General features: G+C 44.3%; 35 protein-coding genes (1 of these 35 running past the window's edge). 20 read left to right on the top strand and 15 right to left on the bottom strand.

Features of this window, described 5'->3' with window-relative positions; all coding sequences use genetic code 11:
• On the bottom strand, positions 1 to 2,440 hold the 5' portion of the coding sequence (locus QUA23_RS18505) for an ATP-binding sensor histidine kinase (protein WP_333077561.1). 3,089 nt of this gene lie to the left of the window's left edge; only the first 2,440 of its 5,529 coding nucleotides appear in the window; its start codon is at positions 2,438 to 2,440; its stop codon lies off the left edge, out of view.
• A gap of 356 nt (positions 2,441 to 2,796) precedes the next feature.
• Between QUA23_RS18505 and QUA23_RS18500 the strand changes: the two genes are divergently transcribed.
• Entirely contained in the window at positions 2,797 to 3,678 is an 882-nt protein-coding gene (locus QUA23_RS18500) for a Cof-type HAD-IIB family hydrolase (RefSeq protein ID WP_333077560.1), read from the top strand.
• Positions 3,679 to 4,092: 414 nt separating this feature from the next.
• On the opposite strand, the gene QUA23_RS18495 is transcribed toward QUA23_RS18500, so the two are convergent.
• The 5 genes from QUA23_RS18495 to QUA23_RS18475 all read right to left on the bottom strand — a co-directional run bounded on the left by QUA23_RS18495 (position 4,093) and on the right by QUA23_RS18475 (position 13,291).
• The gene (locus QUA23_RS18495) at positions 4,093 to 4,254 is read right to left on the bottom strand and encodes a hypothetical protein (RefSeq protein ID WP_333077558.1); all 162 of its coding nucleotides are present in this window, start codon (positions 4,252 to 4,254) and stop codon (positions 4,093 to 4,095) included.
• Between the two features lie 7 nt (positions 4,255 to 4,261).
• Positions 4,262 to 5,152 carry an alpha/beta fold hydrolase gene (locus QUA23_RS18490; protein ID WP_333077557.1) on the bottom strand — a complete coding sequence of 297 codons (891 nt, stop codon included), beginning with the start codon at positions 5,150 to 5,152 and terminating at the stop codon, positions 4,262 to 4,264.
• Positions 5,153 to 5,317: 165 nt separating this feature from the next.
• Positions 5,318 to 7,345 carry an adenylate/guanylate cyclase domain-containing protein gene (locus QUA23_RS18485; protein WP_333077589.1) on the bottom strand — a complete coding sequence of 676 codons (2,028 nt, stop codon included), beginning with the start codon at positions 7,343 to 7,345 and terminating at the stop codon, positions 5,318 to 5,320.
• On the bottom strand, positions 7,311 to 12,026 hold the full coding sequence (locus QUA23_RS18480; RefSeq protein WP_333077556.1) for a response regulator: 4,716 nt from the start codon (positions 12,024 to 12,026) through the stop codon (positions 7,311 to 7,313). The genes QUA23_RS18485 and QUA23_RS18480 overlap by 35 nt, the downstream gene beginning before the upstream one ends.
• A gap of 755 nt (positions 12,027 to 12,781) precedes the next feature.
• On the bottom strand, positions 12,782 to 13,291 hold the full coding sequence (locus QUA23_RS18475) for a hypothetical protein (protein ID WP_333077555.1): 510 nt from the start codon (positions 13,289 to 13,291) through the stop codon (positions 12,782 to 12,784).
• Between the two features lie 77 nt (positions 13,292 to 13,368).
• On the opposite strand from QUA23_RS18475, the gene QUA23_RS18470 reads away from it, so the two are divergent.
• The 4 genes from QUA23_RS18470 (at position 13,369) to QUA23_RS18455 (ending at position 16,869) form a co-directional block, all read left to right on the top strand.
• Positions 13,369 to 14,286: a histone deacetylase gene (locus tag QUA23_RS18470; RefSeq protein ID WP_333077554.1), complete on the top strand. Its 918-nt coding sequence runs from the start codon at positions 13,369 to 13,371 to the stop codon at positions 14,284 to 14,286.
• 142 nt (positions 14,287 to 14,428) lie between these two features.
• Positions 14,429 to 15,439, top strand: a complete 1,011-nt coding sequence (locus tag QUA23_RS18465) for a glycosyltransferase family 2 protein (RefSeq protein ID WP_333077553.1) — start codon at positions 14,429 to 14,431, stop codon at positions 15,437 to 15,439.
• A 195-nt stretch (positions 15,440 to 15,634) separates the two neighbouring features.
• A complete protein-coding gene (locus QUA23_RS18460; RefSeq protein ID WP_333077552.1) occupies positions 15,635 to 16,216 on the top strand; it encodes a serine acetyltransferase in 582 nt (193 codons plus the stop codon).
• Positions 16,217 to 16,353: 137 nt separating this feature from the next.
• Entirely contained in the window at positions 16,354 to 16,869 is a 516-nt protein-coding gene (locus QUA23_RS18455) for a serine acetyltransferase (RefSeq protein ID WP_333077550.1), read from the top strand.
• A 213-nt stretch (positions 16,870 to 17,082) separates the two neighbouring features.
• Here QUA23_RS18455 and QUA23_RS18450 read toward each other — a convergent pair whose 3' ends face one another.
• Positions 17,083 to 18,210 carry a glycosyltransferase family 4 protein gene (locus QUA23_RS18450; RefSeq protein ID WP_333093907.1) on the bottom strand — a complete coding sequence of 376 codons (1,128 nt, stop codon included), beginning with the start codon at positions 18,208 to 18,210 and terminating at the stop codon, positions 17,083 to 17,085.
• A 182-nt stretch (positions 18,211 to 18,392) separates the two neighbouring features.
• Between QUA23_RS18450 and QUA23_RS18445 the strand changes: the two genes are divergently transcribed.
• The 4 genes from QUA23_RS18445 (at position 18,393) to QUA23_RS18430 (ending at position 22,622) form a co-directional block, all read left to right on the top strand.
• The gene (locus QUA23_RS18445) at positions 18,393 to 19,406 is read left to right on the top strand and encodes a glycosyltransferase (RefSeq protein WP_333077548.1); all 1,014 of its coding nucleotides are present in this window, start codon (positions 18,393 to 18,395) and stop codon (positions 19,404 to 19,406) included.
• Positions 19,407 to 19,452: 46 nt separating this feature from the next.
• Positions 19,453 to 20,748, top strand: a complete 1,296-nt coding sequence (locus QUA23_RS18440; RefSeq protein WP_333077547.1) for a glycosyltransferase family 4 protein — start codon at positions 19,453 to 19,455, stop codon at positions 20,746 to 20,748.
• Between the two features lie 44 nt (positions 20,749 to 20,792).
• Complete coding sequence (gene epsE / locus QUA23_RS18435) at positions 20,793 to 22,037, top strand: exopolysaccharide biosynthesis GT4 family glycosyltransferase EpsE (protein ID WP_333077545.1); 1,245 nt, start codon at positions 20,793 to 20,795, stop codon at positions 22,035 to 22,037.
• A 291-nt stretch (positions 22,038 to 22,328) separates the two neighbouring features.
• Positions 22,329 to 22,622 carry a hypothetical protein gene (locus QUA23_RS18430; protein ID WP_333077544.1) on the top strand — a complete coding sequence of 98 codons (294 nt, stop codon included), beginning with the start codon at positions 22,329 to 22,331 and terminating at the stop codon, positions 22,620 to 22,622.
• Here the strand turns inward: QUA23_RS18430 and QUA23_RS18425 are convergent.
• Entirely contained in the window at positions 22,619 to 22,747 is a 129-nt protein-coding gene (locus QUA23_RS18425; RefSeq protein ID WP_333077543.1) for a hypothetical protein, read from the bottom strand. The genes QUA23_RS18430 and QUA23_RS18425 overlap by 4 nt on opposite strands.
• A gap of 128 nt (positions 22,748 to 22,875) precedes the next feature.
• On the opposite strand from QUA23_RS18425, the gene QUA23_RS18420 reads away from it, so the two are divergent.
• On the top strand, positions 22,876 to 23,289 hold the full coding sequence (locus QUA23_RS18420; RefSeq protein WP_333077541.1) for a glycosyltransferase family 4 protein: 414 nt from the start codon (positions 22,876 to 22,878) through the stop codon (positions 23,287 to 23,289).
• A 410-nt stretch (positions 23,290 to 23,699) separates the two neighbouring features.
• Here the strand turns inward: QUA23_RS18420 and QUA23_RS18415 are convergent, their stop codons facing one another.
• The 3 genes from QUA23_RS18415 to QUA23_RS18405 form a co-directional block, all read right to left on the bottom strand.
• A complete protein-coding gene (locus tag QUA23_RS18415) occupies positions 23,700 to 24,053 on the bottom strand; it encodes a DUF1257 domain-containing protein (protein WP_006635781.1) in 354 nt (117 codons plus the stop codon).
• A 130-nt stretch (positions 24,054 to 24,183) separates the two neighbouring features.
• Positions 24,184 to 25,704, bottom strand: coding sequence for a stress-responsive protein Ycf46 (ycf46, locus tag QUA23_RS18410; protein ID WP_006635782.1), 1,521 nt, complete (start codon positions 25,702 to 25,704; stop codon positions 24,184 to 24,186).
• A 107-nt stretch (positions 25,705 to 25,811) separates the two neighbouring features.
• Entirely contained in the window at positions 25,812 to 26,162 is a 351-nt protein-coding gene (locus QUA23_RS18405) for a hypothetical protein (protein ID WP_006635783.1), read from the bottom strand.
• Positions 26,163 to 26,834: 672 nt separating this feature from the next.
• Here QUA23_RS18405 and QUA23_RS18400 point away from each other — a divergent pair.
• Positions 26,835 to 27,299: a hypothetical protein gene (locus tag QUA23_RS18400; protein WP_333061631.1), complete on the top strand. Its 465-nt coding sequence runs from the start codon at positions 26,835 to 26,837 to the stop codon at positions 27,297 to 27,299.
• Between the two features lie 97 nt (positions 27,300 to 27,396).
• On the opposite strand, the gene sds is transcribed toward QUA23_RS18400, so the two are convergent.
• Positions 27,397 to 28,368, bottom strand: a complete 972-nt coding sequence (gene sds, locus QUA23_RS18395; RefSeq protein WP_333077540.1) for a solanesyl diphosphate synthase — start codon at positions 28,366 to 28,368, stop codon at positions 27,397 to 27,399.
• A gap of 1,959 nt (positions 28,369 to 30,327) precedes the next feature.
• Between sds and QUA23_RS18390 the strand changes: the two genes are divergently transcribed.
• The 8 genes from QUA23_RS18390 (at position 30,328) to QUA23_RS18355 (ending at position 43,348) form a co-directional block, all read left to right on the top strand.
• Positions 30,328 to 32,871 carry a CBS domain-containing protein gene (locus tag QUA23_RS18390; protein WP_333077539.1) on the top strand — a complete coding sequence of 848 codons (2,544 nt, stop codon included), beginning with the start codon at positions 30,328 to 30,330 and terminating at the stop codon, positions 32,869 to 32,871.
• A gap of 59 nt (positions 32,872 to 32,930) precedes the next feature.
• Positions 32,931 to 33,335, top strand: a complete 405-nt coding sequence (locus QUA23_RS18385) for a response regulator (RefSeq protein ID WP_333077538.1) — start codon at positions 32,931 to 32,933, stop codon at positions 33,333 to 33,335.
• The gene (locus tag QUA23_RS18380; protein WP_333077537.1) at positions 33,325 to 36,480 is read left to right on the top strand and encodes a PAS domain S-box protein; all 3,156 of its coding nucleotides are present in this window, start codon (positions 33,325 to 33,327) and stop codon (positions 36,478 to 36,480) included. The genes QUA23_RS18385 and QUA23_RS18380 overlap by 11 nt, the downstream gene beginning before the upstream one ends.
• Positions 36,481 to 36,773: 293 nt before the next feature.
• On the top strand, positions 36,774 to 38,714 hold the full coding sequence (locus tag QUA23_RS18375; protein ID WP_333077536.1) for a response regulator: 1,941 nt from the start codon (positions 36,774 to 36,776) through the stop codon (positions 38,712 to 38,714).
• Positions 38,715 to 40,622, top strand: coding sequence for a PAS domain S-box protein (locus QUA23_RS18370; RefSeq protein WP_333077535.1), 1,908 nt, complete (start codon positions 38,715 to 38,717; stop codon positions 40,620 to 40,622).
• 271 nt (positions 40,623 to 40,893) lie between these two features.
• Positions 40,894 to 41,112 carry a hypothetical protein gene (locus QUA23_RS18365; protein WP_333077534.1) on the top strand — a complete coding sequence of 73 codons (219 nt, stop codon included), beginning with the start codon at positions 40,894 to 40,896 and terminating at the stop codon, positions 41,110 to 41,112.
• A complete protein-coding gene (locus tag QUA23_RS18360; RefSeq protein ID WP_333077533.1) occupies positions 41,109 to 41,561 on the top strand; it encodes a response regulator in 453 nt (150 codons plus the stop codon). Before QUA23_RS18365 ends, QUA23_RS18360 begins: the two co-directional genes overlap by 4 nt.
• A gap of 38 nt (positions 41,562 to 41,599) precedes the next feature.
• A complete protein-coding gene (locus QUA23_RS18355) occupies positions 41,600 to 43,348 on the top strand; it encodes a diguanylate cyclase domain-containing protein (protein WP_333077532.1) in 1,749 nt (582 codons plus the stop codon).
• A gap of 226 nt (positions 43,349 to 43,574) precedes the next feature.
• Here the strand turns inward: QUA23_RS18355 and QUA23_RS18350 are convergent, their stop codons facing one another.
• Positions 43,575 to 48,602: a PAS domain S-box protein gene (locus tag QUA23_RS18350; RefSeq protein ID WP_333077530.1), complete on the bottom strand. Its 5,028-nt coding sequence runs from the start codon at positions 48,600 to 48,602 to the stop codon at positions 43,575 to 43,577.
• A gap of 195 nt (positions 48,603 to 48,797) precedes the next feature.
• Here QUA23_RS18350 and QUA23_RS18345 point away from each other — a divergent pair, with 195 nt between their 5' ends.
• Positions 48,798 to 48,950, top strand: a complete 153-nt coding sequence (locus QUA23_RS18345; RefSeq protein ID WP_333077529.1) for a hypothetical protein — start codon at positions 48,798 to 48,800, stop codon at positions 48,948 to 48,950.
• Positions 48,951 to 49,284: 334 nt separating this feature from the next.
• Here the strand turns inward: QUA23_RS18345 and QUA23_RS18340 are convergent, their stop codons facing one another.
• Positions 49,285 to 50,505 (bottom strand): hybrid sensor histidine kinase/response regulator, encoded by a 1,221-nt coding sequence (locus QUA23_RS18340; RefSeq protein ID WP_333077528.1) that lies wholly within the window; start codon positions 50,503 to 50,505, stop codon positions 49,285 to 49,287.
• A 248-nt stretch (positions 50,506 to 50,753) separates the two neighbouring features.
• The gene (locus tag QUA23_RS18335; RefSeq protein WP_333077527.1) at positions 50,754 to 57,245 is read right to left on the bottom strand and encodes a PAS domain S-box protein; all 6,492 of its coding nucleotides are present in this window, start codon (positions 57,243 to 57,245) and stop codon (positions 50,754 to 50,756) included.
• Between the last annotated feature and the right edge of the window lie 426 nt (positions 57,246 to 57,671).

Genomic DNA, 57,671 nt, shown 5'->3' with positions numbered 1-57,671 from the left:
ATTGAAATTGTTCTAATTGGCTGGTGATGATTTCTTTGGCAAAATTTAGTTGGTTTACGGTATCAAAAATATGCTCTTCTAATTGCTCTGGCGGTGCATTTTTGAGTAAAAATTTGCCTATCTTTAGATGGATTTCTTGTTGTTGAGAATCAGATATTAAAGCATAAGCTGCCTGCTGCACTCGCTCGTGCAAAAATTTGTAAGTTGCACTAGGAACATCAGCCACTGGCAGGGAAAATTTTTCGCTAAAATCTCTAGATATTGTGTCTGTTACTTCTGTACTTGCTGCTAGTGCGATCGGAATTTTGTAGGCGTTATTCACGAGCAAAATCAGACCGGAATGAAGTGCCTCACCGAGGTCTGTTGCTGCGGACGCCAGAGGTTTTTCGGCGATTGTCGAGAGAGTTTTTAAATCAAATTTGTTCCCGATACAAGCGGCTAATTTAAGCAGTTCCTGGGTATTCTCTGAAAGTTTCTGAATGTTATCTATCATTAATTCTACAACATTGTCAGTTATTCCCATTTCTTGTATTTGTTCGATATCCCACTGCCACTCGCCTGTGATAGGGCATTTTTTCACAATTTGCTCTGAGATTGGTTGCGCTAAGCCCGACAGGTTAGGTTCAGCTATATCGCTCACATTATTCGATGGAGAAATTTTAAATTCAATCACAGTTTTTGAGTGAAGAAATTTTATTAGTTGAGTTAAAAAGAATGGATTTCCACCAGTTTTTTGAAAAAGCAACTCGGCTAAACTTAGCGAGTTTTCGGGGGCGCAGTTCAAAGTATCGGCAACGAATTGGTTGACGCTGCTTATATCTAAAGGCAAAAGGGCGATCGCCCTTACAGTGCCGCCTGCTTTTTTAATTGCTGAGGCGGTCAGCATTAGAGGATGATTTGGATCTACTTCTTGCTCTCTATAAGCTCCAATTATTAATAAATATTGAGTTTCCAGGTCAGTTGCTAGCAGTTCTATTAACTTGAGAGATGCTGAATCGACCCACTGCAAGTCGTCCAGGAAAATTACTAGGGGGTGTTCTTTTTGAGCAAAGACGCGGATGAAGTTTTGAAATACTAAATTAAAGCGATTTTGAGATTCATTTGCTCCTAAATCTGGGACGGGGGGCTGCGGCCCAACAATCAGTTCTAATTCGGGAATAGCTTCAATAATTACTTGGCAGTTACCGCCGAGTGCTTTTAAAATCTTTTCTTCCCAAATATGGATTTCTGCGGCATTTTCGGTGAAAATTTGTCGCAACAAATCTTGAAAAGCTTGGAGCAAAAAAGCATAGGGAATATCGCGCTTAAATTCCTCAAATTTGCTGTCAATAAAATACCCGTTTTCCAGCGGAATCGGCTTGTAAACTTCATATACTAACGACGATTTGCCCACACCTGCACTACCAGAAATCAGCACTATTTCTGTATTGCCTCGCCTCATCCGCTGGAAGATACTGAGAAGCATATTAACTTCTGCTTCTCGCCCGTAAAATTTTTGGGAAATTTGCAGGTGACTTGACTGATCTTGCTCGCCGAGGGTTATGTGGGAAATTTCGCTTGTTGTTTGCAGTTGATCGAGACAATTTTCCAAGTCGTACAAAAGTCCGAAAGCACTTTGATACCTGTCTTCGGCTGTTTTTGCTAAGAGTTTTATGACGATATCGGAAACGACTTGAGGAATCTCCTTGGTTCCTACTTGATTGATTCTGCCTTCGATGCTTCTGCTTTCTACTTTTTGCTTTCTGTTTTCACAAGGAGAAACTGGTGTTTTAGCAATATGACAGTGTACTAATTCCATGGGATCGATCGCCTTAAAAGGCAATTCGCCACAAAGCATTTCATAAAAGGTGACGCCTAAAGAATAAAAATCGGTGCGGTAGTCGATCGCCCGATTCATGCGTCCTGTTTGTTCAGGAGACATATAGGCGAGAGTGCCTTCGAGTAAATGGGGATGGCTGGGGGCGGGGTTTTCGCCCGGTAGCAGGGAGGCGATCGCAAAATCAGCAATTTTGACATCTCCTGTCTCGATATTGACAATAATATTGCTGGGTTTAATATCTTTGTGGATAATGTGGTGTTCGTGGAGTTGCCCAATAGTTTCTGCTAGTTTGATGGCAATATGCAGAAATTGTTGTAACTCTAGCTGGTTGTTGCTGAGAAAGTCTTTTAGGGCAATCCCACCAAAATCTTCTAAAACTAAAACCGGAAAGTGATTGTATGTTTCTATTTTGTAAAGCTTGACTATTCCGGGGAAATTCAAATTTTTAAGAATTTCAGATTCGTGCAGCAGTTGGGATATTTGCGCTGGGCTAGGGTATGGCGGCGTGAGAGTTTTGAGGATAACGGGTTTTTGTTCCTCAAGCTGCAGGCCTCGATAAATAACTGTGTGAGAGTTTGTATAAAGTTCTCCGTCAATGCGGTATCCCGGAATAGAAATCATGATATTTGGGGGTAATTTTAAATATGCGGTTATACAATTTTAAAGGTTAAATCGGAAATGATTGATGACATAAGTCTTTAGCTCTGACCTACAGTTACATTCTTTTTAGCCAAAAGTATTATTAAGTAAGTGAAAATACATATCGCGATCGAGTGTGGTTTTTACGGCAGTAAACTGGCTAGTATTATATAGCTGAGCTAAATACATTCCTAAAGGGCCCTCCTAGATACTTTTTTTGTCGCTTATTTACTTATCTATATTTTAGTCTTCAAAAAATCAGAAGTCGCACTTTGCTATCCCGCCAGTGCCAAAATAAACGGGTGCGTGCAAATCAACAGCTAAAATCTAAAAAAATCATGCAGAATATAACTGCCTCAAATCCAGCTAATGCGACCGATCGCGCTTTTGGCACCGCAGACATTCAATTGCTGGTAGTGGATATAGACGGCACGATCGCAGGTTTGTCAAATACCATCCGAGAACCAGTCAAGCAGGCAATTTTGGCTGCCGAGTCGCGGGGAGTGAAAGTGGCCGTCGCTACGGGCAGGATGTACCGCTCAGCTTTGCGTTTTCACCGCGACATCGGCTCAACATTGCCGCTGATTTGCTACCAGGGCGCATGGATTCAAGATCACGCTACTCAAAAACGGCTGCGGCACTTGCCGCTGTCGAAACAAACTGCTCTGCAACTGTTAGATCATTTTGAAGAACCGCAGTTGCGACCGCTCCTTTCGATCCATTTCTACATTGAGGATCAACTTTACGTGCCGGAAATTACCGCAGCTACCCGAATTTATGCCGAACGATCGGGCATTGAACCAATGGTAATTAAAGATTTGCGGCGAGATCTTCCGGGGGAACCGACGAAAGTTTTGGCATTGTGTGAGAATCCTGGGGTACTCGACGGCTTGCTCAGCAGTATGCGGCAGCGCTACACGCCTGCGGAGCTTTATTTGACTCGATCCGTTGCTACTTTTTTTGAAGCTACGCATCCTTTGGCGAATAAGGGAGATGCGGTGCAGTATTTAGCGGAGGAACTTTTGGGTTTGCAGGCGGCGAACGTGATGGCGATCGGCGACAATTTTAATGATGTAGAAATGATTGCCTACGCGGGTGTAGGCGTGGCGATGGGCAATGCTCCTGATGGCGTGAAGGCTGCTGCTGATTGGGTGGCGCCGGATGTGGAGGAAGATGGGGTGGCGGCTGCGATCGAACAATTTGTTTTGGGCGATCGTTGATATTTGTAGCACCAATAACGCAGGGGCGGGTTTAGCGACATTTGGAAAAAATGTATATCAACTCGCCCCGACCCAGCGACACTTTATTATTATATAACTGTCTAGTTTTGAGTTCTATGCAATCAAGTTTTGATTATAAAAAAAATCCACAATTTCTGATTTTTCGAGATTAAGTCGAGTCAATTACTTTGTTTACAACATCCGAATATTTATTTAACGAACGGCGAAGACGCTTAGAACGCGTTCGGCGAAGCCGTTCCCAAAGGGTAGGAAGAAATGAAGAAGGCGGGGCGGGCTTACAGATCTTCTGGATGTGAATTTATAGATAATTTCAAATTCTTAAAAATGGGTTCCAACAGAAAGAGCACCGACGACTGGCCGTGTTTCGTCTCGGTGCTCTTACTGGTTCGCTCCTCACACGTCCATCAATATAGCTGACTCAGTAAATTGTGTCAATACTTTTTCCAAAAATTGTTTTTTGAGTCGGCTGCTGCCGGGTGGTCGGTGCGGTGGAGGGAGGCAAAACTTTTGCACTGCAAGGGTTTGACTCGATCGCCCCAGGCTGGCATCAAGCATAAAAATTTTACTTCAATTCCAGCAGCCAGTCCAAAATCAGAGCGTTGACTTCACTCGGCCGCTCGTCGTGGGGACAGTGGCCTGTGTTGGGAATGGAAACAAATTTCACTGGTTTATCGTTGGCGGCCAATTGTTGATAAATTTGGCTGCCGGCGATCGGCGTCCAGGGGTCGTCTGCGCCCCAAAGTACCAATAACGGACGATCGACTTTGGGCAGCAGTTCTGAAGGTTGAGGGCCTGGAGGGGCTGTGAGAATCGAGGCAAACACTTGTTGAGCTCCGGGCTCGCAGGAGGGGGCGTGGAGGAGTTCTACGAGTTCGTCGGTGATGGCTTCGCGGTTCCCGTAGACTTGGCGCAGGGTGTTGCGGATGCGGTGTTTTTGGCGGATGTTGTTGAAGACAAAGGGGCCGATCAGGGGCGATCGAACTAATTTAGTAAAAGTCCCCATCACTACTCGCAGCGGGAAATTTAGTTCGTCCGGCCGGTGGTTGAGCCCGCCGGCACAGTTGATTAAGACTGCACCTGCTGATATTTCTGGATGGTTGGCGACTACCATCAAACTCAGCAAAGCGCCGATCGAATTCCCGACAAATACCGCCGGTTCCTGTACCAGATCCGCCCAGAAATCAGTCAGCAATTCTTCCCACAATTCCAGAGTGTAATCGAGGGCTGGTTTGGCGGAAGCACCGAATCCCAGCAAGTCCAGCGCAAATACGCGATAGCCGCCGGCTGCTAGTGGGGGGATATTTTGCCTCCAATGTCCGATCGAAGCCCCAAATCCGTGAATCAAGATCAGAGGGCGGCCGGTTCCTTGAACGGTATATTGGATTTTGTGACCTTTCCAAGTCCAAATTAGCTTTTCAAAACTCGTTGCAGATACTAATTGTTGTGCAGTCACGGCTATTATGTAAAGTTTCGTTAACTACTTTCATCATAGCAGAAGTCAGTAGTCAGTAGTCATGAATTATTGGTTATCGGTTATTGGTTATTGGTTATGTGTTATTGGTTATTTGTTATTTGTTGTAATACCCTATGCCCTATGCCCCATGCCCCATGCCCATTTTTACTTTTTTCCTAGCAACCAATAAGTCATCATATTCCCCTTACCTTTTACCGGAATTACGCCTCGCCTCTCAAATAAATACTTATCTTTCAAAAGCTCATAAGTAACATCAGTAACTTGAATGCTGCCTGCAAAACCCGTAGCTTCCATCCTCGCCGCTACATTCACCGTATCTCCCCACAAATCATACGTAAACTTGCTCACACCAATCACTCCCGCAACCACGGGCCCGGAATTGATGCCAACCCGAATTGCCAGTTTTTCCCCTGTCTCGGCGCACAACTTTGCTATTTTTGCCTGCATTCCCAGGGCCATTTGGGCGATCGCCTCGGCGTGATCATCTCTCGGGGTAGGCAATCCCCCGACTACCATGTAAGCATCACCAATAGTCTTAATTTTCTCCACACCGTACTTTTCAGCTAACTGGTCGAAGTGCGAAAAAATTACGTTCAAGCGCTTGACCAACTCGGTGGGAGACATTCTAGCAGACAACTCAGTAAAGCCAACAATATCAGCAAATAAAACACTTACTTGGGCAAAACTATCGGCAATTGTACTTTGCTCCGCCTTCAATCGTTCTGCGATTGGTTTGGGCAAAATATTTAACAACAACTTCTCGCTTTGTTCTTGTTGAACTTTTAGCGCTTCTTGCGCTAATTTGCGCTCGGTAATGTCAGAAACAGTACCCTCATAGTAGAGCAGCTCACCTTTTGCATCTCGAACAGCCCGAACATTTTCTGACACCCAAATCCGGCGCCCGTCTTTGCGACATACCATAGATTCAAATCCCGAAACGGCATTTTCAGCATCCATAGCAGCCACAAATTCGAGGCGGCGTTCAGGGTCAACGTAAAGTTGCTGAGCAATATTTTTAATCTCGGACATTAGTTCTTCAGGCGAGTCGTAACCGTACAATTTTGCTAAAGCTGGATTAGCACTGAGATAGCCTCCAGAAGGGGTGCTTTGAAAAATGCCTTCCATCGCATTTTCTACAATGCTGTGATATTTTTCTTGGGCAATACGCAGCAATTCTTCTGCTTGTTTGCGCTGAATCAAAGAACCTAATTGAGTGCCGACAGCATTAAAAACGTCCATAAATCGTGCATCTTTCCCACCCGACGAAATTTTAAAGAAAACTAGCACTGCCAATACTTCATCGCCTACCAAAATCGGCACGCCAAAACCCGCTTTGAATCCGAGTTCTAGTGCTATCTGACTTCGGAAAAAATGCGGGTAGCCCTTGGAAATATCTTCTACCCATTCGGGTTGCTTGGATGCCCAAATTCGTCCCGGCAGCCCTATATTCCGGGCAAATGTCAGTTGTTGGCTTTGGGTGCGGAACGATTCCATGCTGGGGTTACTCGCATACCAGCCGCGGGCAGATTGCAGCACAGTTGCTTCTGCATCGGGAATCCAAGCTTCTCCTACATCCCATCCGATTGTTTCGCCAACTTGGTGCAGAATTACTTCTAAAGCTGAGTGAAAGTCTACAGCTTCGCCGATCGCCCGCGTAGTTTCCAGCAAAAACCGGATTGATTCTTCAGCCCGCTGCCGTTCTGCGATTTCTTCCTGCAATCTAGAATTGCGATCGTGCAGTTCCCTAGCTTGCTGTTGCAGTTTGGATTGCAGCAAACGAAGGGAAAGTTGGTTTTGGACGCGGGCTAAGACTTCTTCTACTTGAAACGGTTTAGTAATATAATCCACTCCTCCTACTTGAAAAGCTTTAACTTTTTCCAGCACGTCATCTAGCGCACTAATAAAAATTACCGGAATATCTTTAGTTTTTTCGCTTAACTTTAACTGCTCACAAACTTCATACCCATTCATTTGCGGCATATTAATATCTAGTAAAATTAGATCTGGAGGAGATATTTGTGCCCCTTGCAAAGCCAAGTGTCCGTTAATAGCCTTCCTGACATGATACCCGTGAGATGCCAGCATAGTAGATAAAAGTCGCAAATTATCCGGCATATCGTCAACGATCAGAATGTCTTTAGGAGTCGCTGGTAATGGATGGTCGTTCATCATCATATAATTGAGTTAAATCGATAATGATATCTATCCGAAAATTATCGACTAAATCTGTTAAAGCCTTAGCGAGATTTGCCTCAGTTTCGGGAATTTCCTCGATCAGTTCGAGGATGCGGTTGTCGTCTACACAAAGTGCTGCTCGGTGCAACTCGACCACCCAGTCTGTGGGCATTACACTCAAATCCTCGGTGGTCAAACTTTTAAGCAGCGTCGGTGTTGAAAAAGAAGTAGATAAGTTTTCTTTCTCATAAATATAACGCAGGTTGAGGTGATGCGCTATCTTTTCAAAGAGTACCTCTTCCCGAAACGGTTTACATATCAAATCGTTACAGCCAGCAGACAGAATTATTTGCCGCTGCTCATCAAAAGCACTGGCAGTCAGGGCTATAATTATTGTTTCTTTACCTTCGAGAGTTTTCTTAATCTGTCTTGTCGCTTCATACCCATCCATCACCGGCATCAGCATATCCATTAATATCAAGTGCGGCTTCCAAGTTGAATGCAAAGCAATTGCTTCTTGACCGTTAGTTGCTTCCCGGACTTCAAATCCCAGGGGTACCAGCAGCTTAAGCAGCAGTTGGCGATTTTCCGCTACATCTTCAACTATTAATATCCGATAAGTTTCTTGTCCCGCTTCTAAAGAAATAACTTGTTTAATCGGCGGTTTTTCTTGTTCATCACTTTCTGTTACTAGGTTGACCCAGATATTAAAGCTGAAAATAGTGCCTTGGTCTAGTTTACTTTCAACAGCAATATCACCTCCCATAATTTGGACAAACTGTTGGCTGATCGGCAACCCCAGACCAGTTCCCTGCATGGATTTTCGACCCGTTTCGGTTTGTAAAAATGGCTTAAATAATGTGGAAATTTCTGAGGGAGAAATGCCGGGACCCGTGTCGGCAATTTCAAAATACAATTGGGATTTGTTTTCTTCGGTGGCGTCTTGTTCAGCTTGGCTGCTGACGCGCAAAGTAACGGTTCCCTGCTGAGTAAATTTAATCGCATTGCCGAGTAGGTTAATTAAAACTTGCCGCAATTTAGCTTCGTCTGTTTGAATGTACTGCGGCAAATCCTCGGCATTTTCAAAGATGAGGTGCAAACCTTTGGAATTGGCTTTTAGTTGCAGCATTTCTTTGAGACTGTTGAGAAGGTTGTAGAGATTGAAGCGGCTTGGGTTGATGGTAATTTGACCTGCTTCTATTTTGGACATTGACAAAACATCATTGATGAGTTCCAGCAAATGTTCGCCGCTGCGGTTAATAATTTCTATGTATTCTTTTTGTTCTTCCGTGATAGAACTGTTGCGGGCCATGACTTGGGAAAAACCGAGAATGGCGTTGAGAGGTGTGCGGAGTTCGTGGCTCATGGAAGCTAGAAATTGGCTTTTGGCGCGGTTGGCAACTTCGGCGTTTTCCTTGGATTTAATCAGTTCCATCGACTGCCTTTGAGTGCGAGCGAGCAATTCCGCTTGCTGTAATGCTACTCCTAGCTGAGTACCTACATCAACTGCAACGTTGATTTCAGCTTCACTCCACTGGCGGGGAGCAGAATTTTGATAGGATGCTAGTAATCCCCAGAGCTTTTTGCCTGAAAATATTGGTACAATAATGTAGGATTTAGCTTGAAATTTTTCAAGCAATTGAATGTAACAATTATCGAAACCTTGCTTGTAAATATCTGGGACACAAAGGTAAGTCTTACCTCTGCTGTATGCTCCGCCTTGGGTTTGTTGCAAATAGGTATCGTGGACTTCGGGTGAAATACTATCTAATTTTTGGACGAGGCAAACTTCACTATCTAAAGCGCCTTCAGTAAGGTTAGAATCGATATCTTGTGCTTGGATGAAAGAAACCCACTTGCGGTCAAGGGATTCGGCTACAAATTCACCACTCCAGTCTGGATTGAAACGGTAAATAGCGACTCGATCGCACTTCATGGTTTGGCGCAATTCTCGGGTTGTAGCGTGAAAAATTTCTCGGATATCTAAAGTTTGCCGCATTCTTTCAATAATGCGGGCGATCGCCCTTTGTCGTAAAGCACTTTCTTGCAGTTTGGTTTCTGCCTGCTTGCGTTCGGTAATATCTACAGCCATTAAAGCAATGCCGATCGCTGTACCGTTATCGTCAATTAGGTGAGTATTGTACCACTCGCAGATGATAGTTCTGCCGTCTTTGGTCAGATTTTCGGTAGTGCCGCTGGATTTTGCATTCAAGTCATGATTGAAAATATCAGATAATTGCGGGTGGTAGCTTTCAGGTAAGATCAAATCCGAGGCGACTCGACCAATCGCTTCTTGCTCACTGTAGCCAAAAATAGCAACGGCTGCAGGATTCCAAGTGATAATTTCTAAATTGAGGTTTAACTCGATAATAGCGATCGGTGTTTGTTGCAATAAAAACGAGATTCTTTGCTGCGATGCTAGCAGTTTCTCTTCGGCTAATTTACGGTCCGTGATGTCATTAGCAGTGCCGAGAATTTGTTTGGGTTTACCATCGGCTGTTCTGAGAAATACTGTATCCCAACTGTGCATCCATCGCCATTCACCGTTTTTGTGTTTCATGCGGTATTGACATTCAATGACCTCACCGTCTTTGGCTCGATCTACTTTTTGGACGCTTTCAAAAAACTTTGGCAAATCGTCGGAGTGGAGCAGAATTGGCATCATTGCTGTACCCATATCTTGTATTTCTTGGGCGGTGTATCCGAGTAGCGTCGAAATTTGTCGGTTGGTATAAACATTCCGCTGTTCAATTACATCGTAAACGTACAATAGGTTGGGATTGGAATCGGCGATCGCTTGAATGAAGTGCTGGCTCTCTCTGAGTGCGAATTCTGTTTGTTTGCGAACGCTAATATCTCTGGCTACGATAATCACTGAATCTGGAGTAAGCGGAGAAACTTTAGCGTCGAGGCAAACTTCGCGCTCTCCGACTTTAAAGCTATATTCAACATTGATGGTTTGCTTCGTTTTTAGAGCGTGTTGGATGGCATTTAACACTAAATCTGCTATAGGTTTCGGCAAGACTTCGTGCGCTGTTTTGTTAATCATTTCGCTGGGAGGTTTCACCAAATTCGTTGATGCTGTCGGGGCGATTTTGATGCAGCGCCCTTCGGCATTTCTCACTAAAACTGTGTCAGTCATGGCGGCAAAAATCGCCCGCAATTCTGTTTCAGATTCTTGCAGAGCTTGCTCGGCGCGGACGCGGGTGCGAATTTCTGCTTGCAGCACTTTATTTTGCTGATCGAGCTGCTGAATTCGGTTTTTTTCTCGTTCGATCAGTTTAGCTTGAGCGATAGCGAGCCCTACTTGAGCCGCCACAGCTTCTAATAAGTCAATTTCCTCGGAAGTCCATTCCCGGTAACGATCGCACTGGTGCAAGCCGATAGCGCCGTTTGCCCTGCCTTGGTAGGAAGTGCGAATTGCCAGCATCGATTTCAACCCAAGCTTGTGGCAAATCGGTTGAACAGCTTGCAACAGAGGGTCTGAATAAACATTGTGGGAGGCGATCGCCTGATCTTGTATCATCATTTGTACGACGTGAGGATTGCCCCAAATAGGAACAGGTACGTTCCGAATAGATTCGCACTCCGGTTCGAGATACTCTGCCGCCAGAGGAATATCCACTTGGGGAGTAGTAACGTAAGTATGAATCAAACAGCGATTGACGCAGAATGCCAGACCGATTTGAGTTGCAGCTATTTGAAATATTTGTTCTGGCTGCAAGCTTGAGCGGATTTCTTGAGTTATTTTTGCAATCAGCAATTCTCGCTGAACTCGCCGTTCTAAAGCAGCTTTTGCTCCCGCCATTTCTATTTCTGCGTGCTTGCGATCGCTGATATCAAAAAGTACGCCATACCAAACAATATCGCCATTATCGCGCATTTCTGGTCGAGAATTAGATTGCAGCCATTTAAGTTTACCAGACGGTGTAATAATCCGCCATTCACAGGCAAAAGGTTCTAACGTTTTGGCGCTAGTAGCAATTTGTTTTACCAGATATTCGTGGTCATCTGGATGATTTTGCTCGAAGCACAAGTCTGGATTTTTTAATATTTCCTCACTCTCTAATTCGTAAATTTCCCTACAAGCATAACTAATATATTCAAATTTGAAACTTCCATCGGGCTTCTTGATAAATTGATAAAGAACTCCCGGTATATTGACCGCCAATTTCTGCAACCGCGCTTTGCTTTCCCGGAGTGATTGTTCTGTTCGCTTGCGAAATTCTACCTCTTGTTGCAGTTGGGCATTCTGCTGTTTTAATTGTTTTGATAGCTGTTGTATAGTCAATTGACTTTCGATCCGCACTAAAACTTCTTCCACTTGAAAAGGCTTAGTAATGTAGTCAACACCGCCGACTTCAAAAGCTTTGACTTTGTGAAAAGTTTCATCATAAATACTCAAAAAAATAACCGGAATTTCCCTCATTTTTTCGTTGGATTTCAGTCGGGTACAGACTTCATATCCGTTCATTTTGGGCATGGCAATATCGAGCAAAATTAAGTCTGGGAGAACGCTTAAATTAGCATTAACCGCCATTTCTCCCGAAATCGACCGCTGAACTTTATACCCTTCTTTTGTCAATATGCTTGATATAAACCGCAGGTTTTGGGGCTGATCATCAATAATTAAAATGTGAATGTTTTCTTTGTCAAATATCATTTTTTGTCTGACCATTGTGAATTTTTTAGTGCTAGCAGCAGATTGAAGATTTAATAAATTTAGGGATTCGTTCAGATCGTAATTATTTATTAAACCTTTTCAAACTCATCCAAGAGAGGATTAATTTTAGATATTAGCCATCCGCTAACCCACCTTCTATTCTTTAAACTTATTGCTTGCTTGTCTTAAGTTGGTCACTCAAATTAACCGTATTTAACCATATTTTATTCCCCAAACAAATCCCCTAATTTGAAGTACCCATTAAGTCTGCGTAAAAACAATTATCGCTTAGGCACTTCCGACCAAAGCAACCGGGTTTTTTAACTTTGTTCAAGCGCTGCGACAAAGTATTTTCCTACAACCCGGTTGATGCGCCCCGAACAGTTTTTTGCTTGACTTTAGCATTAAAAGTGCCAGGAGAAGAACGCAAGTTTCTGGACATTCTGCTGCGACATTCAAAGGGTTTTAGCCTACATACACACCTGGACGTACCACGAGGGGAAGAAATCGTTTTTTTTACTATTGTCGCTGCAACGAAGTATTGCTGTGAAAAACCTCGGTCTTGACGCACCCGCCCATCAGTCTTAAGATATTTATAGGTAACTAAGAGTATATAGAAATCCTAAATCATTTGTAAATTTCTTACTTTCTCCCCGCAGGTTCGGGGAGGGTTGGGATAGGGTAAAAAATTTACGGCTCCTGCAAGGATTGCTATAGATCTGTCCAACCGCACCCAAAGCCTACCATATAAACTATTCTCTCGGTTTTTTTTAAGCCAGCAATTCCTTAAGTTTAGCAATATTTTCAGGGCTAAAGTAAATTTTAATTTCTAGTTCTTGGTCAGCTTCCCACAGCAGCAGCATATTATCTTCGCCCAAGGCGATTTCTGGATTGTTTAATTCAAGTGTTTGATATTTAACTTCGGGAATGCCTACGCGAATTACCAGTTCCGATTCCAACTGAGGATAGATGTACAATTGCTGTTGCAAGTTATCAAGCTCTAGTTTGTCAACAGTGTTGTTACGTTGGACAGGAGAATCGGGTTTGTACCAATAGAGAGTTTGCTCCCGAATTTCGGGATTGACTATCACAAATGTTTCGTCAAAACGCTGGGGATGCCAGTGAATTTCGCTGAGACCGCCGATTTGCGGAATCAGTCGCTGTACCCAGCTAATTTCTTTGCCGTTGAGGTTTCCCCACCACTGACTGATATTATCGAGATTGTCAGCATTTTCGGGGTCGGTGCTGCCGGACTGCCAGACTGTTTTTAGTTGTTGCATATACAGGTTCTCCAGCGAATTTAAATTTGAGATTGCAGGCCTTCAATTGGAGATTCATTCGTTATACAATAATTTTAATGGACTTACCAATTATTTACCACGAAGATTACGTTGCACCCCTGCCACCGGATCACCGCTTTCCGATGGCCAAGTTTCGGATGCTTTACCAGATGCTGCTTGCGGATGGGGTAGCAGATAAATCGCAATTTCACGCTCCCGAACTTCCCCCTCAAGAATGGATTGAATTAGTCCACGACCACTGCTACGTTCAAGCTTACTGCAACGGGACGCTCGATAATAAAGCGACTCGGCGAATTGGTCTGCCTTGGAGTCGGGCCCTTGTTAATCGCACTTGCACTGCGGTTGCAGGAACTGTACTAACTGCCAAGCTCGCTTTAGACTACGGTTTGGCTTGCAATACTGCAGGCGGAACTCATCACGCCTTCCCTGCTTTTGGGTCGGGTTTTTGTATTTTTAATGATTTGGCGATCGCCTCTCGCGTCTTACAAAAAAATGGTTTAGTTCGCAAAGTTTTAATTGTCGATTTAGATGTCCACCAAGGAGACGGAACCGCGGTAATATTCCAAGATGACAGTAGCGTTTTTACTTTCTCGATGCACTGCGAAGTCAATTTTCCCGGCACTAAACAAAAGGGCGATTTAGATGTACCTTTGCCTGTCGGTATGGAGGACGACGAATATTTACAAACATTGGATAAATTTTTACCAGATTTGCTGTCAAGTGTCAAGCCTGATTTAGTTTTGTACGATGCTGGAGTAGACCCTCATCACGGTGACAAACTGGGAAAATTAGCTTTAACTGATACGGGCTTATTTCGCCGGGAAATGCAAGTTTTGATGGCGTGTTTAGCTGGTGGCTATCCCGTTGCCTGCGTGATTGGCGGGGGCTATTCCGATGACGCTAAGGGGTTAGTTTACCGACATTCGCTGCTGCACCGAGCCGCCAGTCAAGCCTACAGACAGTATCGACTTTGATCGAGAGTGGCGAGATTTCCGAAATATGACAGAAAACACAGTCTCCTTCACGCAAACAAATAAAAATACTATTAGCGAGCGCTCCAGCTTGCCAGATGGGTACAACTTGAGCTAAAAAGTTGTTAAACAAACAACGGTACTTATGTCGAAGGCCAGCGAGTCCAATCACCCCTATCCACTGCTGGTTGTCATTGTTAACTACCGAACCTCTAGTTTGACAATTGACTGCTTGCGCTCTCTAGTTAGCGAAGTTCAATCGCTGCCCGGTATGCGAGTTGTAGTGGGCGACAATGCTTCAGGCGATCGCTCAGTCGAAGAAATTAGTAGTGCGATCGCCTCAGAAGGCTGGAGCGAATGGGCATCCTTCGTTCCCCTAGACCGTAACGGCGGATTTGCCTTCGGCAACAACGCCCTGATCCGTCCCGCCCTCCAATCCACCAATCCCCCTCCTTACTTCCTGCTGCTCAACCCAGACACCATTGTTCGCCCCGGTGCCTTAAAAGCCCTCGTCGATTTCATGGACACTCATCCGGAAGCCGGCATCGCCGGCAGCCGCTTGGAAGACCCCGACGGCACGCCCCAGGAGTCAGCTTTTCGGTTTCACAACATCTTGACCGAACTCGATTTTGGTTGGCGGACAGGCTTTATATCCAAGTTATTAGCCAACTGGGCCGCAGCGCCTCCCATTTCCCAAGAAACCTGTCAAACTGATTGGGTAGCTGGAGCCAGCATGATCGTCCGTCGCGAAGTATTTGAAAAGATTGGCTTGATGGATGAAGCTTATTTCATGTACTGCGAAGAAATGGACTTTTGTCTGCAAGCGAACAAAGCTGGCTGGAGTTGCTGGTACGTACCCGAAAGTCGCGTTGTCCACTTAGTCGGCCAAAGCTCAGGCGTCACTGACACCAAAAAGCCCGCCAAGAGGCTGCCTACCTATTGGTTTGATTCCCGGCGTAGGTACTTTATCAAAAACTACGGCTTGGTTTACACAGCATTAACTGATGTATCCTGGGCTTCTGGTTTTGCAGCCTGGAGGGTGCGCCGCGTACTTCAAGGCAAACCCGATGGCGATCCACCACAATTACTGAGGGATTTTGTATTAAATAGTGTATTTTTTAAGGGGGGTAAGATTGAAAAATCCAAAAACTTTTAAAGGGAGTTGGTAAATCGGTCAAAGCCAACTAAACTAGGTTGACCTAGGCAAGCAAAATATTTTATGATGCAGCCTAGAAATTAGTATTCTCGATCGATAAAACCGGATTGCTTTTTCCTCAAAAACCTGATAGACCCATTAATATCGTCGGCATCTAGCAATAGAGTAAACAAAAAATAGTGTGAATTAGAGCTTATGGTCACTGAGCAAAACTTAATCACCAGTGAAAATCAAGTAGAAGACCCCGGCTTGGGACTGTGGCAGCAAATTAAAGAAGACTGGATTGCTCACGGTCGAGATTGGACAAAACCGGGATTTCGCGCCGTAGCAGTGCAGCGTTTTGGCGTCTGGAGAATGCAGGTAGAACCGAAATTACTGCGAGCACCTTTGAGCATTCTTTATCGATCGCTCTACCGAAAAGTCCGCAATAGTTACGGGATAGACTTGCCTTACACTGTGAAGCTCGGTCGTCGCGTGGTGATTGAACATCAAAACGCTATTATTATTCACGGATATTGTACGATCGGCGACGATTGCATTATCCGCCAAGGTGTAACTTTGGGAAACCGCTATTTGGACAAACCGCTAGAATCCCCTCAATTGGGCGATCGGGTTAACGTCGGCGCTGGTGCAAAAATCCTCGGCAAGGTCAACCTAGGAGACGACGTAAATATTGGTGCCAATGCTGTAGTTTTATCAGATATTCCAGCCGGTCAAACTGCCGTTGGTATCCCTGCCAAAATTATCAAATCCCGGCCTGCTGAAAACAACGCTTAAATCATTTTCTTCCTTATGGCTTCTGCTATAACTCTGCAGAGATTAAATAAATCTCCCTAGTCAAGTTAGAGATTCTTCTTAAGGTAAACTGCCCAAACAGGCACAATTGTCAACATCATCAAAAAAATGCACAAACAATGGTTGAGTCAATCACTAAGTCAATCATTTCTGCTACAGAACCAGACTGGAGCCGCGAAAAACTTAGCAAGTGGTGGGAACCGAGTCGCCAACTGCTTAAATCTATCCGCAACTATCAAAAGTGGCAGCATCAGGGTGGAATTGGAGGATATATTTTAGGCCGTTGGAACGTGCTCCAGCATCGATTTTGGAGCGTTGTCACTGCAACAGACATCCCTTTGAACTGCCAAATACAAGGAGGACTGCTGCTGACTCATCCTAATGGCGTGGTCATTCATCCCAGTGCTTCCATTGGTCCTAACTGTCTGATTCTTCAGCAGGTGACAATTGTTGCTGATGTCAAAATCGGTGGTCATGTCGATATTGGTGCAGGAGCTAAAATTATTCGCTCCGTAACGATCGGCGATCATGCTTTGATTGGTGCTAATGCTGTGGTGATTTGTGATGTGCCACCGGGTGCAACCGCAGTGGGAATTCCCGCAAAAATCATCGAAAAAAAACCCCAGGAAGTCTGAAAAAATTTCTAGAAGTCGCAGAAAAATTATGAAATTAGCTGGACTTTTATTAAAATATAAAACGAACTACTCAGTATTTGCTTTCAAGAGGTAAAACTTGAAAGAAATTGGATTAGTTGCGAACAGCTAGAATTTGGGATTTAAAATTAAATAAAAAACCCGTGGCTTTCAGTCGCGGGAGCGTCCAAAAGCTCAAGTTTTCTCCCTCACTTTTCAACCTGGTTTCAATCTTTCGAGTACCAACTCAGCGCGCCGCCGTGCCACTTTTTCCCACGTAAATTCCTGTGCCCGCTCGCGGGCAGATTTACTCATCCGAAGCCGCAAATCGGCACAACCAGCTAACTGTTGCAAGCCTGTCACTAGCGCTTCTTCATCATAGGGCGAAACAATTATGCCATCTTTGCCATCTCGGACAACGCCACCCGCTCCCATAGGTGAAGTTAAAACTGGCAAACCGTTAGCCATCGCTTCATAAGTAACCAGCGGGCTGCCTTCTTCCAAACTGGGAAAGGCAAAAAAGTCAGCTTCGCGATAAGCAAGGGCAATATCGCTAGTGTAATCCCTATGAATTACATCTGAGCGTGCTAAAATGCTGCTGCAAGTTTCAGCAATTGCTGGCTCCATACTTCCGCAAAGCAGTAGTCTGCCTTTAATTCCTGCTTTTTCCCAAGCCCGCAACAGTAAATGAGCTCCTTTTCTGACGCAAACGCTGCCCGCAAAGATAACAGTAATCGTGTCTGATAGTGGCTTGTCGCTCACAAAAGGCGGGAAGCGCTTGGGAGACCAACCGTAACTGGTAAGGATCAGTTTATGTTCGGGAACTCCCGCTCCCATAAAAGATTTTTTCACCTCGGGGCTCGGACAAAAGATGAAATCAGCCAAACTAATTTGTTCATCCTCTTCCTGAATGGTATCGGCAGTAATTTGGTGTTGGGGATCGATTCCCAAGCGATGGTAAGCATCATCAATAATAAATTTAGCCGGCTTTGTATAACAGTTGATCCGCTCCAAAAGAATGGGTGTGCTCTCCTGTTTAACTTTCCTAAAGGTTTCGATCGAAGTGTTAGGCCACAAGTAAATTGCATCAAAATCCTTAACATCTCTGAGGAAAAGCTTTTCTGTACAATTTCTAGGTCTGTCAGCGCTGCGGTAATATAGCCATTTGAAGTATCTGGGTACAGCTTCTACAAGATTCGGTCTGCGACATGACGGATCGCAATTCGGAACAATCATGCGGGCTTTAAAGTCAGGGTAGTTCCACTGTTCGCAGATTGAAAAAAATGTATGGCTGGCTCCCAGGTTCGTACAGTAAAGTGCGAAAAAAGAACTTAAATTTAGCATTGTTGACTAAGCTCTACTCAACATTATCTGTGTGGCTCTTAATACAGAATAGGTTAGAGACAGTTTAACACCAAAAACCGCAGATTAAGGTAAGTTAACAATATAAAGATATTGTAAACTTACCTTGAGTGTCACTAAAATATTAAAATAGCAACTCGCGAGTCGAATTCAAGAGGTAAAGGTTGAAACAAATGGGATTAGTGGCGATCGGACGAAATGAAGGGCAGCGCCTCCGCCAATGCCTAGTCTCCGCCACAGGCAGAGTTGCCCGCGTCGTCTATGTCGATTCCGGCTCAACAGACGGTAGCCTAGAGTTAGCCCGATCGATCGGAGCCGATACAGTAGAACTAGACTTATCTATACCGTTTACCGCAGCACGTGCCAGAAACGAAGGCTTTGCCCGCTTGCTGGAACTAGGACCAGACATCGAATTTGTTCAATTTGTGGACGGTGACTGCGAAGTAGTTGATGGATGGATCGATCGAGCCTACAGCGAACTCGTAGCCAAACCAGACGTAGCAGCAGTCTGCGGGCGCAGGCGTGAACGATACCCCGAAGCAAGCATCTACAACCAATTGTGCGACATCGAGTGGGATACGCCCATCGGCGAAACCAAAGCCTGCGGTGGCGACTCCCTGATGCGCGTAGCAGCATTTGAGCAAGTCGAAGGTTTCAATCCCACACTAATAGCCGGCGAAGAACCCGAACTGTGCTTGCGGCTGCGCCAAAAAGGTTGGAAAATCCTTCGCTTAGACGCAGAAATGACCCTGCACGACGCGCAAATGACGAGTTTCGCACAGTGGTGGAAGCGGGCTCAAAGAGCGGGTTACGCCTATGCCGAAGGATCCTGGATCCACGGCAGCGAACCAGAGCGCCATTGGGTCAAAGAAACGCGCAGCACATGGTTTTGGGGCTTAGTCTTGCCAGCCCTAGCCTTGGCAATGACATGGCCGACAAAAGGCTGGAGCTTGTTACTATTGAGTGGCTACCCCTTAGCAACCTATCGCACCTATAACTATTATATAAAGCATCGGTACCTCACAACTAAAGAGGCAGCCATCTACGCTTTGTCATGTGTATTAGCCAAATTTCCCCAGCTACAAGGTCAAATCCAGTTTCACCAGCGCCGATTGCTGGGGCAGCAGAGCAAGCTAATCGAATACAAAACCACCAAGTCTATTAATTCAGCCAGCTAGAATTACAGCTAACATCCCAGAAAGTCCACCCCTGAGTAGTAAACAAATGAGCGATCAAAAATTAAAAGTTTTACTAATTGTAGAGCAGTGCAATCCTGACTGGGCATCAGTACCTTTGGTGGGCTACAACTTTTTTCAACAAATAAACAATTTAGTTGATGCAACACTCGTTACCCATATTAGAAATAAACCAGCTCTTGAAAAACATCCAGAATACGAAAAAATATTCTACCTTGAGGAAGGAAAGTTAACCAAACAATATTATAAGATAGTTGAAAAAATTACCGCCAACGGGCGCGTAAATTGGCCTCTTTATAATGCATTGAGTTACCCAATTTATGAAGAATTCAATCAACAAGTATATCAAAAATTTAAAGGAAAAATCCTCAACGGAGATTATGACATAGTTCATGCAATTACCCCGATGATGCCGCGGTATCCGTTTAAGGTAGTCAGTGTGTGCCAGCAGACTCCTTTTATTCTAGGACCTGTGAATGGGGGCATTCCCTTTCCACCAGGTTTTCAAGAAACTGCCAGACAAGAATTTGCTCAATTCAACTTTTTGAGAGCAGTTGGTCGAGCATTAATTCCAGGTTATGTAGAAACTTACAAAAAAGCAGACAAAATCTTAGCAGGTTCAACCTATACTTTAAATATGCTCAAGGATTTGTTTGCAATCCCCGATCAAAGAATTGCTTTGTTCTACGAAAATGGCATTTCGGAGAAATTTTTACATCCGACAAATATCCTTGATAAAGATGTCAGCCAGATCAATTTGCTTTTTGTGGGTCGATTAGTTCCTTACAAATGCGCCGATATTGTCATTGAGTCTATTGGAAAATTAGAGCAGGCAATTCAAAATAAAATACGCTTAACCATAGTAGGAGAGGGTTCAGAAAGAAATAACTTGGAAAACAGAGTGAAGGAACTTAACTTAGGGGAAATAATCAGCTTTGCGGGATGGGTAAATCAACAAGAAACTCTGGATTATTACAGGAAAGCAGATATTTTTTGCTTCCCTTCGATCCGAGAGTTCGGCGGCGCAGTGGTAATGGAAGCTATGGCTTGTGGGCTTCCCTGCATCGTTGCCAATAATGGCGGTATTGGTGAATACGTGAATGAAGAAACTGGTTTTAAGATAGAGCCGATTTCTAGAGAGTATCTCACCCAGGAGTTGACAAGTAAAATTAAGCTGTTGGTCGAAGACGATCGTCTGCGGGAACGTATGTCAGCTAAGGCGATCGAAAAAGCCAGAGAATTTGCCTGGGAAAACAAAGCCATAAAAATCGTCGAGATTTACGAAAAAATGCTCGGTGACAAAAGTGTTAGTGCATCGACATAGTAGAGCGATATTGTTGAGTAAAAAAATTAGAAAGCAGGTACGAAATGAAGGCAAAAATTGGATACTTTATTCCACAATTCCCAGGCCAAACACACATATTTTTGTGGCGGGAGCGACAATTTCTTGCAGATCTGGGAATTGAAACAGATTTAGTATCAACTCAACCGCCCCCCAGAGCGATCGCTTCTCACGTATGGGCAGAAGAAGCTCAAAAAAATACTGTTTATCTATTTCCCTTTGCTGCGAAAGATTTTATTAACTCATTCCTAGAGCTTCTCAAAGCTGGTCCCGCTGCATGGTGGCAATGCCTTGCAGTTATTGCCAAAGCGAGTGGCACATCCTTATCTGAAAAGGTGCGACTCTTGGCATGGATTTTTGTGGCTGGCAAACTAGCAGGGTTAACAAAAACAAAAGGTTGGTCTCACATCCACGTTCATTCCTGTGCCAATGCCGCCAATATAGCCTTATTTAACTCAATTCTTACAGGCTGTACTTACAGTATGACTCTTCACGGACCTACTCTAGAAGTGTACGGGTCAAATCAGGAACAAAAATGGAAAAATGCTGCTTTTGTGATCGTGATATCTCAACTGCTTCTCAATGATGTCAAAAATAAATTAGCGAACTTTCTTCCCAAACAATTAGCTGTTGCTCCAATGGGAGTTAATTTTGCAGAAATTAAACGCAGCAGCCCTTACACGCCTTGGCAAGAAGGAAGTCCGTGCAAGATTTTTGCTTGCGGTCGCCTCAACCCGGTGAAAGGTCACAAATACTTGGTTGAGGCGGTAGAATTGCTGCGAAATCGGGGATTTGACGTGAGACTGCAAATTGCAGGCGAGGATGAACAAGGGGGCAGCGGATATCACCAAGAGCTACAAAAAATGATTGAAGATAAATCGATGTCCGAATGCGTGGAGCTACTTGGGGCTGTTTCGGAACAGGCAATTCGCCAAGGTCTAGAAGCAGCTCACGTTTTCGCTTTGGCAAGTTTGAATGAAGGAGTTCCGGTTGCTGTGATGGAAGCAATGGCGATGGAGGTTCCGGCGGTAGTTACTAATGTAGGCGGAACTTCTGAGCTAGTAGATGACGGCGTGGATGCTGTATTAGTCCAATCAGAAAAACCCGAAGAAATGGCAGATGCGATCGCCAATCTCCTCAGAAATCCAGAACTTGCTCTGAGTATCAGTCAGGAAGCTCGGAAAAAAATCATCGCCAAATTTAGCCACGGCCGCAGTGCAGAAACTTTAGCTCAGTGCTTGGAAAAACTTGGAATAACTAACCCGTCTTAGTGATTCCAAAGAAGAAATTTAATCCCAGAGTACATAAATCTCGTTGAGTCCCATACAAGTTATGCGAATTGTAATTGGTGCTCAGAACGCCTCAACTAAATTCGGCGGCGAGCCATTGCTGCCGCTCAACTACCCCTCTTTTGTCACTCTGGGAAATTAAAAATAAGAGCCAAATTTTCAACTGTAGATAGATCAAGGATTTGAGCATTTATTTTCCAACAGAATGGCTGAAATCAAGGTTTTTGGTAAAAGTCTTATGCTATAACCATCCCAGATTATTTTCTGTCGAAAGTGACAAAAGAGAGCTACTTTTGGATACTTCGATCGCGCCAAATAGAGACATGGTTAGTGGCGCACGCCCGCACCCAAGCAGAACTCACAGAGCTGTTTCCACAAGAGCGCGATCGGATGCACTTTGTACCCGACACTTGGCTGCACCGGCTGCTTAACAATTGCGGGCGATTTATCCCTGAAAGAGTGAATGACTTTTCTTTTGGGCTTCTCACTCACTTGTACACCCAATTGCTACAGCGTCGTATTCTCCGGCGGCTGGTGAGCGAACACCAGATTGATGTTGTACACTAACCGACACCAGTCTCTGCAACAGTTCCTTCGTTGATGTTCGGATTGGGAGTGCCGGTAGTTATCGGTCCGATGAACACGTCGGTTAAATTTCCTCTGGCTTTTCGATCGCGCCAAAATCCTACCATTGATATTTTAATCGAGCTCGGTCACCAGTGCGTCGATTTCTTCAATCGTCTGTCTTTTTCCCGGTAAAATCAAAGCCGAGACGCTGTTAGGGGCAAACGATCGCACGAAGCAGGCACTTGCATCTGGGGTGCAGGGTAAAATTATTGAACTTGTAGAAAACGGCGTGGATTTCTCGGTGTGGCGATCGGACTCTAGTTTATCAAGAGTAGCGACCGGGCAGGTTCATTTTATTTTTTTAGGCAGGCTGATCGACTGGAAAGCTGTAGATTTGCTGCTGGAAGCCTTCGCGCCCGTCGCCGCTCAAACCGATGCAGTCTTGGAAATCATCGGTGATGGGCACATCCGAGGGGAACTTGAAGCTCAAACAGCTCGTTTAGGTATCGACAGCAGCGTTGTATTTAGTAGGTGGCTGTCTCAGGAGGAGTGCGATCTCAAAATGCAACAAGCTGATGCAATGGTTTTTCCCAGTTTGCGGGAATGCGGCGGGGCAGTGGTGATGGAGGCAATGGCAGTGGGCTTGCCAATCATAGCAACGAACTGAAGCGGTCCGGTAGATTATATGAATTCCACTTGCGGTATTTTAGTAGAACCCACTTCTAAAGAAGGATTTGTCCAGGGACTGACAGATGCGATGCTCAAGCTGGCTCATTCACCAGAATAGCGGCAGAGTATCGGTTGTGCGGGACGGGAACAAGTCCGGCAGCATTTTGATTGGGAACGCAAAGTCGATCGAATACTTGAAATTTATCAACAAACGCTCGACGATTGCCCGAAGCATTAAGTAGCCGGCCATTAAAGCATAAAGCAGCAGCTTTCACGTGGAGAGCTGCTGCTTGGGGGTGCTAAAAAAGTATGTGGCGGCCCAAAGACCCCCCTCTACATCCTAGCGATCGAAAAACGGGTTAACCCGTTTGTGTGGTTAACCCGCGAGCTTGGAAACCTGCAGATCAATTAGTTTTGCACTACCAGCTTAACGTTGGCATTTTGCAAACCGCGCTGCTTGACTGCGGCCAAGGTCTTGTTAACTGCGTACTTCTGGTTGATGGAGTTGATTAACTCAGTTTGATTGTGTTTTTTGGCGACGCCCCAGAGGTCGGCAATCAGGTCAAAGGAACCATCGCTATTGCGAGACCAACCGAGGTCATATTCGCCTTCGAGAATCGCTACGATGTCGGAGCGAACGCGCTGACCGTTATAGCCACGAACATCAGCTTCTGACTTGACTGAAATGCCCAAGTCGCGCAGTGAAGCTTTCAGGATTTCGGCATCGGTGATTTTGGTACGCAGAGTGCTAAAGTGAGACATTGGATTTCCTCCTAATAAAACTGAGAGAGAAACAACAACGGTCTGGATTTAACGGTGCCGCTGGGCGGCTCTTGAATCGAACTGCTAGCTGTTGCTAGCCTTTGCTCCTGTTTGGACCAGGAGAAAGCTTTTAGAATTCCATTCGCTGGTATTCAGCGACGGAAGACGCAGCGGGCCGTGCACGCTGTCTAGCCCAATCTCGAAGGGCGGTGACCTGTTCGGTCATTGTTTTAGACAGTGGCATTGTAGATTTAATGGCCGCGATGATGTCTAGCTGCGTAAACTCTCGATCTTGAGCGAAGGCTTCGTACATTGCGGCTACTAGCGCTTGCTCAATCTCTGCACCTGAAAAGCCCTCGGAAACATTGGAAAGTTGCTCTAAATCGAAGCGAGTAATTTCCCGACGCCGCTTTGACAGGTGAATCTTAAATATATCTTGGCGTTCTTCTTTGGTAGGCAAATCAACAAAGAAGAGTTCGTCGAATCGGCCTTTCCTCAAGAATTCTCCCGGCAACCGCTCGATTCGGTTGGCTGTTGCCATTACGAAGACTGGGGAAGTCTTTTCTTGCATCCAAGTGAGGAAGGAACCGAAAATCCGGCTGGATGTGCCTCCGTCTGAGTCGGCCGAACCAGTGCCTCCTGCAAAGGCTTTGTCTAGTTCGTCTATGAAGAGGAGGGCTGGAGAGATGGATTCTGCGGTTTTGAGGGCATTGCGGAGGTTGGCTTCCGATCGACCCACCATCGAGCCGTCGTAGACTCTACCCATATCTAGCCTCAGCAGGGGCAGTCCCCACAGGCGGGAGGTGGTCTTGGCAATCAGCGATTTTCCGCATCCTGGTACGCCGAGAATTAACATCCCTTTTGGTTGGGGCAGACCGTATTCTCTCGCCCTTTCGGTAAAGGCGTTGGAACGCTGTCTCAGCCACCGCTTCAGCTCTTCTAAACCGCCGACTGCATCCAGGGTTTCGTCTTCTTCAATGAACTCTAGAATGCCGTTGCGCCGAATTAATTGCTTTTTCTCCGAAAGAACTATGTCTACTTCTTCTTCTGTGAGGCGCCCAGTCGAAACTTGGGCTTTACGATAAACTTTTTCAGCTTCGTCCTTGGTCAATCCCAAGGCTGCTTTTAAAAGTTTTTCTCGCGCTTCTGTGGTAATGCGTCGCGATTTCGTTTGCTCCAACTGACCAGACAATACTTGGTTTAGTTCCTTCATGTCTGGCAACGCGAAGTCTAATACCACTACTTCCTTTTCTAGCTCGATCGGAATTTGCTGCAAAGGAGACATCAGTATAATTGTCTTTTGCGTTCCTTTGAAGTTGGCGATCGCATCGCGCAACCACCTCGTTACCGGAGGAGAATCTATAAAAGGATGTAAATCTTTGAAAATGTAGATGCTAGCGTTACTGTTGGGTTCTCGCTGCCTGATCACCCATTCTATTGCTGCCTCTGGCGAGACGGTGTTGTGTTGGGTGGTGGTGCGGGGTTGACCATACTCCACAATGCCGTGAGTTACAGTCCAGATAAATACTCGTCGCTGTGGTTTTGCTTGAGCTATTGTCGAAATTGCTTGCTCACACCGCTCTTCCTCGGATGTCACGAGGTAGATCAGAGGATATTGAGCTTGGATTAGAATACTGATCTCTTCTTGCATAGTCCTCGACCCACTAGAGACGGTGCTATCTTTGCTGAATCTCAATGCTGCCCTTCGCCCTCTTACTGAAAATTTCAGTTTTAGCTTTTTGGGGAAGCAAGGCATTCTTAGCAGGGAACCAATTCTTCCTCTCCCGGTTTGGCCGTGCTGGCGCTGACGCCCGACACCTGCTTTACTGGAAGATCCTGTTCAGCCAATACGCTCGGCTGACTTGTTACGGAGGCCAGTTCTCCATCTCGCATTACTACTGAACCCGTGCATTCTGGACAGTTGTATACCCGATGGGTTTGTCCGTAGGAGGCTTCTACTTCGTCAACCAGTTCGGGATTTCCTAGGTAGAAGACAATTGCCCTTTCTGCAATTGATGACATCGGTTCAGTTTCGACTGCGGCTCGGATTTTGAGCTGGCGATGCAGTTCTGGTGGAAGATACAATGTAACTTTTTGCTTTTCTTGCATATGACAGTGAATTGACTTACCCGGGTATGTATATCAGATTAGCCGCTTAATTCTTTGCTGTCAAGCCTCTATGCAGCTTTAGCGTCATCTTGTAATATTTCGTTACATTTTAGGTAAATCTGGGTCTGTTAACAACGAAAAAGCTAGGGGTGTAGCTGATGGGGCCGAGGTGCAGCGGCAGGTAGGGGTAGCGTCAAGGACGATCGACCAACTATAAATATGAACAATAGATATATAGGAGTAGGGCCAACAAATTCTTTGAGCCGCCATCTGGGGTAAGGTGCGCCATAAACACCCAGCCCGCTCATGAGGTTACTAACTTTGGGCGCTTTTATTTTGAAACCAAACTCCCCAAACAGTTTTTATAGCTTTAAGCGTGAAAAATCCGAACGTGAAATAACCGTTTTCGGTTTTTGATCGGACTCAGGTTTAACACACCTGGACAGCGCTAGCACTCAGCACCCTACCGTTAGACTTTTTGGATGACTTTGTGTAAGCTGTTACGCACTTAATTTTTTTGCCCAAATGCTCGCTACAAGGACTCTAGGCTGCTAAATATTAAATTTAGATGGGTGTCAGCTTATCTTTAATAGGGCAGTGCTGGGTAATATATACTTGGATGCGGACCTGCTAACCTGAAATTTTTAATTTTAGATATCAAAGAACTGACTGATGGATTTAGACCAACAGATTCAAGCATTGATCGAAAAAGCTCCGCCCGACGGTTCGACGCCACAAATCTTAAAGGCGATCGCCCCGGCACTGGTGTTAATTGCCCAACAGCTACAGCACCTCGAATACTCGATCCTGCAAGCGGTAGACCAAAGTTGGGCGATCGTGGTTTTGAGCAATCTCAAGCAACCGGGACGGGAGAAGAGGGTGATTTATGCTTGGAACAATCTTAAAGATGCGTCGCAGGCTGCGGCGGCTGGGGGCGATCGCCTCAGACCGGTGCTTTTGCCTGTCACTCACATTTTATTTCAGATGATAGCTCTGGAAGGTCTTGACAGCATTGTTTTTTTTGAAAGTCCCGGCAATCAGGAAGTCGGGACGGAAATCCCTCGCGAGCAAGTACAGAGTTTAATTAACGTTTACTTGCAACAGTATCGATCGGCTCCACCGCCGGATATTGCCTAAACAACTCAATTTTCTATTAATTGGTAACAGGGCATTAGGCATTGGGAAGTTCCCATTACCAATTCCCCATTACCACTAAAGTGTAACTTTTTAACCTCTAATAAAGTCTGCTCAAAACGTATTCAGCCAAATCGATCAAAGCTTGACGGGACTCTGAATGGGGCAGCGCAGCTAAGTATTCGACGGCTTTCTGTGCGTGATTTGTGGCTAGTTCTCGCGATCGCTCTATGCCTTTAGAATCTTCTACCAGTGCCAGGGCCTGCTCTAGATCTCCTTCTTGGGCAAATTCGCGTTCTATGAGAACTTCCAAGTAAGGTTTTTCTTTTAGGGCAAATAGTGCTGGTGCTGTCAGATTACCGCTTCTGAGATCCGAGCCTGCTGGTTTCCCCAAAGTTTCCGTTGAAGCGGTGAAATCTAATATATCATCTACTATTTGGAATGCCAAACCAATGTTCCGACCGTAGTTGTACAAATCGTCTGCTATTTCCGCTGAAACCTCGCTCAAACAGCCCGCTGCTTTGGAACTGTTGGCAATTAAAGACGCTGTTTTGTAATAACTTTTTTCGAGGTACGCTTCGATCGACAAGCTGGTGTCAAATCCATTGAGTCCCTGTTGAATTTCCCCCTCAGCTAAATCCATAATCACTTCTGAAAGCAGTTTGACTACTGGCAGGTTGTCTAGATTTGCCAAATGCCAGGAAGATTGAGCAAACAGAAAATCTCCCGCCAATACTGCCACTCGGTTGTTAAACCGACTGTGAACCGTCGGCACTCCCCGCCGCAGATCCGACTCGTCCACCACGTCGTCGTGCACGAGACTAGCTGTGTGAATCATTTCTGTGATTTCAGCGAGCCGGCGGTGTTTTTCCGTGATTTCCCGATCGGGCATAGTCGCCTTGGCCATCAACAGAACGATTGCGGGTCTCACTCGTTTTCCCTTTGTGCCGAATAAGTATTCTGCAGCCGCGTACAAGATGGGATGACGGGCACCCACTAACTGTTTTAAGTTTTCTGTCAACAGTCGCAGGTCTTCTTCAACCGAGGAAAATAGGAGAGTGCTAGAGATCATGGATACGCCGACTCAAGCCGTAAAGTAACAAAATTTTACATATCATATCTTTATTTTAAGGTAATTCTCTGCAATAGAAAAGAAAAATCTAGGCGATCGGCAGTTATTTGTCATCTGCCACCCGATGGGAGTCACCCGCCTGCCAGAGGTGAGTAGCCGGCTGTCAGAGGGGTTGCCCCTATTGTATCGAATTGTTAAGGACACTGCCAAAAAATCTCTAAATCCCAGAAACCCTGTGTTATTATGGGTATTAAGGATTTAAACAATTCTATACATTAAGTACAGCCAGACTGGCAGGTAGCTTTTAGGTGCCTGTAAAAGTTTCGTAGAGCCAGCCTTGTTAGTCGATCGCAGCCAAAATTTCTGGTACAGATTTTTAGTTCCTCGCGGCTAAAAGTTATCAGAAGTTAAGAGTAGCGCATCTTATGTGCACGGTAGCTCAAAGCAGCTCAAGTGGATGGTTTTAGGCTGTTTAAGCATCTGTAAAGCAGTAAATCATTATTGATGACCGGGAACGCCTAAAGGTTCCCGCAGGCTTGATATGGAAAAACAGCCTTCAGAACCAAGGCATGGTCTTGCGTGCTGACTTAATGTAGTAGGTCTTGAACTTGTCCTGCTCCTCCTCGTCCTTGACTTTTGGTTCTAATTATGATTTATCGCGATATTCCTCTAATTATTCCCATTCTGGCCGCCGGCTATGTAATGACTATTTATGTACTGCTGATGTTGGCCGAACGCAGCGCTAAAATAACTCGATTGGGCGAGTAGTGTACTGCTGGGCAGCCGAAGTCGGCAGTAGCGCCCTCGCTTCACCCGTGAGAATTCGGAATATTCCATAATAACCCTGCCTTGAATGCTTGCGCGCAAAGGCAGGGTTATTATTTACAATTACGGGTAGCGTGATTTTCTGGGCTGCTACTTACTGCAACAGGTAGCTACAGTTATCGATGTTCAATGCCCACAGCCTCTGAGCCAGGATATTATATTTAGTAGCAGCTTGTATCGCTCACAGCAAGTTTCATGTCAGGGAAACGCGGCCCATGTTCCGAGAAAGCTATTAAAGTGCTATCAAAAACGCTGAGTTTGAAGTTGTCAGTTATTGTGCCAAAAATCGCAATATTCCTATTTAGTAGGTCAAGAACTTATAGAAATAACGCGCGAAATTGCTGAATATAGCAACCTGCTTGCTCAACAGAAGCAATCCATAAAGTTGCACTGCAATCACATATTTCATCAAAGGCTGCTTAAATGACTGATTCAGGCAGATATTCTCTGCCATTTATTCACATATTCCCAACAAAATTTCCTAGATAGCCACAAAACTAATTTTTAATTTTAAAACAATTCTTGATATAAATGTATGATAGTAGCAAAGTGATTTTCCAAATTACTGACCCGTTAAAACTATACTAACTTTTAATTAAAATAACTAAAATACTTAGTAGAATTTGTCAGAAATTTTCAAGAACAAATGCCCAAATTGTTGTCGATTTCAGACGAAGTAAAACAAGTTTCGATAAATCTGAGGCACAATGCTTTACAAGCTCTAGAGAATTGCCGAGTTTTCAAAGTAGAGGTGAGAGCAGAAAATCCAAGCCTGTTCGTCAGTGGCAACTGAATTACCCGGTAATTTTGCCACGAATATTTGAGCCGTTCTTTACCACAATACCCGCCGACTAAGGCAGCGGGTGGGAAAAGGAGATTGTTAAAAAAAGTGTGAAAAAACATTTGGGTAAAATAGAAGTAACATCAGTTATCGGCCAAAGGACGTGTATGGTATCAATTCCGATCGCCGTTTAGCGCGATCGCACTAAAAATCATACCACTGTGCGACTAAAAATGTAACTTTAGACCGATGTCAAATCTCGATTGCGGTTAGCGTACCGCGACTGTAAAATCTGAAATCTAAAATGGTATTAAGTGCCGGTTCCGCCTGCATCTATCCCCCTTGATTTGCCCATGTCAACAACAGTTTCTGATACGCAAAGATTGCTAGAACAGGCGATCGACCCCAAACCACCGGTGCTACATCCAGACACACCCTTGAAAGTCGCAATTGCTGCAATGACTCAGGCGAGTGCCAGTTGCATTTTAATCGCGTTTGAGCAGCAATTGCTCGGAATTTTTACAGAACGCGATGTTGTGAAAATAACTGCTAGCGAAATACCGCTAGCAGGGGTGACAATTTCTGAGGTGATGACTGAAAACCCGATCGCTATTTCCCTCGATCAAGCGGGGAATATCTTCAAGGTATTGAGCATATTGCGATCGAAAAGAATCCGTCATTTACCCCTCCTAGACGAAGGTGGCAACTTGCTAGGCGCTATCACCTGCGAAAGCATCCGTCAAATTCTCAAACCGGCAGACTTGCTGAAAATGTGGCGCGCCGAAGAAATTATGACGACACAATTAATAGTTACCTCAAGCAGCGCCTCAGTTTTAGAAGTCGCAAAACAGATGAGAACCCAGCGGAAAAGCTGCATAGTCATTTGCAGCGACAGCGACAACAAAAATCAGAAACCTGTGGGCATAATTACAGAACGCGACATTGTTAAATTCCAAGCCTCTGGACTAGATTTCGCACGTACTCCCGTCACCGCCGCCATGAGTTTTCCGCTGATACCGTTGCAGGTAAAAGCCACCTTGTGGCAGGCTCACCAGTTAATGCAGCAGCACGGCATCCGGCGCTTGGTGGTGGTGGACGAAGAAGGATATTTAGCCGGAATTGTGACTGAAATTAGCCTGCTGCAGGCCTTAGATCCGGTAGAAATGCACGCAAATGTCGAGCTTTTGCAGGAAACAGTTGCCGACAAAATTCAGGAGTTGAACAAAATGAACGAAGAATTGCAAAAAGAAGCGTTGCGGAGAACAGAAGTCGAGGAAAAATTGCGAATTTTAAATGATAATTTGGAAGAACAAATCAAACAGCGAACTTTAGAATTAATTAATGCCAACAGTCAGTTGAAAAAGGAAATACAAGACCGCGCTACCGCTGAAGCTGAAGTTCGCCGTCTCAACACCGAACTCGAACAGCGAGTTCTAGACCGCACGGTTCAACTAGCAGCCAGTAACGAAGAATTGCAGCAACAAATTAGCGGTAGAAAATTGCTCGAAGAAAAATTACACTTTTCAGAAAAGAAAGTTCGCGCCGTTTTTGAAGCGATGACCGACATCGTTCTCGTGCTAGACATTCAGCGGAACATAGAAGTTTTGCCAACGAATGTGGCAGCGGCTTCTGAGCCAGATTGTGATATAGTCAGCTTGACCATAGAACATTTTTTTGACGACGACAACCCGGATGATTGGTGGGTGCTAGTTCAGCAAGTGTTAGAAACACAACAAACTCTCAATTTTGACTACAGCTTAACAGTTTGTGGTCGCGAAATTTGGTTTTCCGCCTGCATTTCTCTGTTCTCAAAAGATGCAGTTATTTGGGTTGCCCGCAACATCAACGCCCGCAAAATAGCCGAGTCAGCGCTGTGCCAAAAAAATGCAGAGTTATCTCATACCTTAGAAGAACTGAAGCGGACTCAGAAAGAACTCATTCAATCAGAAAAAATGGCAGCCCTCGGACAGTTAATTGCCGGAGTTGCTCATGAAATCAATTCTCCTTTAGGGGCGATTCGCTCTTCTGTGCAGAACATCGCCGACTTCTGGACGGAACAATTGCAGCAGTTGCCGATATTTTTTCAACAACTATCTCCAGAACGGCGACATGATTTCTTTGCTTTGCTACACAAGTCCAGCCAAGAAACAGATACATTATCAAGTAAAGAAAAACGTCAGTTAAAAAAAATTTTGCAGGGGCAATTAGAATCAGAAAAAATTGACGACGCCGCCAGTCTTGCTTGTACTTTATTAGATATCGGCATCTGCAATAATGTAGAACCTTTTTTACCTTTGTTGAAAGACAGCCAAAGTCGAAATATTGTACAAACTGCCTACCAATTTGCTACGGTACAAAAAAGCACTAAAAATATTGCTACTGCCACAGATCGGGCAGCCAAAATCGTTTTTGCTTTGAAAAGCTACTCTCGTTACGACCAGTCAGGTTCCAAAGCGATCGCTAATATTACCGACGGTATTGATACTGTTTTAACGCTTTACCACTACCAAATCAAACACGGTGTGGAAGTAGTCAGAAACTATGGTACTAATTTGCCCTCTGTGCTATGCTATCCTGATGAACTCAATCAAGTTTGGACAAATTTGATTCACAATGCTTTACAAGCGATGGGCAACAAAGGAGTGTTAAAAATTGATGTCAAACACCAAGCGAACGTAATATCAGTCAGTATTACCGACAGTGGTCCAGGGATTCCCCCAGAGATTATGCCGAGAATTTTTGAGCCGTTTTTCACAACTAAACCTCCAGGGGAAGGCAGTGGTTTGGGATTAGATATAGTTCAAAAAATTCTGGGAAAACACCAAGGTGAACTGCAAGTAGAAAGCGTGCCTGGTCAAACAAAATTTACTATATTATTGCCTATCGAAATTCCTTGAAAGCAATTAAAAAAAGAGGGGAATACCCAAGTTTTAAAATTAAATAGAAGTAAAGCTTTATGCCTAAACCAGTAATTTTGTGCGTTGACGATGAAGTTGTGGTCTTAAATAGTTTAAAAATTCAACTTAAAAAAGAATTTGGGGATGCTTACCTCTATGAAGTAGCAGAAAATGCAGATGAAGCTCTGGAAATTATGGATGAAATTCAAGAAGAAGAGGAAAGTGATATTTTGGTCATAGTATCTGACTGGTTAATGCCAGGGATTAAAGGAGATGAATTTTTGATTCTGGTTCACCAAAAATATCCTAAAATTGTGAAAGTTATGCTGACCGGACAAGCCGACGAAGTAGCAATAGCACGGGTGAAGGAGCAAGCAAACTTGCACCGCTGTTTGTACAAGCCGTGGGATCGTAAAGAATTAGTAGAAACTATAAAATCGGGTTTGGCAAAAAATGAACAATAAACCTGTGATTATTTGTGTGGATGATGAACCGATAATTCTTGAAAGTTTGAAAATTGAGTTAAAAAAAACCCTGGGGGAAGAACACTTATTAGAAACCGCTGAAGGTGGCGAAGATGCTTTAGAGTTAATCGAGGAATTGCTGGCAGAGGGCTGCGAAATCGTAGCAGTGATTTCCGACTATCTGATGCCGAATATCAAAGGGGACGAATTGCTGAAGCAGATTCACAGAATGTCGCCAAAAACTATCAAAATCATGCTGACGGGGCAAGCAGACCTAGAAGCAGTGGCGAATACTATTAAATATGCTAAATTGTACCGATACATATCGAAACCTTGGCAGTCGGAAGATTTGAAGTTGACGGTAAAAGAAGCGATTAACAGCTATTTTAGGGAGAAGCAATTAGCGGAACAAAATTCTCAACTCCAAAAGCTGAATCAAGAACTGGAAACTTTAGTCGAGGAGCGGACTGCACAACTGCGCTTGTCTGAGGAAAAGTTTGCTAAAGCTTTTCGTTCTTCTCCCAACCCGATTGCTATTACCAGACTTAATGACGGTCGTTATTTAGAAATTAATCAGGCTTTTTGCCAGATCGTCGGTTATTCCGCCGCAGAAATCCTCGATCGCACGGCGCTTGATTTGAATCTTTGGGAAAATATACAAGCCCACGCCGAGTTGTTTAAAATGTTAGATGAAAAACAAATTATTCTCAATTACGAATTTGATTTTCGCACTAAAACAGGGGAACTCAGAACCGGGCTACTGTCAGCAGAAATCATTGACATTCATGGCGAAACTTGCGTAATTTCTGTAATTCAAGATATTAGCGATCGCAAATTAGCCGAAGAAAAACTCCGAGGTGTAGCAGCTTCTTTAGCAGCAGCGCAAAGAATCGCCCGTGTCGGTAACTGGGAATGCGATTTCTCTGCCAACACAACTACTTGGTCGGAAGAGTTATCTCGGATTTTTGGGCTCGACCCAACCCAGCCTGCGCCAACACTAGCTGAGTTTTCGCAATACGTACATCCGGACGATCGACAAAAGTGGCAAACAACGATCGACACTGCTATTGCTAGCGGGCAATCTTATAGTTTAGAATATCGAATTCTGCGCCCGGAACCAAAAATTGCTGCAGATAATAGCCCATCACAAATAAGTGAAGCCGGCTTCATTCGCTACATCGAAGCCAGAGGAGAAGTAGTTGTCAACCAACAAGGGCAAGTGACAAAACTATTCACAACTTTGATGGACATTACCCCACGAAAGCTGGCAGAAATAGCCCTTGCAGAGAGCGAAGAAAAATACCGTCATTTAGTTGAAACTTCCCAAGATATTATCTGGTCTTGCAATGCTGAAGGACACATTACTTTTGTGAACCAAGCAGTTAAACAAATCTACGGTTATGAGCCTGAAGAAATGCTAGGGTGTACTTTTAGCGATTTCTTGGCTCCAGGAGAAATAGACTGGAAATGGGAACTTCAGCAGCGCTTGCTGACGGGAAAAACTGTGTTTCAGTACGAAAATATAGTATTAGGAAAAGACGGCCGAAAGATTGATGTAAATACCAAGGCGATCGCGCGCATGGACGCTGAAGGAAACATCATCGGCACAACAGGCACTGCTAGCGATATTACCGAACGGAAACAAGCTGAAATAGTTCTACGAAAAGCTAAAGAAGAAGCCGACAGAGCGAACAGAGCAAAAAGCGAATTTCTCTCGAATATGAGCCACGAATTGCGAACTCCCCTCAACGCAATTCTCGGTTTCAGCCAACTGCTAGCCCGCGACCCAGACCTCGGTGCAGATCAACAGCAATACTTAGGAATTATTACCCAGAGCGGAGAACATTTGCTCGTTCTGATCAACAATATTCTGCAAATGTCAAAAATTGAAGTCGGCCTGGTCACACTTAATAACAGCACTTTCGACTTGCACAAGATGATAAAAAATACTGAACATATGCTGAAGCTGCAAGCCGAAAAAAAAGGGTTGCAGTTAATTTTTGATTGCCCACCACATCTACCTCAATATATAGAAACTGACGAAAGCAAGTTGCGACAAGTATTGATAAATGTCGTCGGAAATGCTATTAAATTTACTGCGGAAGGTGGTGTCAATTTAAGAGTCAAACATGAGCTGCTAAAAAATAAAAGCTCCCCAGAAAATTTGCTAAGTGAGAGGTGCTCTTTGCTATTTGAAGTGGAAGACACAGGTTCAGGAATTTCTGCGGAAGAAATGGAGAATTTGTTTAAACCTTTCGCGCAAACAGAAAGCGGGAAAAAAGCTCAAGAAGGAACCGGTTTAGGTTTGCCAATCAGCAAGCAGTTCGTTCAGTTAATGGGAGGGAAGATGACGGTAACAAGCACCCTCGGTCGCGGCAGCATTTTTAGATTTGATGTTAAAGTCTCGCTCCCTAATGCAGTGGAAATTCAGGTTGCTCAAACAGCTCGCCGAGTGGTTGGTCTCGAACCCGGACAGCGAGAATACCGGATTTTAGCTGTTGACGATCGCCTGGAAAGCCGCTTGCTGTTGGTCAGAATGCTGACATCCCTTGGCTTTGCGGTGCGGGACGCTGAAAATGGCGTTCAAGCTGTGGAAATGTGGTCGAGTTGGGAACCTCATTTGATTTGGATGGATATGCGGATGCCGGTGATGGACGGTTACGAAGCTACTAAACAGATTAAAGCGCATTTGAAAGGTCAAGCAACGGTGATTATTGCTCTGACTGCAAGTGCTTTTGATGAGGAGCGATCGCTGATTTTGTCGGCTGGTTGCGATGATTTTGTAGCGAAGCCTTTTCGGGAGCAAGTGATTCTGGAAAAGATGGCTAAGTATCTGGGAGTCCGCTATGTTTACGATCGAGAAGCTTCGCTAAGTTCTGATGCTGCGGTGTCCGCCGAGGTTTCCACGGCAACTGAAACGGCTGATTTGGCTTTTACGCTCAATACTTCATTTTTGGAAGGTATGCCTGCTGAATGGGTTGATGAATTGTATTCTGCGGCGGATGCGGTTGATAACGAGGAGATTTTTCGGCTGTTGTCGATTCCTCCTATTAATGCGAGTTTCCGCAGCGCGATCGTCGATTTGGCGAATAACTTCCGATGCGATCGGATTATCGATTTGATTGAGGAGTTTAGAAATTGTTGAAGGATGAAAAAAGAAAGGATAGGGGCAGGTTCAGGATTATGGATGATGTAGGTCGATCGCCTATTTGTAAACTCGCCTGCGGGCGAGCGGCTAATTTACTTGTAGCCAAGCTCCACACCCTGGTAATCATCAGTCATTCTCAATTATTTAATCTCAAATCTCACATCTCAAATTTTCACTAGGATAAGTTCTGTAAATATAAAAGGAGTTCATTGAGGAGAAAGTGCTATAATTAACATTTAATCAGTTTTCATAATTTCAACAATTCTTAAATTAACAAAAAATAGCGATCGATGACCAAAAATCAAATAGAAGAAAATAAAGGCAACATATTAATTGTTGACGATACTCCAGAAAATTTGCAAGTTTTATCAGCAACGCTGTCCGATCGGGGCTACAAAGTCCGCGGCGTAATTAACGGCAAAATGGCAATCAGAGCCGCGCGCTCAGGTTCTCCAGATTTAATTTTGCTCGACATCAAAATGCCGGAAATGGACGGCTACGAAGTCTGCACACAGCTCAAGGAAGATCCGAATACCTCAGAAATTCCAGTTATTTTTATCAGTGCTTTAGATGAAGTATTGGACAAAGTAACCGCCTTTAAAGTGGGAGGGGTAGATTATGTCACAAAACCGTTTCATGTAGCAGAAGTTTTAGCGCGAATCGAACACCAACTGACTATCCAGAGACTGAAAAAACAATTGCTCGATCGCAATAAAGAACTGCAAGAAGAAATAATAGAACGCAAAAAAGCCGAAGAAGCAGCGGCCGCTGCATCGCTTGCAAAAAGTCAATTTGTTGCCAATATGAGCCACGAATTGCGGACGCCCCTGAACGCCATCCTGGGTTTTACCCAAGTCATGAGTCGCGACTCTTTGCTCAGCCACGAAAATCTCGAAAACCTCCGAATTATTAACCGCAGCGGTCAACATTTGCTGGAACTAATTAATGATGTTTTAGACTTGTCGAAAATAGAAGCAGGGATAATTGGCTTAGATGAACGCAGCTTTGACCTTTATCAACTCCTCGACACTCTCGAAGAAATGTTTCAAATCAAAGCTGAAACAAAAAAAATGCAACTGAGATTTTCCGTCCAGGCAAATGTTCCCCAATATATAAAAACTGACGAAAACAAGCTGCGCGTCTGCTTAATTAACCTGCTGGGAAATGCCATGAAATTTACTCACGACGGGGGCCGTATTTGGCTGCGCGTGAGCGTGGAAAGCAACCAGCCGCAGCAGACAGAATCGGAAAGTCATCCTAACTCTACCTCAGTCGAACCCTTGTTAATTTTGTTTGAAGTTGAAGATACGGGAGTTGGCATAGCAACAGCAGAAATTGATACTTTATTTGATGCTTTCGTGCAAACACAAGCGGGGAGAAAAGCGGCGGATGGTACGGGGTTGGGTTTGACAATTACTAAAAAATACGTGCAGATAATGGGTGGGGATATTTGGGTAAAAAGTGTTTTAGGTGAGGGAACCAGTTTTAAATTTAATATCCGAGTATTTGCTGCTATTTCGTCTGAAATAACAGTGGCGACATTGCAGCGGGTGATCGGGCTAGAAGCAGATCAACCGATTTATCGGATTTTAGCAGTTGACGACAATCAAGAAAATCGGCTGCTGCTGGTTAAAATGTTGCAACCAATTGGTTTTGAAGTCCGAGAAGCGGAAAATGGCTACCAAGCGGTTGAACTTTGGGAAAGTTGGCAGCCTCATTTAATTTGGCTGGATACGCGAATGCCGGTAATGGACGGTTTTGAAGCTGTCCGACAAATTAGAGCGAAAGAGAAACAAACTCAGTGGCGAACTGTAATTATTGCTCTGACTGCTAGCACTTTTGAGGAGAAAAAAGGCGAAATTATCGCCGCAGGTTGCGACGATTTTGTGCGAAAACCTTTTCAAGAACAAATCCTCTTTGATAAGATAGCTTGCTACTTGGAAGTCCGCTATCTTTATCAAGAGTTGCCCCGGCTCCCAGTCGGGGCTTTACGGCGTTATTGTGTGAACGAAAAACCCGATTCATTTTTCGGAGAGCTACTGGCTCAAATGCCTCAAAGCTGGGTGCAGGAACTCTACGAAGCAGCTAATGATGTTAATGAAGAGCTGGCGATTCAACTTGTCGATCGCATCTGGGAAAGTCATCCAACTTTAGCTGAGGCTTTAAAAGATTTGCTTGCCGATTACCGACTCGACAAGATAATGGATTTAACTCAATCGAGTTTAAAATAAATGGATAATAGCGAAATTAAAGTATTGGTGGTTGATGACCAACCAAGCAATCTGCGGTTCTTATCCAAACTGCTAACATCCCAGGGGTATCAAGTTTACCGAGCTATTTGCGGTCCACTGGCGTTGAATGTTGCGCTCAGCCATTGCCCGGATTTAATTTTACTCGACATTAGAATGCCGGAAATGAACGGTTATGAAGTTTGTCGGAGACTGAAAGCGACACCGGAAACCGAACAAATCCCGGTGATATTTTTAAGCGTATTAGATGAAATGAACGATAAATTACAAGCTTTTCGAGTAGGAGGTGCTGACTATATTACTAAACCATTTCAAGTAGAAGAAGTTTTAGCACGCATCGACAAGCAAGTCCGCTTGCAAAAACTGCAACAGCAATTAAAAGAACAAAATTATCAACTGCAACAGTCACAGTCGCTGCTTTCTAGCATATTAAATAGTTCATTAGACTGTGTGGTGGCTTATTCTGCTGTCCGCAACAGTGAGGGAAATATTGTAGATTTCGAGTGGCTCTTGATCAACCCTGCCGCTGAAAAATTTTATGGTCTGCTATTAAATGACATAGTTGGCAAGAATTTGTTAGCGAAAGTTTCCCAAGTTAGCAATAACGGGTTATTTGATTTGTATGTTTCTGTAGTAGAAACAGGAGAAACTGTAGACCAAGAATTTTATTACGAACAGGAGCGAGATACAATTGTTTGGCTGCACATTGTGGCTGTGAAATTAAACGATGGTCTGGCAGTAACATTTCGTAACATTACCGATCGCAAACGAGCAGAAATTGCCCTACGAGACAGCGAAGAACGCTTCCGCGCGATATTCGAGCAAGCTGCGGTCGGCATAGCTAAAACCGCGCTTTGCGGTAAATTTATGCGGGTAAATCCCGGCTTTTGTCAAATTGTCCGCTATGCACAATCCGAATTGTTACAGCAAAATTGGGAAGCAATTACTCACCCAGATGACAGAGAAGTGGACAGAGAATACCTGCGTTCACTGTTATCCGGGAAGATTCAAACTTTTTCTGTGGAAAAGCGTTTGCTATGCAAAGATGAGGCAGTGCGCTGGGCAAATGTTACTGTTTCGGCAATGCGCGATGTCAAGGGAACGCTGCAGTATTTGATTTGTGCGATCGAGGATATTTCCGAACGCAAGCTGGTACAAGAATTGCTGCAAGAGAGTTTAGACACTCAAACGCGCTACGCTCAAGAATTAACTCGTTCTAATGCCGAACTAGAACAGTTTGCTTACGTGGCTTCTCACGATTTGCAAGCGCCTTTGAGCACGATTGCCGGCTACGCTCAACTATTAGAAAAACGCTTTACCAACCAACTTGATGCCCAAGGGAATAAATTTATCCGCAATATTGTTAATTCTTGCGAGCGGATGCAGGCGCTGATTGATGACTTGCTGGAGTATTCGCGAGTCGGTCGCAGTCAGAAACCTTTTGACATGATAGATTGCAATCGGGTTTTTGAGGATGCTTGTGCTAATTTGCATTTGGCTATCCGCGAGAATCAAGCTTCAGTTACTAAGGGGAATTTGCCAAGGGTAACAGGTGACTGTTTTCAACTGCTGCAACTGTTTCAAAATTTAATTGGTAACGCCATTAAGTACCGCAGCAGTGAGGCGCCGGTGGTGCAGGTGGACGCTTTGCACCAGGGGGATAGCTGGGTGTTTTCAGTGCAGGATAATGGTATTGGGATTGCCTCACAGTACCATCCGCGAATTTTTCAGATTTTTCAGCGATTGCACACCCAAAAACAGTATTCTGGCACTGGTATCGGTTTAGCGATTTGTCAAAGAATTGTCGAGCGACACGGCGGCAGCCTTTGGGTAGAATCAGAACCCAATCGAGGCTCAACTTTTTATTTTTCTATTCCTATACCAAAGTGAAGTCAACAGCCCGCCTGAAGCAGTCACTCGTCCTTTACTTAAGCTTTAACCATCTTTATGTTTTCTTTACAAGAATGCTTATAAAGTATAGCATATTCACTGATGACAGCGAGCTAGAAATGTATCAATATAAAACTATTAGCTCTATTCTTATACAACTTATAAATCAGCGGTGCACGCAAGAATTGTTAATTTTTTTCAACAGTATCCAGAGCATCTTGCTTTGGGATGCAATAGTTTCCCTAGTAGTTCGCGGAGAAGGATTTGTAATATGTTGGCAGTTTGCCGGTTCTCGGACAGACTGGAAAGTGAAACAAGCATAATTCGCAAACCTTTGCAAATAGAGAAAAATGGGAAATGGCTGCCACACACTTTTAGTGTTCTCAGCCTGATTTACCGGATGATGGAAAGAGATGCTGTGCAGGTACTCAGACACGGCTCCAAATCACGCAACCTCACAAAGGACGTTCGTAGTGAGGCAAAGCGGTGAATTATAAAAAGAAAAAATTTACTCTTTTAATAGCAAACGATGACGAGGATACGCGCTTTTTGATGGAGGAAGCACTGCGAGAAATTCGATTAGCAATTACGAGCGAATTTGTGGAAAACGGAGAACAGGTACTAGACTATTTGTACCGCCGTGGTCAATATTTTGCTAGCAGCAATTGGCATCAGGCAGACTTGATACTTTTGGATTTGAATATGCCGAGGCTGGACGGGCGCGAAACACTAACTTCGATCAGAGCTGACCCCCATTTGCAACAAATTCCGGTTGTAATGCTCACAACTTCCCACCGCCGAAGAGATATCTTGCTTTGCTACCGCTTAGGAGCCAATTCTTTCATATCCAAACCAGTCACTTTTGAAGGATTGCTTGAAGTAATGAAGGCTTTATGTGAGTATTGGTTTGAAATCGTTTCACTGCCGCCGGATATGTAAACTTTAATGGAGGGCTAAATCCATAGTTTGAGTGTATAGTGAATTTGATAAGCCGAAATATTTGCCGATCGCAAGTATCGCTCTCAAAAAAAAGTTGCCTTCGACCCGCTCCGCACGCTATAGTTGTGTTAAAATCTAACCAATGTCTGAAAATTTTGTTGGTTGAGGATGACCTCGGAGCTCCGACAATGATCGAAGATCTTCTAGGGTCATTCAGCGAGTCTCTATTTGTTCTCCAAACCGTTAAGTCTCTGGAGATAGGAGTTGGGCGTCTGGAAGTAGACAAGTTTGACGCCGTACTATTAGATTTGTCAGTGTCAGACAGCTTGAGGGGAAGCGAGGCGATCGCAGTTTTGAAAGGGCGATGGCCCACATTGCCAATTGTGGTGCTGACAGATATTAATGATGAAAATATAGCCCGGTCGGTATTGCGCTGGGGCGCTCAAGATTGTTTGGTAAAGGGAAGATTTCACAGAACTCTGCTGGTGCGGGCAATCCATTACGCGATCGAACGCCAGCAAATCGAAGAACAATTGCGACAGCAGGCTCTTCGAGAGCGGCTGTTGGGCAAAATGATAGAACATATTCGATCGTCAATAGATCCGGCAAGCATTCTCCAATGTACGGTTGCAGAAGTGCGCCAATTCCTCCAAACAGATCGCGTTTTAATTTATCGCTGTCAGGATTGGGTGTCTCAATTCGATGGGGAAGAGCAAAAAGGTGCGATCGTCGCCGGTGACGGTTTGCCAGAAGGTTATATTGAAAACCAAAATATTAGTGCTGCTTTGGCGGTGTCATGCTTTGTTTTAGTCGAATCCCAGTCGGTACAAGCAATAGCAGATGTCCGCACTGCCCCCTTGGCTGGTAGTTGCAAAGAATTGTTGGCAGATTGTGAAATTGCAGCAGTTATCAGCGTGCCAATTTGGCAATCAGGCGACTGGGAAACGGCAAAAGAAACACAAGAAGCAACTGTTTGGGAAGTCGAGAAAAATCAAAATGCAGCGGAAAATTATATTTGGTATCAGGCGAGTGACAACCCGCAGGCGCAGGGTAAAAATTTGCCGGATACGATCGCACAAAAGGGCAATAGTTTGTGGGGAATGTTGACAGCATACAATTGCTGCGGTGCTAGGGAATGGCAGCAGTGGGAAATAGATTTTTTACAGCACTTGGCAAATCAAGTGGCGATCGCGATCGAACAATCTCAACTTTACCGCAAGCTAGCAATAGCCAATCAAAAATTGCAGCAACTGGCAACTACTGACGGACTGACTGGCATTGCCAATCGCCGCCAGTTCGATCGCGTTTTGAGCTTAGAGTGGCGCCGATTGGCAAGAGAGGAACTTCCGCTGTCTTTAATTATGTTTGACCTCGACTTTTTTAAACTTTACAACGAGTTTTATGGGCATCTGGGCGGGGACGATTGTTTGCGCCAAGTTGCCGGGGCGATCGCCAGATCCACCAACCGGGCTGGGGATTTGACTGCCCGCTACGGTGGCGAAGAGTTTGCCCTAGTGCTGCCCAACACTAGCGCCGAAGGGGCAAACGCTGTCGCCCGGAAAATTTGCGACACCATCGCCAGCTTGAAACTGCCCCACGCGCGATCGTCGATCGGCCCCTACGTTACCCTCAGTTGCGGCATTGCGACAGCGATTCCTTCTGCCCAGGAATCTCCCCACACCCTAATTCGCAGCGCTGACAGCGCCCTTTATCAAGCCAAAACCGAAGGCAAAAATCGCATTTGTCACGCCAGCAGTAACTCGGAATCTTCCCCGATTTTTATGTAAAAGTTGCAGGTAATTGGTAATTAGTAAGAGCGTGTTTTATTTTTCACTCACAAATCATATTGTTGACCTTAGCATCGTAATAATAATTTTCTGACTGCACTGCCAGCGGAATGCGATCGAGTGAGCCGGATCAAGGATAATGCTCGCTGGCAGGGTATAATTCCGATGTTACGGTATTCGATATTACCCATTTCCGCTTCCCAATGTCCCATCACCAATTGCTAATTTAGTGCCCTAAATTTGACTTCCTACCTGTTAAATTCGAGCGCACTGGAATTTCAATCAAAAACTCCGCTCCCTCTCCCGGTGTTGAAATACAGCTCAATCTGCCGCCGTGGCGATCGACGATAATCGAGTGAGAAATCGACAATCCCAAACCTGTGCCCTTGCCCACAGGTTTAGTTGTAAAAAACGGGTCAAACAGCCTGGATCGCACTGACTCCGGTATCCCCCGCCCGTTATCCGCAATAGATACTGCTACGAAGCCGGCAGCAGCCTGATAACTGCGAATAACGATCGTGCTGGGATGTCGATCGCACTCCTCGATTGAACGCTGCTTGTCCCGTTCTTCCAAAGCATCGATCGCATTAATTAAAATATTCATAAATACCTGATTCAACTCGCCCGGAAAACATTCAATTTGTGGCAATAGTTGGTAATCTTTAACTATCTTAATTTCTCCCGGACTGCTGTGAGATTTTAACCGATTTTGCAAAATCATCAAAGTGCTATCAATTCCCTCGTGAATATTAACCGACTTCCCAGCAGACTCGTCCAATCGGGAAAAATTACGCAACGATTTCACAATCTCGACAATTCGCTCGGTTCCTACTTGCATCGAATTAAACAATCTCGTAAAATCCTCAGCAATATAATCCAAGTCTATTTCATTAATTTTATCCCAGACTTGGGCTGGAGGATTAGGACAGTAATCCTGGTAAACTTTAATCAATTCCAGCAAATCTAAAGTGTAATTTCTAGCCGGATTGATATTGCCGTGAATAAAGCTAACAGGGTTATTGATTTCGTGAGCAACACCAGCAACTAACTGACCCAAACTCACCATTTTTTCATTTTGAACGAGCTGAGCTTGAGTCGTTCGGAGTTTATTAATAGCTGCTTCTAACTCTAGCGCTTTTGAACGTTCTCGCGCTTCCGATTCCTGCAAAGCTGACTCGGCTTGTTTGCGATCGGTAATTTCACTTTGTGCTTGCTCAAACAGCATTGATTGCTGGATCGCGATCGCCAACTGCACGCTAATTTGTTTGAGACACTCGACCTCAATTTCCAGCCAGTGGCGGGGACCCGCGCACTCGTGAGCAATCAATAGCCCCCACAACTTCTCGCCTTGCAAAACTGGCACTACCAAATTAGCTCGCACCTGAAATTGACTTAATAAATTAATATAGCACTCGGAAAGATCAGCTTGGTAAATATCATCAACAGCTACAGTACGACCGTGTTCGTAAGCAGAAGCATAGCTGTCTTCAAAGCAGGAATCGTCAATAGTTATCCCCTGAATAGCCAGCCAATTTTTGCCCACTGACTCGACATTTACAAAACCGCTCCAATCGGGATTAAACTGATAAATTACTGTCCGGTCTGTTTGTAAAAATTGCCGTACTTCAGCAACAGTTTTTGTCAAAATTTCTTCTAAATTGAGAGAAGAGCGAATGCGTTCCAGCATTCCTACCACCAGGCGTTCTCGCTTTAATTGCTGGCGCAATATAGCCTCGGCAATTTTGCGAGCGCTAATATCTTCAATCACACCAATTACATAGCTAGGTTCCCCAAACACCTCCCGAACTAAAGATACAGTCATATTAGTCCAAACTAATGAACCATCTTTGCGAATAAAGCGTTTCTCAATGGAATAATTAAAAATTTCCCCAGCTAACAGTCTGTCGCGCGACTCGACATCGGCTGCTACATCTTCGGGGTGAGAAATATCCCCAAGATTTCGTGATTTCAGCTCCAATTCTGAGTATCCGACAATATTGCAAAACCCTTGATTGGCATTCAAAAGTTGACCGTCTGGCCACACTTTCACAATGCCAATCGCCGCTTGTTCAAATACAGCGCGAAATCGCTGTTCGCTTTCTTGTAAAGCAATTTCTGCTTTTTTGCGATGGCTAATGTCCATTGCCGTGCCAAACAGCCGCACCACCTGACCAAACTCATTTTTAACAGATTGTCCTTTAGCGTTAACGTGCCTGATTTCTCCTGATGAAAAATAGATGCGGTGGTCGATGTCGTAAGCTGTCCCTTCAGTCATTGCGTTTTGCACAACTTGTGAAAACCTTTCTTTGTCATCGCGATGAATTTGCTCTAAAAGTTCTTCCATTGTCGGCGCCCGATTCAATTCTCGACCGTAAACTCGAAACAGTTCTTCCGACCAAGTAATAATTCCTGCCTCCATATCGAATTCCCAATTGCCGATGCGGGCTATTCTTTGTGCTGTTTGCAACTGTTCGGCACTTAGTTGCAGAGATGCGATTAACTGCGTTTTTTCGGCTTCTGCTGCAACGCGGGCGCTGATATCTTTGTGAGTGCCTGTCATTCGCAACGGCGCCCCCCATTCGTCGTACTCGACTATCTTGCCCATCGCCAGAATCCACTGCCAATTGCCCGCTTTGTTGAGCATCCGAAATTCAACTTCATAGATATTAGTCTCACCTTCCAAATATGAATTCAAAGATTTCATTACCTTCACTCGATCATCGGGATGCAGCAATTTTTCCCAACTTTTGAGGTTGTTTTCTATTTCTATTTCTGCGTAACCAAGCATTGATTTCCAATGAAAGTCGAAATAAGTTTCGCCAGTAGCTATATTCCAATCCCACAGCCCCAAAGAACTGCCGGAAACCGCCAACTGCAAGCGCTCTTGACTTAGTTTTAATGCCGATTCCGTGCGTTTTATTTCTGTGAGATCGGAAATTATGGCTATCATTCCTATCGGTTGACTAGCGCTATCTTTAATGCAGTTAGCTCGTAATAAACTTTCTATAATTTCGCCATTTTTAGTCTTGATTTCTATTTCAGTATCCCAGGAAAAACCTTTCCGCAGCACCCTAAATAACTTCCTCAAATCTTGAGATTTGGGGTACATTACTGCTGGGCCGCCGGCATTATTGAGTTCCTCAACTTTATAGCCGTAGCGCTGAATAAATGCTTGATTGTGATAAACGGAATAACCGTCCAAATCTGCGATCGCGATCGCATCACTAGCGCTTTCTACAGCTTGAGTTACCAGGCACAAAGTCAGTTCGGCTTGTTTGCGCTCGGTAATGTCAAAAATCGCTCTGTCGAGCCACAAAACAAGCTCTTCTAGATTGTAAGTTGGCCTACCTCTTTCCGATATCCACCGCACCGCGCCATCAGCGCGAACAATCCGGTATTCTAGATTGTACGGCTGTTTCGACTCTACTGCTGCGCTGATTTGTCGATCGACCATTTCCTTGTCTGTCTCGTGGACAATGCTGGCAAAACTCAAGCCGTTGTTGCCAATAAAATCCCCAGCAGGATACCCACTAATGACCTCAATTTCATCACTAATAAATACCATCGTCCACTCAGCATCGTATAAGCTGCGGCAGATAGCGCCGGGAATATTCTCAACGAGCGATCGAAATCTGGCTTCGCTCTCCCGCAAAACTGCTTCGGTATGTTTTAAATCAGTAATATCCAGTACCATGCCTTCCCAAACTATATCCCCTTCCTGCCCTATTTCTGTGGGAAAATTAACTTGTCCCGGTCTCGAAACCCCTTGCAACCACTTAATTTTTCCCGACGGGAAAATCGCGCGCCATTCCTGGTACCAAAGCTGCATATTTGCCGCAGAAACAGCAATTGATTCTTCAAATTTTTGGCGGTCGTCTGGATGAATACAACTAAAAAGTAGTTGGGGATTTTTCTGAATATTTTCTGGTTCCAATTCATATAAATCGCGGCTAGCCGAAGAAATATAAGGAAAACTTTTTTCGCCGTCGGCGGATAGGCGAAATTGATAAATTATTCCCGGCAAATTGGCAGTAAGTTGCCGAAGTCTAGCTTCGCTTTCTTGCTGGGCTTGGGCTAATTGTTTTCGCCTATCCTCAGTGATATCTCGAATTATCCCCACGAGAATTTTACTGCCATCGGTATTTTCAAAGACAGTTTTTTTAGTAGACACAATGTGCTTTGCACCGTTGGCGTCTGTAAATATTTCCTCACTCTCGTTTTCTTTCCCCGTCCTAAACACTTGTTGGTCAGTATGCCAAAAAATATCCGCTTCTTGTTTTGGGAAAAAGTCATAGTCCGATTTGCCCAGCAGTTCCTCGCGCTGCTTCCCGATCAGCTTGCAAAAAGCATCATTTAACAGTATCCAACGGTGCTGCTCATCCTTGACAAAAAGTGGGTCTGCAACTGCATCGATCGTAGAATTTAAAAAGTTTTTACTAGCTTCTAGTTCGGAAATAGCTAAAATTTTCTCTGTAATATCGTTGATAGTTCCTGTCGTCCCCTGCGCCTCTCCGTTGACACCCAAAATAAAAAACTCTTGCACTTCCACCCACCTAATTTCACCATTTTTGGTAACATATCGACTTTGGTAACAACAGGATATTTTTTGATTTGGTATCCGACCTCTAAACGAATTTAAATATTGGTGTTGATCCTCAGAATGAATGTAACTCAAACAGGAAGTTCCTAAGCTTTCATCAACGGTAAACCCGGTAATTTCCGTCCAAGCCGGATTGAGAAAAGTCCAATTGCCAGCAGTATTGGTCTCAAAAACGACTTCTTTGATATTGCCAACAACCTGCTGGTATTTTTCTTGACTTTTTTGCCATTCTGCTTGCCGTTTCTGGCGGGCGATCGCACACCTGAGCGTCCGTACCAGCAGCCGGCTGTCTAGCTGTCTTTTCACCAGATAATCTTGGGCGCCGGCGGCAATTAACTCAACCGCCCGTTCTTCGTCATCGGCCGCTGTCAGAATGACGATCGGAGTATTTATACCGCAATCTTGAAGGCGGAAAAAAGTATTAAATTTTAGGCTGTCAGGAAGTGAAGTATCTAATAAAATTACATCAAAACTTTTCTCCCTTAAAATTTCTATAGCTTCCCGGAGGCGAACTACATTGGTCAGATCAATTGATTGTCCTAGTTGGGGTTCAGACAGTAGTTCTTGAATAAGTTTTGCATCTTCTGCACAATCTTCTATTAAAAGAATTTTTAAACAAGCAGGCGTTAAAGTTGACTCAAAAACAGATGTCATACCATTTTATATTTTATATTTTTGATTTGAGATTTGGAATGACTGATGACTATGACCCTTTGGTTTTTGCGTACAGTGGCATTTTTTTACTGCTATCCTTTTGCTATTTTTTAGTAATTATAAAATCTCAGCAGCGGATGCAGATACCTAGCTCATGATTGGGGGACTTGAACCGCACGCTTGAGAGTGCGCTGTGTGCTTGCAGACCCCGCAGATTTATTTGTAGAATTGAGTTCTTCGCTGCAAGTTTTCCGCCTCGCCCCAAACCTAGTGGCTCCAAACTATTATACTCTTACCAATATTGCAACTCAACTCTCTTTTAATTTACAACCTTTGGCAGGGGAATAGCAAGAGGCAAGTCAAAAAAGCGCGGAGTAATCAAAATTTGCATGGCTAATAGCCTTTGAAACTTTAAATTTTAAATAGCCGTTTAAAGCTTGCCTAAATTGGCATTATTTTTTTAATAAGGCTATTACTACTAAGGTACGATAATTACCGTTGATTTACAAAATACGCTCTGAGATTGTGTTAGCTTAATTGCCTACACTTAGCGCATATTTGTATTGAGCAATGCAAGTCCTCTCTTGCTCCAGTAACCAAGATTTGCATTGCTTGGTACAAACCTAATTACCAACTTAATTACGATTGTCTACAGGGACACGATTTAACTCAGTTGAGTCGCTCAATTTTTCTGTGGCTTGGGCAGCACAACTGTAAACACGCTGCCTTGACCGACATTGCTGCTAATAGCAATCTCACCGTTAAAAGGTTTTAAAAGTTCAATACAAGTATAAAGTCCTAGGCCAGTTCCTGTCGGTTCCCCTTCGGCTTTTTCCTCGCCTTTAGGTGGCTTGGATGTGTAAAACGGGTCAAAAATTTTTGGCAGTTCTTCAGACGATATGCCGCATCCCGTATCTGCAATATCCATATATATGTTCGAGTCATCCTGCCGAGTCACGATAGTTATTTCTCTGCTTTTCTTTTCCCACATAGCATCCATTGCATTATTGATTAAATTATAAAATACTTGAGAAATATAGGAATAAATTAATGGAATGCTGGCAATTTCTTCGTCATAAAAGTATTTTTTTCTAATCTTGTTTTTAAAATAAAGGTTGCCTTCCAATAGCTGAATTTCTCTCTGCACTAAATCGTTGATATTCACCGGGTGCAAATCTTGCTTTTGCTCGTTTCGGCTTTTCATCATCAGAGTATCCATGATCTGATTGATTTTTGTGACCGCTTGAAAAATATACTTACTATAATTAAACAGAGAGTCTTCTTGAATTTGTGTAGCTTTTGTTTCAATCAAATCGACGCTAGTCTGAATCACTTGCAGCGGACTTTTGAGGTTGTGAACCATTCCCTGGGTCAAACGTCCAATGATGGCTGTTTTTTCCTGGTTTATTAATTGCTTGGTTTTTTGTTCAACAAGTTTTTCCAGGTTTTGGTTGAGGTGGGCAAGTTCGAGGTTTTTTTCTTCAAGTTTTTTTTGCAAGCTGCGGATTGTCAAGTGGGTTTGAATCCGGCTCAAAACTTCTTCGTGCTGGAAAGGCTTAGTGATGTAGTCAACGGCTCCTGTCTGAAAGCCTTTTACTTTATCAGGCGTATCAGAAAGGGCGCTCATAAATATGATGGGAATATCTTGCGTTGACGAGTCTGCTTTCAAACGTCGGCAAGTTTCAAAACCGTCAATTCCTGGCATCATGATATCCAAAAGAATCAAGTCTGGATGGATGTAGTCAATTTGCTCGATCGCACTTTCGCCGTCTAGAGCTACTAATACTTTAAACCCATAATTCCTTAACAACTCGAAAAGTACGTCCAGATTTGTTTGGTTGTCATCGACAATTAGTATGATGCTTCTTTCGGAATTCTTATCGTTCATATTCAAGGCAAACATTCAAGTTTTTTACTTTTTAGTTGTGGGTTGTGAGTTTAAATCGGATTCAAGTGATTTTCTGCGACTCTCGAAACCCGGTTGCTTCGTAGATGCCTTTATTTGCAATCACTCTTTCTTTTATGGGCGGGTAGGATGCCCATCCCACCAAAACTTCATTCTCTTTGGAACAGGCATCTTGCCTGTTGCTGACAAAAATGCAAGATGTGAGATTTAACGGATTTTGAGTTGTGTGTTAGCTACAGTCAATTTTAGGACAAATGTTGCTTCAAAAAATCTCTAATTTGCTTGAGCTGAAATCCTTTAGCAAGTTGGCGCAGGTGATGAACGAAAGGCACTAATGTCGGGTCAGAATGTTCGAGTTTAGCAGTTTCTTCCAGAATAGCTTCAATATCGCCCATTGCAGCCAATCTTAACAATCTCAAGACTGACTCTGAGGCAGGAGACACCATCGTTGAGTCAGCAGTAGCAATCTCAGAAGATGCTTTTGCAGTTTTATCTATCCGCTGTTTGGTATGCGATCTTTCTTCGTAAACCCATTCTAGTCTCAAATGCAGGCGCAATAATTCTAAAAGCTCGTTAGTTTGAATCGGCTTGGTGAGAAAATTATCGCAACCTGCAAGCCTGCTCTCTTGCTTGGTAGTCTCGTAAACGTTAGCGGACAAAGCAAGGATCACCGTATCTTTTAATTCCGGCAACCGTCGCAGCCGCCTGGTAGCTTCCCAACCGTTCATTACGGGCATCAGGAAATCCATTAAAATTATATCCGGTAGAAATTCCTGTGCTTTATGCAAGCAGTCTTCGCCGTCTGTAGCTTCTGCAATTTCAAAGCCTAAATGAAAAAGCAGCCTGTGCAACATGGCGCGATTTACTTCGTGATCGTCCACTATTAGCACTTTCCGCTGAGGGCCGGTAAAACCTACAAGTCGTCTTTTTTCTTGCCGGGAGGGAAGTTCCGAACACTGGGCGACTGCAGGCAAGTCTAGATCCAACCAAAATATGCTGCCTTTGCCGGAGGTACTTTGGACGCGAATTTGGCTGCCCATCATTTTGACTAATTTTTGGCTGATGGAAAGTCCCAGTCCGGTACCTTCGACGAAATTGTTATGATCGCCCACTTGATGAAAAGGCAAAAATATGTCTTCTAATTTATTCTGCCCGATGCCAATGCCCGTATCTTCGATTTGAAAGCGAATTTTAGGGGTAGGGGCACGGTCGATATTTTCTGCTGTTGTCACCTCGCGCGCTTCTGTTGTTCCTAGTGGCTGGATCGACATTTGCTGCGCGTCTAAATTAGCGGTCAAATTGATAGGTTGAGTGGCAGTTTCCGCTGTCAAATTAGAAGTTTCCCAGTTGGTTTGAGGAGAATTATCGGGGAAATGTTCTGCATAACCGACTTTGAATGTAACGCTGCCGCTGTTCGTAAACTTAACGGCATTGCTGAGCACATTAATCAAAACTTGACGCAACCTTTTTTCGTCTGCCAAAATCCCGTCTGGGAGCGCTGAAACCTGCTCGTAATTAAAGGCAATTCCTTTTTGAGCCGAGCGCATCTGGAACAAATCAATAATACTTTTAACAAAAGTAGGAAAATGCACGTTTGTCACCGAAAGCTCCATTTTGCTAGCTTCGATTTTTGAGAGGTCTAAAACATCATTAATCAGCATCAGCAGGTGGTTGCCACACTGGTGAATGTTGTTAAGACTTGCCTGCTGATCTGCGGTCAAGTTTTTATCGACTTTTAGCAATTGAATGTATCCCAAAACCCCGTTCAAAGGCGTCCGCAATTCGTGGCTCATGTTGGCGAGAAAGTCGCTTTTAGCGCGGTTGGCGGATTCGGCGGCTTCTTTAGCTAATTGCAGGGCGGCTTCTGCAAGTTTGCGCTCGGCAATTTCGGTTTGTGCTTGTTCAAATAGCATTGATTGCTGAATGGCGATCGCCAACTGCACCCCCAATTGTTTTAAGCACTCTCCCTCGAATTGCTGCCAGGGACGCGGGCCCGTGCAGTGGTGGGCAATTAACAGCCCCCATAAGTTTTCGCCTTGTAAAATCGGTACTACCAGATTCGCTCTCACATCGAGCCGAGTCAACAAATCCAAGTGGCACTGGGCCATGCTGGCATTGTGAACATCTTCTATGGCTTTAATTCTACCGTCTTGGTAAAGAGGAACGTACGCTGCCCCGAAACAGGGGTCATAAATTTCCATTCCTACAATTGGTAGGAAATTTTCGGCAACCGACTCGACAGCGATAAATCCGCTCCAATCCGGATTGAATTGGTAAATAATAGTGCGATCTACTTGCAAAAAATGCCGCACTTCTTCGACACTTTTGGTAAGAATTTCTTCGAGATTGAGAGAAGATCTAATGCGTTCCAGCATGGCTACTACCAACTGTTCGCGCTTTAACTTTTGCCGCAAAATTAGCTCTGATTCTTTGCGCTTTGTGATGTCGGTAATTACTCCTATTAAGCCGATGTAATTTCCATTGACATCTTGAATACTGTCGGCTCGCACCAGAGCAGTTACTGCTTCACCGCTCTTAGTTTGCAGCGCAACTTCACCACACCAAGAGCGGCCTTGGCGAAGGCTTTTATATATTTGTTTGTAATTTTTAGGCCGGACGTAAAGCGCGGTCATATCGCCAATATCATTGAGTTCTTCCACCGTGTAGCCGTAGCGGTGAATGAAGGCTTGATTGTGGTAAATAGACCGCCCTTTCAAGTCGGCGATCACGATCGCGTCGCTGGTACTTTCGACGGCTTGAGTGACCTGCAGTAAAGCTAATTCTGCTGCTTTGCGATCGCTAATATCGGTCATCGAACCCACCATCCGCAGAGGGTTTCCGGCTTCGTCCCACACTGCTTGAGCGCGGGCGAGCACCCACTTATAGCTACCGTCTTTACATTGCAAGCGGTATTCGGCGGCGTAATTGGGGGTTTGGCGATCGAGATAACCTTGGATCGCTGCTTGCACTCGCAAACGATCGTCTGGATGGATGCGATCGATCCATGGGCTTTTGGTGCTTTCGATTTCGCCGTCTGTGTAACCGATAATTTCTTGCCAGCGGGCCGATCGAAAAGCTTCATTTGTTTGAAGATTCAGATCCCAAATTCCGTCTTGATTGCCTTTGAGAACTAACTGCCAGCGTTCTTCACTTTTACGCAATTCTTCTTCGGCTTGTTTGCGCTGAATATGAGCGCCCAACTGAGTCGCTACAGCCTTGACCAACTCTACTATACGCGGTTCCATAATCGAGCGGTCGCGCTTGCAGAATACTAAAACTGCCAGCACCTTTGAGCTAGCGTGAATTGGCACTCCGAAACAAGCTTTCAATCCGACTGATACCGCCATTTGCGATCGGGCAAAAAGATGATTTTTGGCTAGAGAAATATCTTCAATCCATTCTACATTTCTGGTTGACCAAATCCGTCCAGGTACTGCCACTCCGGCGGCGAATCTAATTTTTTTACTTTCGCGACCGAACGCATCTAAATCTCTATGGCTAGCGTACCAAGTTTCGCTGTGTTCCAAAAAAGTACCGTTAGCACTCGGTATCCAAGCTTCCGCAAAATTCCAGCCGATCGCATTGCACAGCAACCGCAAAATATCTGGGAGGGCGCTGTGAAAATCTGCCGACTGACTAATGGCTTGAGTTGCGGCCAGCAACAGCTTTATTTCATCTTCTGCTTGCTTGCTTTCTGTAATATCAGTTGCCGTGCCGAGAACTTGTTTTAACTTACCGTCTGCTGTTTTCGCAAATACAGTATCTCGGCTGACCATCCAGCGCCAAGAACCATCCTTGTGCCTAATTCTGTATTCAATTTCAAAGATATCTCCTTCGCTGCCTGTTTCGACTTGCTGTAAATAATCAGGCATTTTGATTGAATCTTCGGGGTGGATTAAAGTTGACATCATCCACGGCCCCATTGCCTGAATCTCCTCTACTGTATAGCCCAGAATGTTGTAGATAGAAGCGTTCCCATAGATATTTTTTTTTTCAATTAAATCGCAAACATACAAAATATTAGGACTTGCCCCAGCAATTTGTTGAATAAATCGCTGGGTCTCTCGCAGTGCGGCTTCTGCTTGTTTTCTTTGGGAAATATCGCGAACAACGCAAATAGTCTCTCCGTCGGCTAGCATTGTCAGCGATACATCTAGAGGAACTTTCGATCCGTCGCGGCGGCATCCTACTGCTTCGGTCATGTACCAACCTTTCTGCACTAAAGCCGGCATAATTTCTTGCTCAAACCTTTGCCGTTCGGCACCTTGGTAGAATATTTTCCAACTTTTGCCTAACACTTCTTCGAGAGAGTCGTAACCGTAGATTTTTAGTCGGGCTGCGTTGCAATAAATCAACAGCCCGTCGGTATCGATTATGGCTATACCTTCGGAAGCGGCAGCCATTGCCGCAGCTTGCCGGTGGAGTTTTGACTCGAAACGTTTGCGATTGGTGATGTCGCGGACGATCGCAATAATTTCGTCATCCGTGCAAAAAACAATTCTCGCTTCAAAATCGTACAGTTCATCATTAACGGGCATTTGATATTCTACAACTTGAATCTCGCCGGTGGCGATCGCTTGTTGATTGCCCGACAAGATTTTTTCAGCAAAAGCAGCCGGTAATATGTCTTGTGCTTTTTTGCCAATTAGTGCTTTTTGTGGGAGGATATCTTCGAAATCTTTGGCCGGCTTGAAGTCTACAAAAGTGCCGTCTGCCCGACAGCGAAATATCATGTCTGGTATCGCATTTAAAAGAGCGCGGTTGGTGGCTTCGCTCTTACGCAACTCAGCTTCAGCTTGCTTGCTAAATGTAACGTCGCGAGCCACTGCATAAATCAAACCTTCTTCTGCAAACGGCGATGCTGTCCACGACAGCCATTTATAAGTACCATCTTGGCAAAGATAGCGGTTTTCTAAGCTAATAACAGGGTGGCTTTTTTGAAGTTTTTCTAATTCGGCTAGAGTAATTTCTAGGTCTTCTGGATGGACGAATTCTATCAAAGGTTTGGCTAACATTTCATCACTGCTATAACCTAATACATTCGACCAAGCGGGGTTTAAGCGTTTGAAATACCCATCAAAACCTGCAATGCAAAGTAAATCCAGGGAGATATTAAAAAATCGATCGCGGTCTTGCTGGGTTTGTTTTAATTCCGTAACATCCATCACCAAACCGTCCCAAACTATATCGCCGTTGGCTTGCTTTTCTGGCTTCGACGCTCCTTGCAGCCATTTCACTCGATCTCCCATAACTTGTCGCCACTGGTGTTGCCAAGCTTGGTGAGTCACCGCTGAAGTTGCCATCGATCGCTGCAAGCCTGAGATGTCGTCTGGGTGAACTGTTGCAAAAGCCAAAGTGGCATTTTCTTCTATTTGTTCTGGTTTTAAATTGTAGATCTGCCAACTGCCAGAAGAAACGTAAGTAAAAGATGTTTTACCATCGACATCAAGCCGATATTGATAAATCATTCCAGGCACGTTGTCGGTCATTTTTTGAAATCGAGCTTCGCTTTCCTCCAACGCAATTTGCTGGCGTTTGTATTCTGTCACATCTCGCATTGTCCCGACCAACATTTTACGACCATCCGCGTTGTGGAAAACAGTTTTTTTGGTAGATATAATGCGTGTTTTTCCGCCACAATCGGTAAAATCTTCTTCTGTTTCCTGAGAAAGACTTCTTTGCAATACTTGCTCGTCTTGTTGCCAAAAAAAAGCCGCTTGTGCTGGGGAGAAAAAATCGTATCCTGACTTGCCAATCAGTTCCGATCGCCTTTTTCCTATCAAATTGCAAAAAGCATCGTTTAATACGATCCATCTGTGCTGCTCATCTTTGACAAAAATCGGGTCAGGAGTAGAATTAATCGTGTGATTTAAAAACTCTTCTGATGCTTTTAATTGAGCTTCGTAACGGTAGCGATCGCTCACGTCCAAGACTACTTTAATCAGGTGGTCGATCGACCCGTCTAGGGCGCGGATACAGCGCAGGTAAACTCTAGTATAAACTGTATTTCCGTCTTTTCTGCGCCATCTTTGGTCTAAAACATAGCCTTCACTCTCCCCTGCCAAAATTTTATTGAACTGCTCTAAACTCGCCTGCAAGTCTTCAGGAAAACCCCACCTCTCCCAATTCTCATGCAAAAAATCTTGGCGATCGTACCCCAGCAAATCACACAAAGCATCGTTTACTTCCAACCACTCGTATTTTTCTGGTGCTGAGGGGGATATCGGAGGAGCAAGAATGGCAATCCCGACGAGAGAATTCTCGACTACCGAGCGATATTTTTCTTCACTTTTTCGCAAAGCTTCTTGGTTGTGCTGTCGCTCGACTGCGTAACGAAGCGATCTAATTAACACTTCGCTGTCGATTTTTCGCTTGACTAGATAATCTTGAGCTCCGGCTTGGATTGACTGCACAGCAAGCTCTTCATCGTTGCGGGCAGTCAGTACGACAATCGGAGTATTTAGGCTATATTTTTGTATTTTGACAATTGTATTTAAGCCTTGGCTGTCGGGCAGCGAAAGATCTAGTAAAATCACATCAAAATGTTCGCCGATCAAAAGTTCATGCGCTTTGCTGAGACGGTCTGTACAACTTACTGAGAGCCTTTGGGGTTCGGCTCTACTGACATTGGTTTCTAATAATAATTCTTCGATCAGATCGGCTTCTGCTTGATTGTCTTCGACCAGAAGAACTTTAAAGCCGTTTCGCTTTGCGGGTGGGCTCAAAACTGATATCATATACCTTGTTTTTTGTCATAAGGCAGTCTAGCAAACTATTATAGCATATAAAGAATTGTATAGCCACAAATCCCCTCGTTCCAGTTGAAAACTCTTTGGTGCAAGAATTACAAGGGAGTATCTCATATTTGTAAAAACATTTCTTTTCCCTCCTTCCTTCTTCCTCTTGCCTTCTGCCTCATGCCTCAAAAATCCTGCCTCAAAAATCTTATTTCTAGCTGGGTTGCAAAAGTAAGATTATCCCATTTACAATGCACTTTATATCAGAGATTGAACTATTCTCAAAAACGGGCTCTTCTGCCCATTTCACAAAGAGTAAGTTTTCTGGGTATTGGTTATTTTAAACCCCCTTACAGCACTTTGCTTAACGATTAGGTACAATATTAGAGGTGGTAAGAAAGAGAACAATGAAACCCTACTCCCTAG

The sequence above is a fragment of the Microcoleus sp. Pol1C5 genome (genome assembly GCF_036701115.1).
In the GTDB taxonomy this organism is placed as follows: Bacteria; Cyanobacteriota; Cyanobacteriia; order Cyanobacteriales; family Microcoleaceae; genus Microcoleus.
Note: the sequence above shows the minus strand (reverse complement) of the source record. Positions and strands in the feature narration are given on the sequence as shown.

Excerpts from the sequence above, each read along its gene's own strand:
- QUA23_RS18500 (WP_333077560.1), top strand. The coding sequence starts at position 2,797 with ATGCAGAATATAACTGCCTCAAATCCAGCTAATGCGACCGATCGCGCT.
- QUA23_RS18495 (WP_333077558.1), bottom strand. The coding sequence starts at position 4,254 with ATGCTTGATGCCAGCCTGGGGCGATCGAGTCAAACCCTTGCAGTGCAA.
- QUA23_RS18485 (WP_333077589.1), bottom strand. The coding sequence starts at position 7,345 with ATGATGAACGACCATCCATTACCAGCGACTCCTAAAGACATTCTGATC.
- QUA23_RS18480 (WP_333077556.1), bottom strand. The coding sequence starts at position 12,026 with ATGGTCAGACAAAAAATGATATTTGACAAAGAAAACATTCACATTTTA.
- QUA23_RS18475 (WP_333077555.1), bottom strand. The coding sequence starts at position 13,291 with ATGCAACAACTAAAAACAGTCTGGCAGTCCGGCAGCACCGACCCCGAA.
- QUA23_RS18470 (WP_333077554.1), top strand. The coding sequence starts at position 13,369 with ATGGACTTACCAATTATTTACCACGAAGATTACGTTGCACCCCTGCCA.
- QUA23_RS18465 (WP_333077553.1), top strand. The coding sequence starts at position 14,429 with ATGTCGAAGGCCAGCGAGTCCAATCACCCCTATCCACTGCTGGTTGTC.
- QUA23_RS18460 (WP_333077552.1), top strand. The coding sequence starts at position 15,635 with ATGGTCACTGAGCAAAACTTAATCACCAGTGAAAATCAAGTAGAAGAC.
- QUA23_RS18455 (WP_333077550.1), top strand. The coding sequence starts at position 16,354 with ATGGTTGAGTCAATCACTAAGTCAATCATTTCTGCTACAGAACCAGAC.
- QUA23_RS18450 (WP_333093907.1), bottom strand. The coding sequence starts at position 18,210 with ATGCTAAATTTAAGTTCTTTTTTCGCACTTTACTGTACGAACCTGGGA.
- QUA23_RS18440 (WP_333077547.1), top strand. The coding sequence starts at position 19,453 with ATGAGCGATCAAAAATTAAAAGTTTTACTAATTGTAGAGCAGTGCAAT.
- epsE (WP_333077545.1), top strand. The coding sequence starts at position 20,793 with ATGAAGGCAAAAATTGGATACTTTATTCCACAATTCCCAGGCCAAACA.
- QUA23_RS18425 (WP_333077543.1), bottom strand. The coding sequence starts at position 22,747 with ATGGTAGGATTTTGGCGCGATCGAAAAGCCAGAGGAAATTTAACCGAC.
- QUA23_RS18415 (WP_006635781.1), bottom strand. The coding sequence starts at position 24,053 with ATGTCTCACTTTAGCACTCTGCGTACCAAAATCACCGATGCCGAAATC.
- ycf46 (WP_006635782.1), bottom strand. The coding sequence starts at position 25,704 with ATGCAAGAAGAGATCAGTATTCTAATCCAAGCTCAATATCCTCTGATC.
- QUA23_RS18405 (WP_006635783.1), bottom strand. The coding sequence starts at position 26,162 with ATGCAAGAAAAGCAAAAAGTTACATTGTATCTTCCACCAGAACTGCAT.
- QUA23_RS18400 (WP_333061631.1), top strand. The coding sequence starts at position 26,835 with ATGGATTTAGACCAACAGATTCAAGCATTGATCGAAAAAGCTCCGCCC.
- sds (WP_333077540.1), bottom strand. The coding sequence starts at position 28,368 with ATGATCTCTAGCACTCTCCTATTTTCCTCGGTTGAAGAAGACCTGCGA.
- QUA23_RS18390 (WP_333077539.1), top strand. The coding sequence starts at position 30,328 with ATGTCAACAACAGTTTCTGATACGCAAAGATTGCTAGAACAGGCGATC.
- QUA23_RS18385 (WP_333077538.1), top strand. The coding sequence starts at position 32,931 with ATGCCTAAACCAGTAATTTTGTGCGTTGACGATGAAGTTGTGGTCTTA.
- QUA23_RS18380 (WP_333077537.1), top strand. The coding sequence starts at position 33,325 with ATGAACAATAAACCTGTGATTATTTGTGTGGATGATGAACCGATAATT.
- QUA23_RS18375 (WP_333077536.1), top strand. The coding sequence starts at position 36,774 with ATGACCAAAAATCAAATAGAAGAAAATAAAGGCAACATATTAATTGTT.
- QUA23_RS18370 (WP_333077535.1), top strand. The coding sequence starts at position 38,715 with ATGGATAATAGCGAAATTAAAGTATTGGTGGTTGATGACCAACCAAGC.
- QUA23_RS18365 (WP_333077534.1), top strand. The coding sequence starts at position 40,894 with ATGTTGGCAGTTTGCCGGTTCTCGGACAGACTGGAAAGTGAAACAAGC.
- QUA23_RS18350 (WP_333077530.1), bottom strand. The coding sequence starts at position 48,602 with ATGACATCTGTTTTTGAGTCAACTTTAACGCCTGCTTGTTTAAAAATT.
- QUA23_RS18340 (WP_333077528.1), bottom strand. The coding sequence starts at position 50,505 with ATGTTTGCCTTGAATATGAACGATAAGAATTCCGAAAGAAGCATCATA.
- QUA23_RS18335 (WP_333077527.1), bottom strand. The coding sequence starts at position 57,245 with ATGATATCAGTTTTGAGCCCACCCGCAAAGCGAAACGGCTTTAAAGTT.